General features: G+C 68.1%; 53 protein-coding genes (2 of these 53 cut by a window edge). 23 read left to right on the top strand and 30 right to left on the bottom strand.

Annotated features, from left to right (window positions below; all coding sequences use genetic code 11):
* Positions 1-457, bottom strand: partial view of an NUDIX hydrolase gene (locus ABZ382_RS14885; protein ID WP_357088536.1) — the 5' portion only. It extends 98 nt beyond the left edge of the window; the window shows 457 of its 555 coding nt (coding positions 1-457); the start codon lies at positions 455-457; its stop codon lies beyond the left edge, outside the window.
* Positions 458-630: 173 nt separating this feature from the next.
* Here ABZ382_RS14885 and ABZ382_RS14890 point away from each other — a divergent pair, with 173 nt between their 5' ends.
* Entirely contained in the window at positions 631-2,097 is a 1,467-nt protein-coding gene (locus ABZ382_RS14890) for a CCA tRNA nucleotidyltransferase (protein ID WP_357088539.1), read from the top strand.
* A gap of 24 nt (positions 2,098-2,121) precedes the next feature.
* Here the strand turns inward: ABZ382_RS14890 and ABZ382_RS14895 are convergent, their stop codons facing one another.
* On the bottom strand, positions 2,122-2,949 hold the full coding sequence (locus ABZ382_RS14895; protein WP_357088542.1) for a hypothetical protein: 828 nt from the start codon (positions 2,947-2,949) through the stop codon (positions 2,122-2,124).
* A 51-nt stretch (positions 2,950-3,000) separates the two neighbouring features.
* Between ABZ382_RS14895 and ABZ382_RS14900 the strand changes: the two genes are divergently transcribed.
* The 4 genes from ABZ382_RS14900 (at position 3,001) to ABZ382_RS14915 (ending at position 7,124) form a co-directional block, all read left to right on the top strand.
* Positions 3,001-4,620: a DUF885 domain-containing protein gene (locus ABZ382_RS14900; protein WP_357088544.1), complete on the top strand. Its 1,620-nt coding sequence runs from the start codon at positions 3,001-3,003 to the stop codon at positions 4,618-4,620.
* Between the two features lie 130 nt (positions 4,621-4,750).
* Positions 4,751-5,503, top strand: a complete 753-nt coding sequence (locus ABZ382_RS14905; RefSeq protein WP_357088546.1) for a 5-oxoprolinase subunit PxpA — start codon at positions 4,751-4,753, stop codon at positions 5,501-5,503.
* A 16-nt stretch (positions 5,504-5,519) separates the two neighbouring features.
* Positions 5,520-6,257, top strand: a complete 738-nt coding sequence (locus ABZ382_RS14910) for an allophanate hydrolase subunit 1 (protein ID WP_357088548.1) — start codon at positions 5,520-5,522, stop codon at positions 6,255-6,257.
* Between the two features lie 3 nt (positions 6,258-6,260).
* Positions 6,261-7,124: a biotin-dependent carboxyltransferase family protein gene (locus ABZ382_RS14915; protein WP_357088550.1), complete on the top strand. Its 864-nt coding sequence runs from the start codon at positions 6,261-6,263 to the stop codon at positions 7,122-7,124.
* 22 nt (positions 7,125-7,146) lie between these two features.
* Here ABZ382_RS14915 and ABZ382_RS14920 read toward each other — a convergent pair whose 3' ends face one another.
* From ABZ382_RS14920 to ABZ382_RS14930, 3 genes are all read right to left on the bottom strand, one after another.
* Positions 7,147-8,790, bottom strand: a complete 1,644-nt coding sequence (locus tag ABZ382_RS14920) for a DUF4185 domain-containing protein (RefSeq protein WP_357088552.1) — start codon at positions 8,788-8,790, stop codon at positions 7,147-7,149.
* 79 nt (positions 8,791-8,869) lie between these two features.
* A complete protein-coding gene (locus ABZ382_RS14925) occupies positions 8,870-10,225 on the bottom strand; it encodes a hypothetical protein (RefSeq protein ID WP_357088555.1) in 1,356 nt (451 codons plus the stop codon).
* Positions 10,222-10,692 (bottom strand): NUDIX domain-containing protein, encoded by a 471-nt coding sequence (locus ABZ382_RS14930; protein WP_357088557.1) that lies wholly within the window; start codon positions 10,690-10,692, stop codon positions 10,222-10,224. The genes ABZ382_RS14925 and ABZ382_RS14930 overlap by 4 nt, the downstream gene beginning before the upstream one ends.
* Positions 10,693-10,973: 281 nt before the next feature.
* Here ABZ382_RS14930 and ABZ382_RS14935 point away from each other — a divergent pair, with 281 nt between their 5' ends.
* Positions 10,974-11,747 (top strand): pirin family protein, encoded by a 774-nt coding sequence (locus ABZ382_RS14935; RefSeq protein WP_357088559.1) that lies wholly within the window; start codon positions 10,974-10,976, stop codon positions 11,745-11,747.
* A gap of 9 nt (positions 11,748-11,756) precedes the next feature.
* On the top strand, positions 11,757-12,290 hold the full coding sequence (locus ABZ382_RS14940; RefSeq protein ID WP_357088562.1) for a DUF4190 domain-containing protein: 534 nt from the start codon (positions 11,757-11,759) through the stop codon (positions 12,288-12,290).
* Here the strand turns inward: ABZ382_RS14940 and ABZ382_RS14945 are convergent.
* A complete protein-coding gene (locus ABZ382_RS14945) occupies positions 12,268-12,780 on the bottom strand; it encodes a hypothetical protein (protein ID WP_357088565.1) in 513 nt (170 codons plus the stop codon). The two genes, ABZ382_RS14940 and ABZ382_RS14945, sit on opposite strands and share 23 nt — an antisense overlap.
* A 90-nt stretch (positions 12,781-12,870) precedes the next feature.
* Here ABZ382_RS14945 and ABZ382_RS14950 point away from each other — a divergent pair, with 90 nt between their 5' ends.
* The 3 genes from ABZ382_RS14950 to ABZ382_RS14960 all read left to right on the top strand — a co-directional run bounded on the left by ABZ382_RS14950 (position 12,871) and on the right by ABZ382_RS14960 (position 16,225).
* The gene (locus ABZ382_RS14950) at positions 12,871-13,722 is read left to right on the top strand and encodes a helix-turn-helix transcriptional regulator (RefSeq protein ID WP_357088566.1); all 852 of its coding nucleotides are present in this window, start codon (positions 12,871-12,873) and stop codon (positions 13,720-13,722) included.
* Positions 13,723-13,753: 31 nt separating this feature from the next.
* Positions 13,754-14,155 carry a DUF397 domain-containing protein gene (locus ABZ382_RS14955; protein WP_357088569.1) on the top strand — a complete coding sequence of 134 codons (402 nt, stop codon included), beginning with the start codon at positions 13,754-13,756 and terminating at the stop codon, positions 14,153-14,155.
* Between the two features lie 87 nt (positions 14,156-14,242).
* A complete protein-coding gene (locus tag ABZ382_RS14960) occupies positions 14,243-16,225 on the top strand; it encodes a M13-type metalloendopeptidase (protein ID WP_357088571.1) in 1,983 nt (660 codons plus the stop codon).
* Positions 16,226-16,291: 66 nt separating this feature from the next.
* On the opposite strand, the gene ugpC is transcribed toward ABZ382_RS14960, so the two are convergent.
* The 6 genes from ugpC to ABZ382_RS14990 all read right to left on the bottom strand — a co-directional run bounded on the left by ugpC (position 16,292) and on the right by ABZ382_RS14990 (position 23,287).
* Positions 16,292-17,371 carry a sn-glycerol-3-phosphate ABC transporter ATP-binding protein UgpC gene (gene ugpC, locus ABZ382_RS14965; RefSeq protein ID WP_357088573.1) on the bottom strand — a complete coding sequence of 360 codons (1,080 nt, stop codon included), beginning with the start codon at positions 17,369-17,371 and terminating at the stop codon, positions 16,292-16,294.
* 26 nt (positions 17,372-17,397) lie between these two features.
* The gene (locus ABZ382_RS14970; protein WP_357088576.1) at positions 17,398-18,726 is read right to left on the bottom strand and encodes an ABC transporter substrate-binding protein; all 1,329 of its coding nucleotides are present in this window, start codon (positions 18,724-18,726) and stop codon (positions 17,398-17,400) included.
* A 19-nt stretch (positions 18,727-18,745) separates the two neighbouring features.
* The gene (locus ABZ382_RS14975; RefSeq protein WP_357088804.1) at positions 18,746-19,537 is read right to left on the bottom strand and encodes a carbohydrate ABC transporter permease; all 792 of its coding nucleotides are present in this window, start codon (positions 19,535-19,537) and stop codon (positions 18,746-18,748) included.
* Positions 19,538-19,605: 68 nt separating this feature from the next.
* Positions 19,606-20,535, bottom strand: a complete 930-nt coding sequence (locus tag ABZ382_RS14980) for a sugar ABC transporter permease (RefSeq protein WP_357088578.1) — start codon at positions 20,533-20,535, stop codon at positions 19,606-19,608.
* 252 nt (positions 20,536-20,787) lie between these two features.
* Positions 20,788-21,693, bottom strand: coding sequence for a L,D-transpeptidase (locus ABZ382_RS14985; protein WP_357088580.1), 906 nt, complete (start codon positions 21,691-21,693; stop codon positions 20,788-20,790).
* A gap of 295 nt (positions 21,694-21,988) precedes the next feature.
* Positions 21,989-23,287 (bottom strand): cytochrome P450, encoded by a 1,299-nt coding sequence (locus ABZ382_RS14990; RefSeq protein WP_357088583.1) that lies wholly within the window; start codon positions 23,285-23,287, stop codon positions 21,989-21,991.
* A gap of 122 nt (positions 23,288-23,409) precedes the next feature.
* Between ABZ382_RS14990 and ABZ382_RS14995 the strand changes: the two genes are divergently transcribed.
* Complete coding sequence (locus tag ABZ382_RS14995; protein WP_357088584.1) at positions 23,410-24,039, top strand: hypothetical protein; 630 nt, start codon at positions 23,410-23,412, stop codon at positions 24,037-24,039.
* 103 nt (positions 24,040-24,142) lie between these two features.
* Here the strand turns inward: ABZ382_RS14995 and ABZ382_RS15000 are convergent, their stop codons facing one another.
* Positions 24,143-24,805, bottom strand: coding sequence for a serine protease (locus ABZ382_RS15000; protein WP_357088586.1), 663 nt, complete (start codon positions 24,803-24,805; stop codon positions 24,143-24,145).
* A 499-nt stretch (positions 24,806-25,304) separates the two neighbouring features.
* Here ABZ382_RS15000 and ABZ382_RS15005 point away from each other — a divergent pair, with 499 nt between their 5' ends.
* Genes ABZ382_RS15005 through ABZ382_RS15045 form a run of 9 tightly spaced genes read left to right on the top strand, consistent with a single transcriptional unit; the run spans position 25,305 to position 34,804 of the window.
* Positions 25,305-26,123, top strand: a complete 819-nt coding sequence (locus tag ABZ382_RS15005; RefSeq protein ID WP_357088587.1) for an ABC transporter permease — start codon at positions 25,305-25,307, stop codon at positions 26,121-26,123.
* Positions 26,124-26,126: 3 nt separating this feature from the next.
* Positions 26,127-26,990: an ABC transporter permease gene (locus ABZ382_RS15010; protein ID WP_357088590.1), complete on the top strand. Its 864-nt coding sequence runs from the start codon at positions 26,127-26,129 to the stop codon at positions 26,988-26,990.
* 12 nt (positions 26,991-27,002) lie between these two features.
* The gene (locus ABZ382_RS15015) at positions 27,003-28,460 is read left to right on the top strand and encodes an MCE family protein (protein WP_357088593.1); all 1,458 of its coding nucleotides are present in this window, start codon (positions 27,003-27,005) and stop codon (positions 28,458-28,460) included.
* Positions 28,457-29,500 carry an MCE family protein gene (locus ABZ382_RS15020; protein WP_357088595.1) on the top strand — a complete coding sequence of 348 codons (1,044 nt, stop codon included), beginning with the start codon at positions 28,457-28,459 and terminating at the stop codon, positions 29,498-29,500. The genes ABZ382_RS15015 and ABZ382_RS15020 overlap by 4 nt, the downstream gene beginning before the upstream one ends.
* The gene (locus tag ABZ382_RS15025) at positions 29,500-30,495 is read left to right on the top strand and encodes an MCE family protein (RefSeq protein WP_357088807.1); all 996 of its coding nucleotides are present in this window, start codon (positions 29,500-29,502) and stop codon (positions 30,493-30,495) included. The genes ABZ382_RS15020 and ABZ382_RS15025 overlap by 1 nt, the downstream gene beginning before the upstream one ends.
* The gene (locus ABZ382_RS15030) at positions 30,492-31,583 is read left to right on the top strand and encodes an MCE family protein (RefSeq protein WP_357088597.1); all 1,092 of its coding nucleotides are present in this window, start codon (positions 30,492-30,494) and stop codon (positions 31,581-31,583) included. Before ABZ382_RS15025 ends, ABZ382_RS15030 begins: the two co-directional genes overlap by 4 nt.
* Positions 31,580-32,701, top strand: a complete 1,122-nt coding sequence (locus ABZ382_RS15035) for an MCE family protein (RefSeq protein ID WP_357088599.1) — start codon at positions 31,580-31,582, stop codon at positions 32,699-32,701. The genes ABZ382_RS15030 and ABZ382_RS15035 overlap by 4 nt, the downstream gene beginning before the upstream one ends.
* On the top strand, positions 32,698-33,870 hold the full coding sequence (locus tag ABZ382_RS15040; protein ID WP_357088601.1) for an MlaD family protein: 1,173 nt from the start codon (positions 32,698-32,700) through the stop codon (positions 33,868-33,870). Before ABZ382_RS15035 ends, ABZ382_RS15040 begins: the two co-directional genes overlap by 4 nt.
* Before the next feature lie 52 nt (positions 33,871-33,922).
* Entirely contained in the window at positions 33,923-34,804 is an 882-nt protein-coding gene (locus ABZ382_RS15045; protein WP_357088602.1) for a hypothetical protein, read from the top strand.
* A gap of 122 nt (positions 34,805-34,926) precedes the next feature.
* Here the strand turns inward: ABZ382_RS15045 and ABZ382_RS15050 are convergent, their stop codons facing one another.
* The 6 genes from ABZ382_RS15050 to ABZ382_RS15075 form a co-directional block, all read right to left on the bottom strand.
* A complete protein-coding gene (locus ABZ382_RS15050) occupies positions 34,927-35,577 on the bottom strand; it encodes a ribonuclease H (protein WP_357088604.1) in 651 nt (216 codons plus the stop codon).
* Positions 35,578-35,587: 10 nt separating this feature from the next.
* A complete protein-coding gene (locus ABZ382_RS15055; protein ID WP_357088606.1) occupies positions 35,588-36,088 on the bottom strand; it encodes an SRPBCC family protein in 501 nt (166 codons plus the stop codon).
* A gap of 51 nt (positions 36,089-36,139) precedes the next feature.
* Positions 36,140-37,375, bottom strand: coding sequence for an L-2-hydroxyglutarate oxidase (lhgO, locus tag ABZ382_RS15060; RefSeq protein WP_357088609.1), 1,236 nt, complete (start codon positions 37,373-37,375; stop codon positions 36,140-36,142).
* The gene (locus ABZ382_RS15065) at positions 37,344-38,045 is read right to left on the bottom strand and encodes a hypothetical protein (RefSeq protein ID WP_357088611.1); all 702 of its coding nucleotides are present in this window, start codon (positions 38,043-38,045) and stop codon (positions 37,344-37,346) included. The genes lhgO and ABZ382_RS15065 overlap by 32 nt, the downstream gene beginning before the upstream one ends.
* 381 nt (positions 38,046-38,426) lie before the next feature.
* On the bottom strand, positions 38,427-39,218 hold the full coding sequence (locus tag ABZ382_RS15070; protein WP_357088612.1) for a TIGR03084 family metal-binding protein: 792 nt from the start codon (positions 39,216-39,218) through the stop codon (positions 38,427-38,429).
* Between the two features lie 88 nt (positions 39,219-39,306).
* Positions 39,307-40,662 carry a hypothetical protein gene (locus ABZ382_RS15075; RefSeq protein WP_357088615.1) on the bottom strand — a complete coding sequence of 452 codons (1,356 nt, stop codon included), beginning with the start codon at positions 40,660-40,662 and terminating at the stop codon, positions 39,307-39,309.
* Positions 40,663-40,889: 227 nt separating this feature from the next.
* Here ABZ382_RS15075 and ABZ382_RS15080 point away from each other — a divergent pair, with 227 nt between their 5' ends.
* A complete protein-coding gene (locus ABZ382_RS15080) occupies positions 40,890-41,966 on the top strand; it encodes a metallophosphoesterase (RefSeq protein ID WP_357088617.1) in 1,077 nt (358 codons plus the stop codon).
* Between the two features lie 25 nt (positions 41,967-41,991).
* On the opposite strand, the gene ABZ382_RS15085 is transcribed toward ABZ382_RS15080, so the two are convergent.
* The 9 genes from ABZ382_RS15085 to ABZ382_RS15125 form a co-directional block, all read right to left on the bottom strand.
* Positions 41,992-42,999, bottom strand: a complete 1,008-nt coding sequence (locus ABZ382_RS15085) for a zinc-binding dehydrogenase (protein WP_357088619.1) — start codon at positions 42,997-42,999, stop codon at positions 41,992-41,994.
* A 4-nt stretch (positions 43,000-43,003) separates the two neighbouring features.
* Positions 43,004-43,576, bottom strand: coding sequence for a WHG domain-containing protein (locus ABZ382_RS15090; protein WP_357088621.1), 573 nt, complete (start codon positions 43,574-43,576; stop codon positions 43,004-43,006).
* Positions 43,569-44,420 carry an alpha/beta hydrolase gene (locus ABZ382_RS15095; protein ID WP_357088623.1) on the bottom strand — a complete coding sequence of 284 codons (852 nt, stop codon included), beginning with the start codon at positions 44,418-44,420 and terminating at the stop codon, positions 43,569-43,571. The genes ABZ382_RS15090 and ABZ382_RS15095 overlap by 8 nt, the downstream gene beginning before the upstream one ends.
* Positions 44,421-44,487: 67 nt before the next feature.
* Entirely contained in the window at positions 44,488-46,206 is a 1,719-nt protein-coding gene (fadD11, locus tag ABZ382_RS15100; RefSeq protein WP_357088625.1) for a fatty acid--CoA ligase FadD11, read from the bottom strand.
* The gene (locus ABZ382_RS15105; RefSeq protein ID WP_357088628.1) at positions 46,203-47,036 is read right to left on the bottom strand and encodes a short-chain dehydrogenase/reductase; all 834 of its coding nucleotides are present in this window, start codon (positions 47,034-47,036) and stop codon (positions 46,203-46,205) included. Before ABZ382_RS15105 ends, fadD11 begins: the two co-directional genes overlap by 4 nt.
* Entirely contained in the window at positions 47,036-48,499 is a 1,464-nt protein-coding gene (locus ABZ382_RS15110; protein ID WP_357088630.1) for an NAD(P)/FAD-dependent oxidoreductase, read from the bottom strand. The genes ABZ382_RS15105 and ABZ382_RS15110 overlap by 1 nt, the downstream gene beginning before the upstream one ends.
* The gene (locus tag ABZ382_RS15115; protein ID WP_357088632.1) at positions 48,496-49,005 is read right to left on the bottom strand and encodes an SRPBCC family protein; all 510 of its coding nucleotides are present in this window, start codon (positions 49,003-49,005) and stop codon (positions 48,496-48,498) included. Before ABZ382_RS15115 ends, ABZ382_RS15110 begins: the two co-directional genes overlap by 4 nt.
* A 23-nt stretch (positions 49,006-49,028) precedes the next feature.
* The gene (locus ABZ382_RS15120) at positions 49,029-50,051 is read right to left on the bottom strand and encodes a PDR/VanB family oxidoreductase (protein ID WP_357088634.1); all 1,023 of its coding nucleotides are present in this window, start codon (positions 50,049-50,051) and stop codon (positions 49,029-49,031) included.
* Positions 50,048-50,929, bottom strand: a complete 882-nt coding sequence (locus ABZ382_RS15125; RefSeq protein WP_357088635.1) for a metal-dependent hydrolase — start codon at positions 50,927-50,929, stop codon at positions 50,048-50,050. Before ABZ382_RS15125 ends, ABZ382_RS15120 begins: the two co-directional genes overlap by 4 nt.
* A 98-nt stretch (positions 50,930-51,027) precedes the next feature.
* On the opposite strand from ABZ382_RS15125, the gene ABZ382_RS15130 reads away from it, so the two are divergent.
* Positions 51,028-51,639 carry a helix-turn-helix domain-containing protein gene (locus ABZ382_RS15130; RefSeq protein WP_357088638.1) on the top strand — a complete coding sequence of 204 codons (612 nt, stop codon included), beginning with the start codon at positions 51,028-51,030 and terminating at the stop codon, positions 51,637-51,639.
* On the opposite strand, the gene ABZ382_RS15135 is transcribed toward ABZ382_RS15130, so the two are convergent.
* Together ABZ382_RS15135 and ABZ382_RS15140 are read right to left on the bottom strand one after the other, a co-directional pair.
* Positions 51,629-52,405 (bottom strand): hypothetical protein, encoded by a 777-nt coding sequence (locus ABZ382_RS15135; protein ID WP_357088641.1) that lies wholly within the window; start codon positions 52,403-52,405, stop codon positions 51,629-51,631. The two genes, ABZ382_RS15130 and ABZ382_RS15135, sit on opposite strands and share 11 nt — an antisense overlap.
* 178 nt (positions 52,406-52,583) lie before the next feature.
* A complete protein-coding gene (locus ABZ382_RS15140; RefSeq protein WP_357088643.1) occupies positions 52,584-53,699 on the bottom strand; it encodes a hypothetical protein in 1,116 nt (371 codons plus the stop codon).
* 211 nt (positions 53,700-53,910) lie between these two features.
* Here ABZ382_RS15140 and lon point away from each other — a divergent pair, with 211 nt between their 5' ends.
* Positions 53,911-56,168, top strand: the 5' portion of a protein-coding gene (gene lon / locus ABZ382_RS15145; protein WP_357088645.1) for an endopeptidase La. It continues 184 nt past the right edge of the window; only the first 2,258 of its 2,442 coding nucleotides appear in the window; its start codon is at positions 53,911-53,913; its stop codon lies off the right edge, out of view.

Raw genomic sequence — 56,168 nt, forward strand, 5'->3', positions numbered from 1 at the left:
AGGGAACCCAGGCCACCTTGGTGACCTCGACGTCGGCGTCGGAGAGCTCACCGCCCAGTGAGCGCATCAGGTAATGGTGCACGGTCTTGTGTACCCGCCGGCCCTCGGTGACGAACCAGTAGTCGATGCTGCCGAGTTCGGCGACCACGGTGCCGTGGATGCCGGTCTCCTCCTGGACTTCCCGGATGGCGGTCTGCTCGGAGGTCTCGCCCTCTTCGATGTGTCCCTTGGGCAGGGACCAGAGCAGGCGTCCGCGCCGGTCGGTGCGCCCGATGAGGGCGGCGCAGCGCTTCTCGCTGGGGCCGTCGAGGCCGTCCACCACGAGTCCGCCCGCGGAGGTCTCGCGGACGGTGCGCATGCGCGGTTTCGCCGCGCCGGTAGCTTTCGCCGCATTACCGGCCGAACCACGCCGCCGGGGCTGGCGGCGTCGACTGTTCGCACGATCGGCCGGGGACACTGCGTCAGTCTATAGGGGAGGGCGGCTCTGCCCGCCCCAGCGCGGTGGCTCCTATATATACAGAGCTCTCATAGCAGGTAGACACCGGTCGTGACGCGGCACGCCGGATGCCCGTACCGGGTCGCGGGACACTATTCGGGGATTGCGCCCACGTGCGACTAAGCTGCGTCTTCGTGGTTTCGCCGAAGTCCGAGGAAGTAGCTGCTGTCGAGGATCGCCGTACTCGTTTGCTGGCGGCGGCAGCGATAACCCTCGGCACGCTCTCGGATGTTCTGACTCCCCTCGGCGAACTGTTCGCCGCGCACGGCCATCACCTGTATCTGGTCGGTGGCAGCGTCCGCGACGCGGTGCTGGGCCGGCTCGGCACCGATCTGGATTTCACCACCGACGCCCGCCCCGAAGTCGTGCAGGAGTTGATGCGCGGCTGGGCCGACAACCTGTGGGATACCGGCGGCCTGGCCTTCGGCACGGTGAGCGCGGCCAAGGACGGCCAGCAGCTGGAGATCACCACGTTCCGCAGCGACGCCTACGATCGGGTCTCCCGCAATCCGGAGGTCACTTTCGGCGACACGCTCGAGGGTGATCTGGTGCGCCGGGACTTCACGGTGAACGCCATGGCGGTGCGGATCGGCTCGCTGGGCGAGCTGGAGTTCGTGGACCCGCTGGGCGGTGTCGAGGCGTTGCTGGCCGGTGTCCTGGATACGCCTGCGCTGCCACAGGATTCGTTCGCCGACGATCCGCTGCGCATGCTGCGCGGCGCGCGTTTCGTCGCACAGCTGGGTTTCGAGCTGGCCCCGCGGGTGCGGGCGGCGATCGTGGAGATGGCTCCCGAGATCGACCGCATCACCGCCGAGCGGGTGCGCACCGAGCTGGACAAGCTGATCGGCGGCGAGTACCCGACAGACGGTATCGACATCATGGTCGAGACCGGTCTGGCCGAGCGGGTGCTGCCCGAGGTTCCGGCCATGCAGCTGGAGATCGACGAGCATCACCAGCACAAGGACGTCTACCAGCATTCGCTGACCGTGCTGCGCCAGGCGATCGACCAGGAGGACGGCGATCCGGACCTGGTGTTGCGCTGGGCGGCCCTGCTGCACGACATCGGCAAGCCGCCGACCAAGCGCAATGAGCCCGGTGGCGGCGTCAGCTTCCACCATCACGAGGTGGTGGGCGCGAAGATGGTGCGAAAGCGCCTGCGCGCCTTGAAGTATCCCAAGCAGTTCACCGAGGACGTGGCGCGGCTGGTGTACCTGCACCTGCGTTTCCACGGTTACGGCAAGGGCCAGTGGACCGATTCGGCGGTGCGCCGCTACGTGACCGACGGCGGCGACCTGCTCCCCCGCCTGCACAAGCTGGTCCGCGCCGACTGCACCACCCGCAACAAGCGCCGGGCCGCCGCGCTGCGTTCGACCTACGACGGCCTGGAGACGCGCATCGCGGCGCTGGCCGAGCAGGAGGATCTGGCGCGGGTGCGGCCGGACCTGGACGGCAACGCGATCATGGAGCTGCTGGATCTGAAGCCGGGCCCGGATGTCGGCAGGGCGTGGCGCTTCCTGAAGGAACTGCGCCTGGACCGCGGTCCGATGACCCGCGATGAAGCCGAGGCGGCGCTGCTCGAATGGTGGCCGACGCAGAAGTAGCGGTCCCAGCGGTAAGGCGTTGCGTCAGAAGATGATCAGCGTCGTCCCAGCGACGATGGCCGATCGGATCTGCGCGAGATCGAACGAGCCGGTGATGCCCGGTAGGTCGATGCGGAAGAACACGTGCGAGCCGACCAGTTCGGCCCGGCTGATCCGGGCCTGACTGGGCAGCCCGGTCAGCGGAATCGGGTTGAGCGTGGTGAATCGCTTGGGCGCGCGGACTTTTCGCCAGTGCGCCCGGTGCACGGTGATCGACAGGACGTTGTCGATGACCTCGGCGGAGGCCAGCGCCCGGATCCGGCGCCGCCGGTGCCGGGCCAGGATCAGCCCGTCGTCGGCGGGTTCCAGTTCCCAGTCGGGCTGCCAGCTGTTGATCCATTCCAGCAGTGCCGCAAGGGTTATCACGCCGGTGAGGTCGAGCTGTGAGGTGCGGACCTTGGTGGGGACGCCGGGGATGAGCCGCAGCCCGTGGGCGATGACGGTCAGTTCCTCGATCGGGTGGGTGTTCCAGAGCAGTCCGGTGAGCACGGTCTTGGCCTGGAAGTGCGCCCCGCGCCGCCGCACCTTGAGCGTGTGCAGGGTGGCCCGCATATCGCTGCCGAGCAGGGTGGCGCTGACCTCCTGGCCGCCGAACTGGCTGAGGATGCCTTCGGACAGCAGGGTCATGAGGACGTCGGGCATCAGCGCGGTGACGGTGCCGGACCCGAAGTCGGCGGCCGGTTCGAGCCAGGCGCTGGTGAAGCTCGTCCACTGCTCCACCCAGACCTGGTCGAACAAGCGTCTTCCGAGGTCCATGCCCAGGTCCACCGCGCGCAGGGGTGACCAGGCCTTCGGATCGAAATACGTGGCCATGATTGCTTCGAGCGTACTGGCCGCGTACCGGCGAACGCTAACGTGACGACCATGTCGCCGATCTTCGCCTCCCGTGCCGAGCGCATCGTCGATGCGCTGCTGACCGCCGATCCGCACCTGGCCGCCGAGGTCGGTGATCATCGCGCCGATGACCGGCTGCCGGATCTGTCGCCGGACGCGGTGGCCGAGCGGGTCGCGCTGCTGCGCGACGCCTCGCACACGCTGGCCGAGGTGGATCCCGACGACCTCGCGCCGGAGGACGGCGTCGATCTGGCGTTATTGCAGCAGCGGGTCGACGGCCTGCTCTTCGAGCTCACCGAGATCCGCGAGCACGAATGGAATCCGCTGGTGCACAATCCCGGTCCGCTGCTGCATCACCTGATCGCCCGGCCGTTCGCGCCCGCCGAGGTGCGGCTGGAGGCGCTGCGCGCCCGGCTCACCGCGCTGCCGGACGCGCTGGCCACGGCGCGCGCGGTGCTCGGTGACATGCCCGGCGTTCATGTCGGGACCGCGATCGGCCAGTTCGACGGGGTGGCCGCGCTGGTGCGCGACCAGGTGCCGGTGCTGGCCGCCGAGGCGCCCGGCTTCGCCATCGAGCCCGCCGCCGCCGGTGCGGTGTCGGCGCTGCAGGAGTTCACCTCCTGGCTGGCGGGTCGCATGGACGGCGCGGACCGTGATCCGCGGCTGGGCCGTCGGCTGTGGGAGGCCAAACTCTGGCACACGCTCGACACCGAACTGGGCTCGCGGGAGATCCTGGACCGCGCCCACCGTCATCTCGAGCAGCTGACCGGCGAAATCCGTTCGGCGGCGGGCGAACTGCTCGGCGTCGCGAACCCCGACGACGACACCGTGCGCCGCGCGCTGGAGCGGGTGTCGGCCGAACGCCCGTCGAACGACACGGTGGTGGCCGTGGCCACCGAAGCACTCGCCGAGGCCACCGCCTTCGTCCGTGAGCACGACCTGGCGTCGCTGGTCGAGGATCCGCTGGTGATCCAGGAGATGCCGGAATTCGCGCGCGGGGTGGCGGTGGCCTACTGCGATTCGGTGGGTCCGCTCGAAATCGCCGAGCTCCCCACCGTCTTCGCCATCGCCCCGACCCCGGCGGAGTGGTCGCCGGAGCGGGCGGCGTCGTTCTATCGCGAATACAACAACCACATGATGCGCAATCTGACCGTGCACGAGGCCATGCCCGGCCACTATCTCCAGTTGGCGCGGGCCCGCCGCTTCCGCGGTTCGACCGCGGCCCGCGCATTGTGCTCGAGCGGGACCTTCATCGAGGGCTGGGCCGTCTACACCGAGAAACTCATGGCCGACACCGGTTTCGGTGGGCTCCCGGTCCGGTTGCAGCAGTTGAAGTCCCACCTGCGCATGACCATCAACGCCATCCTGGACCAGTCGGTGCACTGCGACGCCATGACCGAGTCGGAGGCCATGCGCCTGATGCTCGACCGCGGCTTCCAGGAGGAGGGCGAGGCCGCCGGCAAATGGCGTCGCACCCTGCTCACCTCCACCCAGCTCTCCACCTATTTCGTCGGCTACACCGAGGTGGCCGCGCTGGCCGCCGCGCGCCCCGCCGCCACTCCCCTGCGGGACTGGCACGACGCGATGCTCGCGCACGGCTCCCCCGCGCCCCGTCACCTGGGTGCCCTGCTGGGAGAGCTGACGCCGTGACCGGGCTCCCCGCCCGGCCGGAACCGGCCGCACATCGCTGTGATCCATGACACAGTTTCTGTCGTGACATTCTTGTCGCCGGATGCGGGCGGGCCCACAATCGGATCACGACGACAGCGGGAGGACGCGGATGACGCTGGATCTGAACAGCGACCTCGGCGAGGGTTTCGGCGACTGGGCCATGGGCGATGACGCCGCCATGCTCGACGTGGTCACCAGCGCGAACATCGCCTGCGGTTTCCACGCGGGCGATCCGGCCATCATGCGCCGTACCTGCGCTCTGGCCGTGGAGAAGGGCGTCCGGATCGGCGCGCACGTGGGCCATCGCGATCTGGCCGGGTTCGGCCGCCGCGCCATCGCCGTCACCCCGGCCGACCTGCGGGACGAGACGCTGTATCAGATCGGCGCGCTGGCGGGCTTCGCCGTCGCGGCCGGGGACCGGGTCCGCTACGTGAAACCCCATGGCGCGCTGTATCACCAGGCGGCCGCGGACCGGGCGCTGGCCGATGCGATCGTCGCGGCGCTGCGCGACTTCGACACCGCTCTGGCCCTGCTGGGCCCGGCGGGCACGGAGCTCGAGCACGCCGCCCAGGCGGCCGGAACGCCGTTCGTGGGTGAGGGTTTCGCCGATCGTGCCTACACGCCGGAGGGTCTGCTCGCCCCGCGCGGGCTGCCGGGCGCCGTGCTCGGCGCGGACGCGGCGGTGGCGCAAGCGCTGTCGATCGCGCGGGACGGCAAGGCGGCGGCCGTGGACGGCGGCACGGTGGCGGTGACGGCGGCGAGCATCTGCGTGCACGGCGACACTCCGGCGGCGGTCGAGATGGCGGGCCGGATCCGCGCGGCACTCGACGAATCCGGCACGCCCGTGCGGGCTTTCACCTGATCGGGGCTGGTGCGCCATGACCGGTCCCGGGCAGATCGACGCCGCCGGCGAGGTGCGGGCGGCGGGTGACCGTGCGCTGCTGGTGATTCCACCGTCGCACGCCATGGTCGCCGAGCTGGTGTCCGCGCTGGAGCCGCGGCCGCGTGGCGTGCTGGATGTGCTGCCCGCCGCCGAAACCGTGCTGGTGACCCTGGATTCGCCGCGGTCGCTGGAGCCGGTGCGGAAGCGGTTGCTGGCCTTGCTGAACCGGCTGGACACGGCGGCCCGGGTCGGCGCCGGTGATCGGCGGTCACCGGCGCGAGGTTCCGCCCTCGACGGCTGGAGTCGTGACGATGTCGTGGGCGATCGGGGTGAGCGGGCCGCGCCACGCGAACCGGTCGTGATCCCGGTCCGCTACGACGGCGAGGATCTGCCCGAGGTCGCGCGCCTGCTCGGCTTGTCCGAGGCCGAGGTCGTCGCCCAGCACACGGGGACCGTATGGCGTTGCGCCTTCGTGGGTTTCGCGCCCGGTTTCGGCTATCTGGAATCACCCGACGCCCGGTTGACCGTGCCGCGGCGCACCCAGTCGCGGACCGCGATCCCGGCGGGCGCGGTGGCCCTGGCGGGCGGCTATTCGGCCGTCTACCCGCGCCGCAGCCCGGGCGGGTGGCAGTTGATCGGCACCACCGATTCATCGATGTGGGATGTGGACCGGGATCCGCCCGCCCTCGTGCGCGCGGGGACGCCGGTCCGGTTCGTCGACGCGGGGAGGTAAGTCATGAGCGCACTGCGGGTCGATCGGGTGGGGCCGCTGGCCACCATTCAGGATCTGGGCCGGCCGGGCTGGTTCGACTCGGGGGTGGGTGCGGCCGGGGCCGCGGACCGGGCCTCACTACGGCTGGCGAACCGACTGGTCGGCAACTCCGAAGGCGCGGCGGGCATCGAGGTGCTGCTGGGCGGACTGGAACTACTGGCCCAGCGGCATGTCACGGTGGCGGTGACCGGCGCGTCGGCTCCCGTCACCGTCGACGACCGTCCGATGGGCACGGCCAGCGTGCTGGAAATCGAGGAGGGCCAACGGCTTCGGCTGGGCTTCGCCGCCACCGGCCTGCGCAGTTATGTGGCGGTGCGCGGCGGGATCGAGGTCTCCCCGGTGCTGGGTTCCCGCAGCCGCGACACCCTCTCCGGCATCGGCCCCGAACCCCTGCGCCCGGGTGACCTGCTGCCGGTGGGCCCGCCGCCGCGCGCGCTGCCGATCGTGGACGTCGCGCCGGTTCCGGCGCTGGGCAACGACCTGCTCACGGTGCGCGCGGTGCCCGGCCCGCGCGCCGACTGGTTCGCCGATGCCGCAGCGCTTTTCGCGGGCGAGTGGTCGGTGTCCCAGGACACCGACCGGATCGGCGCGCGGCTGGACCGGCGGCGCGGGCCCGCCTTGCGGCGCAGCGTCGCCGGTGAATTGCCCACGGAGGGTATGGCCTTGGGTTCGGTGCAGGTGCCGCCCAGCGGTCAGCCCGTGGTCTTCCTCGCCGATCACCCGATCACCGGCGGCTATCCGGTGATCGCGGTGGTGGTGGACGCCGACGTGGACACGGTGGCGCAGGCCCGGCCGGGGCAGCCGCTGCGCTTCCGCCGCATCGAGTGACAGCGGCACGGATTCCGTTGCGCTACTTCAGCCTGGCGTGCATGAGGTACACGTTGTAGCTGTTCCACGCCGACATGGTGAAGTACAGATCGTTCCCACTCGACCAGGGATGGATGAATCCGCCGTAGGCGGTGGGATATTCGCGGGTGTCGACCAGCGTCACCGGATCGGTCCACGTCCCCTGCGGTTCGGCGGCGGTGCGTAGCACCAGCGCCCCTCGGTCGAGGTCCAGGTACAGCATCTGCCACCGCCGTGTCGACGCGTCGTACCGCACCGACACCTCCCCCGCCGTCCCGGAAACCACCGGCGTGGCGAGTAATTCGTCGGGTCCGAACGCGGGCACCCAGGTGTTGCCGATCCAGTATTGGTACGCCGACTTGTTGAGCACCTGATCGCTGGGCACCCGGGCCAGCGCGATGGTGCCGAACCGGCCGTTGGGCGTGCCGAACATGTAGGCGTACCCGTCGTGCGGGGCCATCGCCATGACCTGGAACCGCCCGAGTCCGAAAACGTTGTCCCAGCGCGCCCATTCGGATTTGGTCCAGGTGTCGCCGCCGTCGTCGGACCAGGCCAGCCCGCCCAGCGTGGTCCACCACATGCCAGGCTTGAGGCGGCTCCACCGCGCCACCGACATGTAGGTCAGGTACTGCCGGCCGTGCAGCGCGAATCCCGAGGTGGGGATGGTGGTGATCTCGAAGTTGTCGACCTTGCGGCTGGCCAGGATCTCGGCCGCGTGGCAGCGGCTGTCCTGGGCGAAGGCGTCCAGTACCAGGCCTTTGGACAGGTCGCGCTCGGTGCTGAAGGCGATGGCGTTGCTGCGCCAGTCCTGGTCGCCGTTGCCCGCCCCGACCGGCTCCCAGCCCTTGCCGAAGGTGTCGCCGAACACGACGGCGACCCGCCCGGGCTCGGTCTCCCACATCAAGCCGAGGTCGGTGCCGTCCACCGACCAGCGCATGTCGGTGCGGTTGCTGGAGCCGTGCCCGGTCACCTGGTTCACCAGCTCGAGTTCGTCGAGTGCGACGGGGGCGACGGGCGCGGCGACCGGCGCGGGCGCCAGCGACGGCACGGCCGGTGCGGGCTGCGGCTGCGGTTCGGGAGGCTCCCGGCCGGGGATCGGGATCGGGATGGTCTCGGGGACCTGATCGATCTGGAGCCGCGGCAACGGGATTCCGCCCGATCCGCTGTCGGCCGACGGCGGGGCCGCGGGTTCGGGCGCCGGCTCGGTGGCGGGCGGCTCGCCGGTGGCGTCCTCGTCGTCGCCCGGCTCGGCGGGCTCGGTCTCGGGTGGGAGGTTCTCGGGCCGGGGGCTCTGGTCGGTGCGAATGTCCGGGCACGGGTTGGTGCACGGGTCCGCGGGCAGTGGCGCCGGGTCGATGCGGGTGTTGTTCTGCCGGGGTCCGGGGATCGGGACCGGCGTGAACTTCGGGACCGGGAGCTGGATGTGGATGGTGGTGTCCACCGGCGGGGGTGGCGGCGGCGGGAGGTCCGGATTCGGTTCCCGGGCCAGCGGATCGAATCCCGTTTCGCCGCAGGCGTTCAGCGGCGGCGGGGCCCAGGGCGCCAGGGCGTTCGCGGTGGCGGGCACGCCGGGCAGCATCATGACCCCGGCCATCGCCAGGCTGGAGAGTGCCAGTGCCGCAGGTGCTTCGGAGCGCCGCGCAGTCATTGAATCCACGGTATCGGGCCCGGCCGTATCCGAAAGAGCGCTGCCGCGTGTCGCCGGGCCGGTGTGATCGAGCCGATACCTATGCCGCGGACGGACCGGTCCGTCGGCGGGAATTCGCCCCGATTGCGACGATTCCGCAGGCGTAGACGGCGGCCGCGGCCACCACCACCGCGGGGGAGCGCCCGTCGGCCGGGATCAGCAGCGCGGTGCCGGCCAGCGCCAGCACGAAGGTGATGTTGAAGACCGTGTCCTGCAGCGCGAACACCTGGCCGCGGTGGGTGTCGTCGATCTCGATCTGCATGGCCGCGTCGCCGGTCAGCTTGATCACCTGCCCGGCCAGCCCGAGCAGGAAGGCCGCCGCGAGCAGCAGCAGTTCGGCCCGCCGCTCGGTCTCGCCGGTGGCGACGGTGATCGGCGTGACCAGGGTCAGCTGCACGATGATCGCGGCCACCAGGCAGCTCACCACCGTGCGCGGGCGGCCCAGCCGCGGGATCAGGAAGGGGGCCACCACGGCCGCGGTCACCAGTCCCGCCCCGGTCGCGGTGATGGCCGCGCTGAACTTGGCGAGGTGGGTGCCGACCGCGGACTCGTCGCCGCGGCGCAGCGCCAGCACCATGAGCAGGGTGTCCGCGCCGAACACGATGCGATGCGCGCCGATCCCGAGGAAGGCGGTGGTCACGTCCCGCGACCCCCAGGCCGCGGTGGTGCCCCGGCGCAGTCCGGCCATGATGGCCCGGACGGTGGCGAGCCCGCCCGCGGTGTCGCCGGTGGGCCCGTCCCGGTCGGGACCCAGTGCCCGGGGCCGGAATCCGGCCACCACCAGCCCGCTCACGATCGAGCCCGAGGCGCTGGCGGCGGTCGCCACCGCGGACGCGAAGTCACCGGCCCCGATCAGCCCGATGAGCGAGAACCCCAGGCCCGCGCCGAGAATCGCGCACCCGGACGCCACCGTCGCCAGCACCGAGTTCATCGGGACCAGCCAGCGCTGGGACAGCACCTTGGGCAGCGACGCGGACACGCCCGCGCCGACGAAGCGGCTCACGCCGACCACGGCCAGTGCGCCCAGCAGGAGCGGCGTGGCCCGGATCCCGGCCAGCAGCCCGGCCGCGGTCGCCAGGATGAGCACCGCGCGCAGCAGGTTGGCGTACAGCAGCACCCGGCGGCGGTCCCAGCGGTCGAGCAGCGCGCCCGCGAACGGCCCGATGATCGAATACGGCAGCAGCAGCGCGGCGAAGCCCCCGGCGATGGCCAGCGGATCGGTCTGCCGCTCGGGGTTGAACAGGATCGCGCCTGACAGCGCGGCCTGGAACATGCCGTCGCCGAACTGCCCGGTGAGCCGGACCAGGGTCAGGCGCAGCGTGCCCGGGTTCTCGCGCAGCGCGGCCGTCACCGCGGCGAGCCGGGTGCGCGGCTCGGCGGGCGGGGGCGCGGTCACCGGGACGGGTGGGTGGTCACCAGGGCGAACACGGCGGCGCGCATGTCATCGGCCATGGGCAGGTTGTCGACGGTGTCGGAATCGATCCACTGGTAGCGGTCGTGCTCGAGCGGGTCGAGCCGGATCTCGCCGGGTTCGGCCTCGACCACGAAGCTGTATTTGCGGACCCGCGACTTGGTGCGGGTGGCGTAGTCGAAGCCGCCCAGCACGTCGGTGATGTTCACGACCCGCAGCCCGGTCTCCTCGAACAGCTCGCGGGCCACGCAGTCGGCGAAGGTCTCCCCCGATTCCACGCCGCCGCCCGGCAGTTCCCACATCCCCGCGTGCGAGCCTTCCTCGACACGCCGTACGACCAGGAGTTTGCCGTCCCGGAAGACGGCCACGCCCATGACGAAATGAGCGATCCCCTCGCTCTCGGCCTGCTGCCGGAGTTCGCGCTCGATGCCCGCGAGTACCTCGGGTCGCATCCCCCTGCTCTCCCTCCCGTTTCGCTTGCGGCACATCATGATACGGTCGCCGACCGAAACCCGCTGACGGTCGGGGCGGGATCCGGGAACGCGGCGACCGGGCGCCCGGACAATCGCCGGGCATTTGCCCGGGCCGATTGCCGGAAGCGTAGTACCTGGTCGGCGGCAGGTGGGGCAGCGCTGCCCGCACGCTAGAATTTAACCCGGAATTCAAGTTGGGCCGCTGTATCGGCCCCTACCCTGGAATCCGATCGGTGCTCGCCGGTGAGAGGAGTACGGCGGTGTCCACCCTCACGACACCACACATCGATATCCATCGTGGCGGCGACCGCATGAAAACCCGTGTGGCGTGGCTGGATTCGAAGCATTCTTTCTCCTTCGGAGAACACTACGATCCCGACAACACCCATCACGGCCTGCTGCTGGTCAACAACGAGGACATCGTCCTGCCGGGTGAGGGGTTCGAGACCCATCCGCACCGGGACATGGAGATCGTCACCTGGGTGCTCAGCGGCAGCCTGGTGCATCAGGATTCCCTGGGCCACAACGGCGTCATCTACCCGGGCCTGGCCCAGCGGATGAGCGCCGGCACCGGCATCCTGCACTCCGAGAAGAACGACTCCTGGCGGCTCAGCAATGCGCCCGAACACCAGGAGCCGGTGCATTTCGTGCAGATGTGGGTGGTGCCCGACGACTCCGGTCTGACCCCCGGCTACCAGCAGCTGGAGATCGACGCCGAACTCGCGAGCGGCGACCTGGTCACGGTGGCCTCGGGCCTGCCCCGCTACCGCGACCGCACGGCCATCGCCATCGCCAGCAGTCATTCCGCCATGCACGTGGCCCGGATGCCTGGTGAGGGCGCCGAGGTCCGCCTACCCGAGGCCCCCTACCTGCACGTTTTCGTCGCACGCGGCGAGGTGGAGATGGAGGGCGCGGGAACCCTGTACGAGGGTGACGCGGTCCGGCTGGCCCGCAGCGGCGGCCAGCGGGTCACGGCCAACCTGCCGTCGGAGATCCTGGTGTGGGAAATGCATGCCCGGCTCGGCGGGCAATAGCATCGGCCTATGAACCAGTACCCGCCGCCGGACCAGTACGGTCAGTACCCGCCGCCGCAGGGGCAGCCGGGGAACTACCCGCCGGGCGCGTACCCGCCGCCGGGCAACTATCCGCCGCCGGGCGGTGGGCAGTACTGGCAGGAGTCGCCGCAGCGCAAGGGCATGGCGATCACCGCCCTGGTGTTCGGCATCATCGGTCTGCTGACGTTCTGGACCGTCCTGTTCACCATCGTCGGCCTGATCTGCGGCGTGGTGGCCATCGTGCTGGGCCTGATCGCGGTGATGAAGGCGCGGCGCGGGGCGGCCGGCGGCTTCGGGATGGCGTTGACGGGCGCGATCATGGGTGTGATCAGCCTGATCGGCGGCGCGGTGATCGGCGTGCTGGTGTGGACGGTGTTCAAGGACACCGGCGCCACCGACTTCCTGGATTGTGTCCGCGACGCCAATGGCGATCAGGCCAAGGTCGATCAGTGCCAGCGCGAATTCAATCAGCGGCTGGAGGACAAGTTCAGCGTGACGCTCACACCGGTTCCGACGCGCTGACGCCGCCGGTGCTGGATCCGGCTGCCCCCGGGTGGCATTCGCGTACGGCGGCCAGTACTTCCGACAGTTCCGGGCGAAAGTCCCCTTCCGGCGGGTGAATCCAGGTGCGGTAGGCGGTGTGCTCGTCGGTGGGTGAGGGCAGCACGATGGTGCTGCCGGGCTGCGCAACGGATGCGCAATCGCGGAACAGATCCGAGAACAGCGCGATGTCGAGATACGAGTCGTCGCTGGGGCCGGTGAGGAAGGTCCAGCGGCCGGAGCGCGGATGGGCGATGACCGGACCGCGCCGCTCGCGCGCGGTGAGCTGGTCGCGGACCCTGCGGCCCAGCTCGGCGGGCATGGTCACGGCGCCGACGGCCCCGACCTCCAACATAATTCGGCCCAGCGTCGAATCCACCACGCCGTACAGCCCGTGGTCCTTGCGGTAGCGTCTGCACCGGGCCAGAGCTTCCTGGGTGGCGGTGTACGACGACGGGTCCAGCGCGCTCATGGCGAACCTCCTGCTACCGACAGTAAGCCCGCGCAATCACTATGACAATAGTCACACGCCAGCGAGTTTCGCGGCGTAGCATCGGTCGCCATGGCACCCGTCTCGCCTACCGTCGCCCGGTGGGAGCTGGTCCTGCGGCTGCGTGAATTACGCGAGCAGCGCGGCTTCGATTCGGCGACGTTCGCCAAGCGCGTCGGCTTCACCGCGGCCAACTGGTCGCATGTGGAGAAGGGTCGCCGCGTCCTCACCACGACCACCATCGGCCCGGTGCTGGCGCTGCTGGAGGTGGAGGGCGAGGAGCGCGACGAACTGCTGGAGCTGCTGCTGCTCAGCAAGGAGCGCGGCTGGTGGGCCAAGTCCTCGGCGCTGATCGGGCCTGAGCTGCAACGGTATTACGGCATGGAGCTGGGCGCGGAGAGCATCCTCAGCTACGACAGCCTGGTGGTGCCGGGCCTGCTCCAGACCGAGGAATACGCGAGGGCGCTGATCAGCGCCGACGTCATGATCCGCCCGGTGCAGGTGGAACAGCTGGTGGCGGTGCGGCTGAAACGACAGGAACGACTGCGCGGCGACGACCGGGTGGAGCTCACCGCGGTGATCGGCGAAGCCACCCTGTTGCAGCAGATCGGCGGCCCGAAAGTATTGCGCGGCCAACTCGAACATCTGGCAACACTGCTGGACGAACTGGATTCCATTTCGGTGCGGGTGATTCCGTTCACCGCGACAGGCGGCGCGATGCTGGGTGGCTCGAGTTTCCATCTGCTGGATTTCGCTTCCGAAAGTCTGCCCACGTTCACCTGGGTGGAGAGCGCGGTTTTCGGTGGGGCCGTGGAGGATCCGGATCAGATTCGCGATCTGCGGTTCGCATTTGTGCGTGCACTCGACCAATCCCTCGGTCGCGCAGAATCTTTGGAGCTCATCAAACGCTATTCGCAAGGGTAGGAGACGCATGCGTAACGGTAAAATGCTGCCCATGCTTACCACCGCAAAGTATCAGCCGGAATCCAGCGGCTGGTTCACGTCGACTCGTACCAATAACGGAAATCAGTGCGTGGAGGTTCGATTCGACGGTGATGCGGTGCTCATCCGCGACAGCAAGTACCGGCGCAATCCGGAACATCGCCCTGACGACGAGCCCATCATCACCGTCACCGCGGCCGAATGGATGACATTCCTGGCCGCCGTGCTGGGCCGCCATATCCACCGCACCGCGCTCGGCGTCCACCGCACAGAGCTCATCGCGGAGACCGGTGCGGACGGCCACACCTCACTCACGCACGGACCGATCACCCTGGTGTACACCCCCGGCGAATGGCGCGCTTTCGTCGACGGGGCCCGGGACGGGGAATTCGACCGGGTGCCGGTCGGCGCCTGAATCGGTGCGTTCACCCATCGTGAACGCAATGGGTGCGAAGTTCACACACCCCGCCCGGATGCCCGCCAAGTGGGCATACTGGGGATCGTGACTTCGCAGCTGACGCCTCCCTCCGGTATCGACCTGTCCTTCCGTGACGCGGACGTGCGGGTGCAGGACGACCTGTTCGCGCACGTCAACGGCAAATGGCTCGACACCTATGAAATACCGGCCGACCGGGCGGTCGACGGTGCCTTCCGCACGCTCTACGACCAGGCCGAACTGGATGTGCAGCAGATCATCCAGGACGCCTCGGCCGCCGACGCCGCGCCCGGCTCCGAAGAACGCAAGATCGGCGATCTGTACAACAGCTTCATGGCCGCCGAGGTCATCGAGGCCGCGGGCCTGACCCCGATCGCCGAGGAGCTGGCCGCCGTCGCCGCGGTCGCCGACCGTGCGGAGTTCGCCGCCCTCATCGGCCGCCTGCAGCGCACCGGAGTCGGCGGCGCGCTGGCCTTCTACGTCGACACCGACGACAAGAACTCCACCCGCTACCTGGTGCACGCCACCCAGTCCGGCATCGGCCTGCCCGACGAGTCGTACTACCACAAGGACGAATACGCGGAGATCCGCGCGAAGTACGTCGCCCACATGCGCCGCATGTTCGAGCTGGCGGGCCTGGACTACGACGCGCAGCGGGTCTTCGACCTGGAAGCCAAGCTGGCCGCGGGCCATTGGGACGTGGTGCGCCGTCGCGACGCCGAATTGAGCTACAACCTGGTGACTTTCGCGGACCTGGCCGCGGAGAACCCGGAATTCGACTGGACCGCCTGGACTTCCGCGCTCGCCGCCGGCCTGGACCGCCCGGGCGGGGAGCTGTTCGCGGAACTGGTGGTGCGCCAGCCCGATTACGTGCGCACCTTCGCCCAGACCTGGGCGTCGGAGTCGCTGGAGGACTGGAAGGGCTGGGCCGCCTGGCGAGTCGTGAAGGCCCGCGCCCCGTACCTGACCGAGGCCCTGGTCGAGGAGAGCTTCGACTTCTACGGCCGCACCCTGACCGGCGCGCAGGAGAACCGGGAACGCTGGAAGCGCGGCGTCTCCCTGGTGCAGGACCTGCTCGGCGAGGCGGTCGGCAAACTCTATGTGGCCCGGCACTTCCCGCCCGCGGCCAAGGCCCGCATGGTCGAGCTGGTGGAGAACCTGCAGGAGGCCTACCGCCGCAATATCTCCCAGCTGGAGTGGATGGGCCCCGACACCCGGCAGGCCGCGCTGGCCAAGCTGGAGAAGTTCACCCCCAAGATCGGCTACCCGGAGGAGTGGCGCGACTACGCCGCCGTCACCGTGGATCCCGCCGACGTGGTGGGCAACTACCGCAGCGGGTACGCCGCCGAGCACGACCGGGATCTGAACAAGCTGGGCGGCCCGGTGGATCGCGGTGAGTGGTTCATGACCCCGCAGACGGTGAACGCCTACTACAACCCGGGTATGAACGAGATCGTCTTCCCGGCCGCGATCCTGCAGCCCCCGTTCTTCGACATGAACGCCGACGACGCCGCCAACTACGGCGGGATCGGCGCGGTCATCGGCCACGAGATCGGCCACGGCTTCGACGATCAGGGTTCGAAGTACGACGGCGACGGCAACATGATCGACTGGTGGACCGAGTCGGACCGCACCGAGTTCGGCAAGCGCACCAAGGCGCTGATCGCCCAGTACAACACCTTCTCGCCCAAGGACCTGTCCGACGACCACACGGTCAACGGCGAGTTCACCATCGGTGAGAACATCGGCGATCTGGGCGGTCTCTCGATCGCGCTGGAGGCGTACAAGATCGCCATCGAGGGTCAGGACTCCCCCGTCCTCGACCAGCTGACCGGCCTGCAGCGCGTGTTCTTCGGCTGGGCGCAGGTGTGGCGCACCAAGGCTCGCTCGGAGGAGGCGATTCGCCGTCTCGCGGTCGATCCGCACTCTCCGCCGGAGTTCCGTTGCAATGGCGTCGTCCGCAACCTCGACAGCTTCCACGAAGCCTTCGAGGTCACTCCCGGCGATGCGCTCTACCTGGATCCCGCGGAGCGCGTGAAGATCTGGTGATCACTCACCTCCGAACACCTCGAGCCCCGTCCTGACGGGTGGGGCTCGAGGCGAGGGAGTGGTGGATCAGCGCAGGCGCTCTTCGGTTGCGGCGTCGAAGAAGAACAGTTCGTCCTGCTTGGGCGTGAGGTAGAGCCGGTCGCCGAGCGCGACCTGGAAGCGCCGGTCGACGCGCGCCACTACCCGGCCCGAACGGCTGGACCATTCGTCGGCCACGCCGTGCGAGTAGACGAACGACTCCGAGCCCAGCTCCTCGAGCAGCTCCACCTCGACCGCGAGCGCATCGCCGGCGTCGGTGATGACCTCCCACGATTCCGGCCGGATGCCGATGATGACGCTCGCGCCGTCGACGCTGTGCGGCAGCGGGATTCGCAGATCGTTCAGCACGGCCGCGCCCTCGCGCACGGGCGCGGTGAGCAGGTTCATGCCGGGCGATCCGATGAATCCGGCGACGAAGGTGTTGACTGGGTCGTCGTAGAGTTCCCGCGGCGCGGCGACCTGCTGCAGCTTCCCGTCCTTCATCACCGCCACCCGGTGTCCCATGGTCATGGCCTCGACCTGGTCGTGGGTGACGTAGACGGTGGTGGTGCCGAGCCGTTTCTGCAGCGCGGCGATCTGCGAGCGGGTCGAGACCCGCAGTTTCGCATCGAGATTCGACAGCGGTTCGTCCATGCAGAACACCTGCGGTCGCCGCACGATGGCCCGGCCCATGGCGACGCGCTGCCGCTGGCCGCCGGACAGCCGCGCGGGTTTGCGGTCCAGGAGCTCCTCGAGCTCCAGCATGGCCGCGGCCTCCTTGACCCGAACCAGGGTGTCGGCCTTGCTCATTCCGGCATTGCGCAGCGCGAATCCCATATTGTCGGCCACGGTCATGTTCGGATAGAGCGCGTAGCTCTGGAACACCATGGCCACGTCGCGCGAGCGCGGCGGCAGGCCGGTGACGTCCAGGCCGCCGATGCGCAGCCGCCCGGCGGTCACCGCTTCGAGACCCGCCAGCATGCGCAGACTGGTGGACTTGCCGCAGCCCGAAGGCCCGACCAGCACCAGGAATTCGCCGTCGGCGATCTCCAGGTTCAGGTCGTCGACCGCGGGGCCGGGCGCACCCGGATAGGTGAGGGAAACACCCTCGAACTGCACAGTCGCCATGGCGGGCGGGTCTCCTCGCTCGGTTCTTACTTGGGCAGCTTGGGCGTGATCTGCCGGTCGATGATGGTCTGCAGCTGGTTGCCGATATCGCCGAAAGCGGCTGCGACATCCCGGTTCTGCAGGCCGATCTGCTCGAGCCCGGTGCCGATGATCTGGTCGCCGCCCGGCACGAACACGCGGGCGTAGTTCTGCGGCTTGGTCAGCGGCAGCTGGTCGATGGCGGTCTTGAAGTTCGGGTTCTTGGACAGGAAGTCCGCCATGCTCGGATCCTGCTGCGCCGACTTGCGCACCGGAATGTAGCCGGTGGCCTGCGAGAAGTAGGAGGTGTTGGCCGCGTTGGTGATGAAGTCGATGAACTTCAGCGCGTTCTCCTTGCGGGCGTCGCTGATGCGCGACGGAATCGCCAGGCCCGCACCACCGGTGGTGGCGCCCGCCCCGTTCGGGTGCGGCAGGAAGCCGGTGCCGAATTCGGTCTTGCCCGCGGAGTTGGTCTTGATGCTCTTGAGGTCGCCGGTGGAACCGATGGCGGAGGCGATGATGCCGTTGCCGAAGTCGACCGCGTAGGTGGGCCGGATGCTGGCGTACTTCTTGGTGTTGATGGAGTCGCGCAGGTACTGGCCGGCCTTGATGGTGGCCGGGTCGGTGAACTTCAGCTTCCACTCGTCGGAGTACGCGCCGCCGAAGGTCCAGCACGGGCCCTGGAAGGTCCAGGCCAGGTAGTTCTTCGCGTCACCCCAGCCGTGCGCCCACTTGTCGCCGCCGAGCACGCCCTGGATCTTGGGGCCCCACTCGTCGAATTCGTCCCAGCTGTTCGGGGTGCGGTCGGGCAGTCCGGCCTTGGCCCAGACGTCCTTGTTGTAGTAGAAGATCTGCGTCGAGCGCGAGTAGGGCAGCGCCCAGGTCTTGCCGTTGAACTTGTAGTCGCCGATGAAGGTGTCCACATAGTCGGACACGTTCACCCCGGCGCTGGCGAAGTGGCTGTCCAGCGGCTCGATGGTGCCGTTGAGCGCGTAGTTGAACCACCACACGTCGGACAGGATGACCACGTCGGGCAGTTCGCCGCCGGAGAGCGCGGCATTGAACTTGGTCGCGACCTCCTCGTAGTTCTTGCCCGCGTCGACCAGGTTGACCTTCAGGTCCGGGTACTTGGCCTGGAACCGGTTGATCAGCTCGGTTTCCTGGTCCTTGGAGGTGCCCGGGTGGTTGGACCAGAAGGTGATGGTCTTCGAGTCGCCGCCCTGGGTGCCGCCGCCACCGGACCCGGCGCACGCGGTCAGGGCCGCGGCGCCGGCGGCCGCACCGGCCAGGCCGAGGAAGCCGCGACGCGAGAGCGCGGGAAATCGTGATTCGGACACGGGGATCTCCTTCTGGGACTTAACCCTTGACCGCACCGGAGGTGAGGCCCTTGATCATCTGGCGCTGGAGCACCAGGAAGACGATGAGGATGGGGAGCATGGTCAGGATGACCCCGGCCATGACGGGTCCCCAGTTGGTGACGCTGGGGTTCTCGGTGTTCTGCAGCAGGGTCAGGCCGACCGGCAGGGTGGCGACCCGCGCGTCGTCGGCCATCAGGAACGGCCACAGGTATTCGTTCCACTCGTTGACCAGGGTGACCACCGCGAACGCCACCATGGTGGGCCCGGACATGGGCAGCACCACCCGGGTGAGCAGCCGCCACCAGCCCGCGCCGTCCATCCGCGCCGCCTCGATCACCTCGGAGGGCAGCGACAGGAAGTGGTTGCGCATGAGGAAGGTGCCGAAGGCGACGCCGCAGAGCGGAACGATGATGCCCTGGAAGGTGTTCCGCCAGCCCAGCTGCGCGATGAGCGCGTAGTTGGAGATGATGGTGATCTGGTTGGGCACCATGAGCGCCGCGATGATCACCAGGAACACGATGTTCTTGCCGGGGAAGCGCAGGAACACCAGTCCGTAGGCGCTGAGCACGCCGAGCACGAACTTCACCGCGGACACGATGCTGGTCACGATGATGGAGTTGCGCAGGAACTGCCAGAACGGCAGCGTGGTGGTGGCGTCGTGGTAGTTGGAGGCCAGCCACTGTTTCGGCCAGTAGCTGACCGGCTGGGAGTAGACCTCCGCGTGCGCCATGAACGAGCGGGTGAGGATGTAGTACAGCGGGACGCCGATGATGATCAGCACGCACACCATGGCGGCGTAGCCGAACACCTTGGCCCACAGCTCCCGATCGTTGAATGCGCGCAGTAGGTTCAGCCGCTTCACTTCTCGTCCCCTCGGTCCATGACGCGCACCTGGATCAATGTCACGATCAGCAGCACCAGGAACATGATGGTGGCGACGGCCGCGCCGTAGCCCGCCCGCTGGTTCACCCAGGATTCGCGATAGACCTGGTAGATCATGGTGGTGGTGCCGGTGCCGATGGGCCCGCCGCGCGTCATCACATTGATGAGGTCGAAGACCTGCAACGAGTTGAGCAGCACCGTGATCGACAGGAAGTAGGTGGTGGGCCGCAGCTGCGGCAGCAACACCCGGGTGAAAGTGGTCCAGCGGCTCGCGCCGTCGATCTCGGCGGCCTCCATCAGGTCGGCCCGAACCCCTTGCAGCGCCGCCAGATAGATGACGAAGCTGTAGCCCAGGTTCTTCCAGATGTAGGTGACCGTGATCATGAACAGCGCCCAGTGCGGGTCCTGCGCGAAGTCGGGTGAGTGGATTCCCATCCGCTGCAGCAGGTCCGGGATCAGGCCGAAGCCGGGGTCGAAGATGAACTGGAAGCCCACGCCGATGGCCGCGCCGGAGATCACGTACGGCGCGAAGATGGCGGATCGAACCACATTGCGTCCGACCAGTTTGCGGTCCAGCAGCAGCGCGAGGGCCAGGCCCAGGATCATGCTGCCGAGCACCGCGGCGACGGTGAACACGACGGTATTGCCGACGATCTGCCAGGTGTCGTCGCGCCCGAACCATTCGGTGTAGTTGTCGAATCCGACCCAGTTCAGGGTGGTCGCGGAGATGTTCCAGTCGGTGAAGGACAGTCGCACGTTGTCGATCAGCGGCCGATAGACGAACAGCCCCAACAGGATCAGGTTGGGCGCGACCAGAACGGTGAAGAGGGCGTAGTCCCGCCAGGGTCTGTTTCGCCACCCGCGCCCGGGGGGCGTCGGGAGTACTCGTTCGGGCCAAGATCGCACCCGCGCAGCTTTACGGCCGATGGCAACTGTCTGGTTAATTCCGGATGGTAGCTCGCTGAACTGTCGGTCGGTCTCCGCCACCGACTGTTCACCGCTCACACCATCTAGGGGCGCGGACATGGGGCGAATCGTACGACCGCCCAAGATGTTTCGAGACCAAAACCGAATGAACGGTTAGCCAACAGAAAACAAGCGAGGGTCCCGCTCCGATCGAGCGGGACCCTCGCTGTGAGTGAGCGGCTCAGTGCCGCATCAGTTCCAGTCGCCCCAGCCGTCGCCGGTGTTCAGGGTGCCGCCGGCGGTGTTCTGCACGATGACCGGGTCGCCCTTCTGCACGTTCTCCTGGAACCACTTTGCGTCCTCGGTGGAGACGTTCAGGCAGCCGTGCGAGGCGTTGGAGACGCCCTGCTGCGCCACGCTCCACGGGGCGGCGTGCACGAAGATGCCGCTGTTGGACATGCGGGTCGCGTATTCGACCTCGAGCTTGTAGCCCTCGGGCGCGGTGGTCGGCACGCCGTAGGTGGACGAGTCCATGATCATCTTGCGGTTCTTCTCGCTGACGATGTAGGTCCCGTTCGGGGTCTCGTGACCCTTCTTGCCCATGGAGGTCGGCATGGTCTTCACGACCTCGCCGTTGCGGGTCACGGTGATCATGTGGGTGGTGTCGTCGGCGGTGGTGATGAACTCGTCGCCGATCGTGTAGGCCACGTCGGTGCCGCCGGCCTGCACGGTCACCTTGGAGCCGGCGGGCCAGAAGTTCTCGGGCCGCCAGCGGACCTGCTTGTCGCCCATCCAGTAGAAGTGGCCGTTCACCTTGTTGGTGGAGGTGATGCGGATCGACTTCTCGGCGGCGGCGTGGTCGCCGACCGGGTCCTTGAAGTTGATGATGACCGGCATGGCCACGCCGACCACGTCACCGTCGCCGGGGCTGATGTTCGGGGCCGTGAAGTTGGCGGGCGGAATCGGCGCCTTGGCGTTCGGATCGGTCGGCAGCGAGCCCGGCTCGGGCTGCGGCATGACCGCGGAGGGGGTGCCCGGGACGTCCGGGCCGCCCGGCCATAGCGGAGTCGCTGAGGCGGGTGCTGCCACCACTGCTCCGGTTGCCGCGATGGCGGCAAGGGCGATCAGTCCCGTCTTTCGATACCGGGTATGGCGCACAGCTTGGTCCTCTCAGATCTTTGTTCTTCACGCAGAACGCGGGCGCACTTCACCCGCAGTAGTCCCAACCCCGCGTCCATTACTACAGCGATCTGTCGAGTGCGCCAACCGCCTTCTGCGGGTTATTCGTACCGACTGCTAGGTGTGTGCCCGTTCACAACACCGTGGGTCGGTTCCTCGAGGGGCGTGTATGCGCCGATGGCGGCGGCGATTCACCGAAAGTGACACCGGTGCGGCCGCTTTCGGAGCGATTGCTTCCCAAAACCTACTTGTGATCGAGATCACCGACGTCGCTTCACGACTCGACGATGTCGAACGTGATGGCGCGCCGCGGTCCGACCGTGATGGTGTGCGGCACCGACATCGGCGCACCCCCGCGCGCGAACCGCGGCGAGAGCCGCATCCGCACCCCGCTCAGCACGGTTGCCAGCACGATGCGCAGCTCGTAATCGGCCAGGGTGGCGCCGATACAGCGCCGGTGACCGCCCCCGAACGGCGCGTACTCGAACGGGCCGAATTTGCGCTCCAGGAACCGTTCGGGACGGAAGCGCCGTGGTTCCGGCCACACCGCGGGATCTGTGTGCAGCAGGTGCACCGACACCCCCATGGTGTCCCCCGCCGCCAGTGGCTCGCCGAGCAGCGTGAAATCACCGGTGAGCCTGCGCAATACGATCGGCACCGGTGGATGCAGCCGCAGCGTCTCCTGGCAGACCGCGTCCAGGTAGGGCAGCTTCATCAGCTCGGCCGGATCGGGATCTGTTCCGGCGCGGGACAATTCGTCGCGCAGCCGGGCCAGCGTGTCCGGTTCCCGGTGCAGCCGGTACAGCGCCCACACCAGTGCGGTGGCGGTGGTTTCGTGCCCGGCGACCAGCAGCGTGCGCAACTGCTCGCGCAGGTCGGTGTCGGTGATGGCGTCGCCGTCCTCGTAGCGCGTATCCAGCAGCAGCGCCAGCAGATCCGTGCCGCCGCCCCCGTGTGCGCGCCGCCGCGTCACCTCGGCGTCGATGAGTTCGTCGAGCCGGTCCCGCGCGGCGGCGAACCGCTCCCACCCGGTCAGCCCGAACATATTGCGCCGCAGGCCCGGGGCCAGGAACAGCGTGCTGCCGAAGGATTCCAGGAAGGTGGTGGTGGCGGCGGTGTACTCGGCACGGCGCGCGGGCTCGTCGATGCCGAACACGGCCGCCAGGATCACCCGCAGCGTGAGCGCCCGGGCCGCGGCGCGGGCGTCGACGCGGGCGCCCGGCCGCCACGGCGTCCCGGTGCGTTCGCCGTCCAGCTCGGCGCGGGCGGCGTCGCGAATGGCGTTGCCGTAGGCGCTGATTCGATTGCGGTGGAAGGCGGGCGCGAGCAGGGCGCGCTCGCGCCGGTGCCGCTCGCCCCGGGCCAGGATGAGCGAGGCCGCGCCGACCATCGGCTCGATCGGATTGGGCAGCGGCGGTTCCAGCAGATCCATGGGCGCGCGGAACAGTTGCCGGGCGCCCGCGGCGGTGCCGGTGAAGAGCACCGAACCGAGGGTGGGCATGCGCACCCGGAAGGGATCGCCGTCGCGGGCCCGCCGCCAGGTGACGTACCGCTCCAGGATGTCGGTGCTCATGGCTTCCTATACGGGTGCCCGGATGAAATGGTTCGCGGCCTTGATTCGATCTTCTGGGTGCCCGTGGTGTACTCATGGGCGCACAACTCAAACCTGTTTGTTTCGAAATATAGGACTCGCCCGTGTTGCGTCAGCAGCTTTCCGTCCGGATCGTCGTGCCCGCGATCTCCGCCGTCGCCGCCCTGCTGCTCGCCGGCTGTGGGAGCACCGTCACCGGCCATCCGACGGCCGCCCCCGGCGATATCGTGCTCCCGACCACGACCAAGACCCCGGGGAACACGCCCACCAAGCCCGGTAAGCCCGGTGCGCCGACCACCACTCCGCGCGCGGATCGCGGTGGCAAGACCGACTTCCACGCCTCGATCGGCGACTGCGTGAAGCTGGGCGGCACCACCGAGAACGCCACCATCGACAAGGCGGTCTGCGGCAGCCAGGACTCCAACTACAAGGTGACCGGCAAGGCTCCGAAGAATGCCCAGTGCGGCAAGGACTCCGACCAGGTCTACTACGAGACCCTCAACGGTTCCGAGACCGGCGCGCTGTGCCTGACCATCGACTGGGTGGTGGGCGATTGCATGGAGGTCGGCGGCGACACCGCGCACCGCATCCCGTGCACCAGCAAGACGGCCACCGAGGGCGTGAAGGTGGTGTCGATCGTGCAGCACAGCACCAGCGTCGACGACTGCCCGGACGGTGATCAGGGCTACGTCTACGACGATCGCAACTTCGTCGTCTGCGTCAACACGCTCTAGGACCGGGCCGGAACGCTCCGGAAACGGTACGACGGAAAGCGGCGGTGATTCTCGAATCACCGCCGCTTTCAGCATTTCTCGCCTCGGATGACCGAGGGCCGGGTCAGACGGGCCGGTAGCCCGCGCCGACACCGCCCCGTCCGTTGACGTCATCCATGATCGCGCTCATGTTGGTGCCGACCTCCGGGCCGAAGCAGGCCACCGCCAGGTAGGCGTTGACCATGCCGACCAGGGTGGTGCCGACGACGACCGGCGCGCCGGAATCGCCCTCGACGACGCACATCTGGCTCCAGGTCTCGACATTGGTGTCGAAGACGTCGCCCCACGCGATGCCGCAGGTGTTGCCGGTGGTCCGGCCCTCCTTGCAGACGATGGCGGGGAAGGTCGCTGGGCCGCCCATGCCGGTGATGGTGACGCCGCCGACCCGGTTGACCGGGATGACCCGGTTCGGATCGAACTGGATGACGGCGTAGTCCAGATCGTGGTTGGAGTACACGAACTGCCCGATCTGCCCTGCGGCCCGGTCCTTCTCGGCCCAGACCTTGGAGCCCGCATCGCCACAGTGACCGGCGGTGAGGCCGACCAGACGACCTGCTCCGTCGTAACCGATGGTGGTGACGGTGCATTCGTATTGATCGTCGATGATGATCCCGGAGCCGCCGCCGATGACGGCGCCCCCATCGGCATGAGCGGCTCCGGCGCCGGTGAGCACGGTGCCGATAGCGACGGCGAACACGCCGGTCGCCCCGGCCAGTTTGTTGATCATGTCCCTCCAGGTGTCGGAAGCCGCACGAATCGCAACCTGCGGTTACACATCCTGTCAGTATTCGGGCCCGGTTGGCGGTTGTACTGCCTTGTGTTGCCGAGCCGTGTCCTGCTGGGCTTCGCGACACTTACCTAGTTGGATGGGGATATCGGGACAATGCACAATGGCTATCGAATTCCGATAAATTTGGTCCTACAAATTGATACCGGGTAGGTGTTCACATCTTCCGGAGTTAGTCGAAAACTAGAACAAGTTCTAGATATCTGCCAGGTTCTTTTGCACGAAAACCAACTCTGATGTGGCTGTTCACAGCCATAGCGTGAATGTGATCCGGCTCTATGATCGGAACCACAATCGGTGGTGTGTTTTTCCTAACTCCGTAGTAGGGTGCGTCAAGCAAACAGTCGCCGGAGGCGGGTAACTCCGGCGTCGAGAGGGGTAGTCAGTGCAGTCGACCACGATCCCGGGGGGACCGGGGAGTCCACCGCCGGCGTCACGGATGAATACGGCAGTGGATTGGGCCAAGGGGTACTGGCGGGACCATCCGAAACGATCGCTGGAAACCGGCGGCCGCATGATGGTGATGGGTGTCGCGGCGGTCACCGAGCTCTTCGTGGCCATCTTCCGCCGACGCTTCCCCTACGGTGAGTTCGTCCGGCAGTGCGCCTTCATGGCCAATGTCGCCGCCGCTCCCACCTTGCTGGTCGCCATTCCGATCGGCGTCATCGTCTCGATCCAGGTGGGTTCGGTTGCCGGGCAGGTCGGTGCGACCTCGTTCATCGGTGCGGCCAACGGCCTGGGCATCATTCAGCAGGGCGCGCCGCTGGTCACCTCGCTCATGATCGCCGGCGCGGTCGGTTCGGCCATCTGCGCCGACCTCGGCTCGCGGACCATCCGCGAGGAGATCGACGCCATGAAGGTGATGGGCGTCGACCCCATGCGGCGGCTGGTGGCCCCCCGGCTCGGCGCGGCCATGCTGGTCTCCGTACTGCTGTGCGGCTTCGTGGTTTTCGTCGGCTTCCTGACCGGCTACGTCTTCAATATCTTCGCGCAGAACGGCACGCCGGGCTCCTACATCGGCACCTTCTCGTCCTTCGCCGTCACGGCCGATCTGATTGCCGCCCTGCTGAAGTCGCTCATCTTCGGCCTGCTCGCCGCCATCATCGCCTGCGACTCCGGGCTCAATGCCAAGGGCGGCCCGGGCGGTGTCGCCAACGCGGTGAACACCGCCGTCGTCATGTCGGCGGTCATGCTCTTCGGCGTCAATCTGATCATCACGCAGCTGTACAACTCCTTCTTCCCCCCAGCGATGGTCTGAGCCGTGTCAGCTACTTACGTACCGCCGCTGCTGCGGCCGTTCAAACGCATCAAGGGCGCGGCCGGATGGCCGCGCGACTGGCTGGCGCGCATCGGCCACCAGGTCTTCTTCTTCCTACGCTCGATCGGCTCCATGCCGATGGCGTTCAAGCAGTACCCCAAAGAGGTGTGGCGGCTGCTGTCCGACGTCACCTGGGGCAACGGCAATCTCGTGGTCGGTGGCGGCACCATCGGCGTGGTGCTGATCCTGTCGGCGTTCGGCGGCATGACCGTCGCCATCCAGGGCTACACCTCGCTGAACCTGCTCGGGTTGAGCCCGCTGACCGGCGCCATCTCCGCCTTCGCCACCACGCGTGAGCTCGGGCCCATGCTCGCCACGGTCGCTTTCGCGGCGCAGGCGGGCTGCCGCTTCACCGCGCAGCTGGGCGCCATGCGCATCTCCGAGGAGATCGACGCGCTGGAATCGGTTGCCATCCGGCCGCTTCCGTACCTGGTCAGCACCCGCATGATCGCGGCCATGATCGCCATCGTGCCGCTGTACTGCCTGGCGCTGCCGCTGGCCTACATCTCCTGCTCGCTGACCGTATCCCTGGTGGGCGGCACCGCGACAGGCACTTTCCAGCACTACTTCTATCAGTTCCTGATCCCCCACGATGTGCTGTACTCACTGCTGAAGGCGATCATCTTCGTCGCGATCACCACCTTCATCCAGTGCTACTACGGGTATTTCGCCTCCGGCGGCCCGGAGGGCGTGGGTGTGGCCGCTGGTCGCGCGATCAAGTACTGCATCATCGCGGTCGTCTTCGCCGACCTGTTCATGACCTTGGCGATCTGGGGGGTCAACCCCGGTATCCGGATCTCGGGATAGGGGGCGCACACGATGATCATCGATCCGAGCGGGCGCGGACCGACGATGCGGCAGCTGCTCATCGCCGGTATCTGCGGCCTCACCGTCATGGCCGTCATCCTGGGATTCCTGATGGCGCGGTACAAGGGCTACTTCGTCGAGAAGGTCAATGTCACCGCGAATCTCACCACCACCGGTGACGGCCTGCCGGCCAACGCGGACGTGAAGTTCCGCGGCGTGCTGGTGGGCGCGGTCAAGGATGTGTCGGTGGCCGCCAAGGGCGAGCTGCAGCAGGTGCACATCGAGATGAAGCCCGAATACACCTCGGGCATCCCGGCCAATGTCACCGCGCGCGTGGTGCCGTCCAACCTGTTCGCCGTCACCTCGGTCGAACTGGTCTACAACGGAACCGATTCCGCGCACCTGAAAGAGGGCTCGCAGATCTCGGAGGACACCTCCAAGGGCACCATCGCCCTGCAGGACACCCTCACCACGGTCCGCAACATCCTCGGCAAGCTGGATCCGGTGCAGCTGGGCCGGGTGCTCGGCACCCTGTCCTACGCCCTCGACGGCAGCGGCCGGATGCCCGGCTCCACCATCGAGCGCGTCGACACCTGGCTCGCCGGGGTGCGCGGGGCGGTCCCGGATGTGGGCGGCTTCCTCGACGACTTCTCCACCTCCTTCCGCGCGCTCAACCAGTCCGCGCCGGAACTGATGGGGGTGCTGCAGGATTCGGTCAAGACCGCGCAGACCATCTCCGACCGCCGGGCCGAGCTGACCGCGCTGCTGGCCGGGACGTCCAACACCGTCGACAAGGTGAACGGCCTCTTCGCCCGCAACCCCAATGTCGGCAAGGACGTCACCACCGGCACCAGCGCCCTGTTCGGCGCGCTGTCCGACAACCCGGACGCGATCCCGCAGGCCATCGCGAACCTCAACGACTCGGTCCGCAAGCTGAAGTCGACGTTCCACTGGGGCACGCAGAACCAGATGATCTGGAACCTGGGCCTCACGTTCACGCCGTACAAGCCGTACACCCGCGAGGACTGCCCGCGCTACGGCGAGCTGGCCGCACCCAGCTGCGGCACCGCGCCGCTCACCTCGGATCCGGGCACGCTGCCGGACTCGTTGCGGCCCAGGTCCATCGATGCCGCGGCGGGTCTGCCGATCACCGCGCCGCCGCCGGGCTTCCCGCTGATCCCGGGCGTCACCGTCACCGGCACGCCCTCGACCCAGCCGGGCGATGCGCCGAAGCCGGGCAACGACCCGCTCGCGGGCACCCCGCTGCAGGGCATGTTCCCGAACCTGGTTCCCGCTGCCCCGGCGAGCCAGCCGGACGCGCCGGCGACCGGCAAGGACATCGCTCTCACCGGTGACGACGCCATCACCGCGATGCTCGGCCGGCGTCCCACCGCGGCGGAATACCTGCTGCTGAGCCCGATTCTGAAGGATGCGACCGTGCACCTGACGCAGAGCGAGGCCGGCCGATGAGCATTCGCAAACCGCTGATCGGCTTCGGCATCTTCGCCATCGTGTCCATCCTGGTGACCGCGGTCATCTGGAACACGCTGGCCCGCACGGTGCAGGGGTCCACCAACACCTACTCCGCGACCTTCACCGATGTGCTGGGTCTGCGTCCGGGCGATGACGTCCGGATGGCGGGCGTGCGCGTCGGCAAGGTGAACAAGATCGAACTGGACAGCAAGAACCAGGCCAAGGTGACCTTCATCGTGCAGCGCGATCAGACGCTGTTCGGCGACACCAAGGCGCTGGTCCGCTACCAGAACCTGATCGGTCAGCGGTATGTCGCGCTGACCCCGCCGGTCGCGGGCAAGCCGAAGACCGGTGATCACGTGGCGCTGAAGAACAATGGCGTGATCCCGATCGAGCGCACCGAGCCGTCCTTCGACGTCTCGGGTCTGCTCAACGGTTTCCAGCCGCTGTTCCAGGTGCTGCAGCCGGAGCAGGTGAACAACCTGTCCAACACCTTCATCCTGGCGTTGCAGGGCGACAATGTCTCGTTGAGCGCGTTCATCACCCAGGCCGCCGCGGTGGCCTCGGACTTCGAACGCCGCGACGGGATCCTCTCCGACGTGATCACCAACCTGTCCAGCGTCATGTCCGGCCTGGCCAAGCGCGGCGACGAACTGGAGACGCTGGTCACCCAGACCCGCGCCCTGATCGGTGGCCTGTACGCCCAGGGCCAGTCGCTGCAGGCGTCCACGGTCCAGATCGCCGACGCCACACTGGGTCTGGTCGACATGTTCGGCAAGATCCAGCCCAAGCTGGTGGCGGCCCAGGCCTCCAGCAACGACGCGCTCGCGCTGCTGCTGGCCAACGGCTCCAAGCTGGACCAGGCCGCGGTGGATCTGCCCGGCATCCTCTCCGATGTCGGCAAGTTCACCCAGAACGGCGCCTACGCCAATGCCTACCTGTGCGGCCTGGATGTCTCGCTGTACGGTGTCCTCTTCCCGCGCGGTCTGTTCTCGCAGATCGGCGGCAACTCCCACTCGGCGGTGTGCCGGCCATGATGTCGAAACTCAAGTCCCGCTTCAATTCCAACCGCAATTTCTGGCTCGGCGTACTCGGCGCCGCGGTGATCGTCGGGTTGCTGATGGGCTCCTCCATCTACAAGTCGGTCGGCATCGGCACCAAGAGCGTCAAGGCGGAGTTCGTGCAGACCGCCGGCATCAAGGTCGGTGACAAGGTGGACGTCTCCGGCGTCCCGGTCGGCACCGTCTCGGGCGCCGAGCTCGAGGGCGACCACGTGCTGATCACCCTGAGCGTCAACGACGATGTGAAGCTCGGCCAGGACGCCAAGGCGTCGATCAAGATGGCGACCCTGCTGGGCGCGCGCTACGTCGACCTCGTCCCGGGTGACGGCAAGGGCCTGAAGGGCAACCGGATCCCCAAGTCCAACACCGTGGTTCCCTACAACCTGGCCGACGTGGTCCAGGAGGGCACGCCGAAGTTCGAGGAGCTCGACACCAAGAAGCTGGCGGACTCGCTCAATCTGATCAATCAGCAGATGGGCGACACCCCCCAGATGACGGTGCAGGCCCTCGACGCCATCGGCGCGCTGGCCAAGACCATGAACAACCGCAAGGACCAGGTCGACCAGCTGCTCAAGGATCTGGACAAGGTCACCAAGATCCTCGGCGACAACCGCAACAGCGTGCTGCTGGTGATCACCCAGGGCGAGGCCATCGCCAACCGGGTGATGGAGCGGCAGAGCCTGCTCAAGAGCCTGCTGGACAATATCTCCACGCTCAGCAAGCAGTTGCAGCAGATCGGCGCGCAGAACGACAACCGGTTCGGCCCGACGCTGACGCAGCTCAACACCATGGCCGAGGGTCTGCAGAAGAACAAGGACAACCTGGACCGGCTGCTGTCGATCATGCCGCCGGCCGTGCGGCAGTTCAACAATGTCTTCGGCAACGGCAACTACGGTGAGGTCGCGCTGCCCTGGCTGTTCCCGGACAACTGGTTGTGCTTCGCGCAGGTGAACGAGGGGTGCCACCCATGATGCTGAAACGAATTGCCCAGGCGGCCATGATCGGTGTGGCGGCCGCCGCCGTCGGCTCGTGCTCGCTCGTTCCGCTCGGCGTGAAGGACGCCACGGGCCAGACCCAGCACTTCACCGCCGACTTCCTCAATATCGCGGGCATGTTCGAGGGCAACCCGATCACCGTGCTCGGCCTCGAGGTGGGCCGGGTCGACAAGATCGTGCCCAAGGGTCAGTACGTCGAGGTCCACATGACCGTGGACAAGGGCGTCGACATCCCGAAGAACGTTCAGGCCGCGCTGGTTTCGCCGTCCATCGTGACCGACCGGCACATCGAGCTCACCCCCCGCTACACCGGCGGTGACAAGCTGCGCGACGGCGCGCACCTGACCACCCAGCAGACCAAGACCCCGGTCGAGCTGGACACCATGATCAAGACCATCGACTCGTTCGCCGCCGCGCTCAAACCCCAAGAGGGACAGGACGGCATCGGCCCGCTCTCGGGCCGGGTGCTGTACCCGATGATGAACGGCAACGGCGAGAAGATGCGCGATGTGCTCAACTCGCTGTCCGGGGCGCTGAAGACCGGCCTGGACAACAAGGACGCCATCTCCACCATCATCATCAAGCTCAACGAGCTGACCACCATGCTCGCCGAGAACGACGATTCGGTGCGCGGATTCAGCAACAAGATCACCCAGATGACCGGGCTGCTGTCCGAGCAGGCCCCCGGCCTGCAGGCCACCCTCGATCAGCTGAACGCCTTCCTGGCCAACACCAGTGGCGCGTTCTCGCAGTACTCCGATCAGCTCAACGGCACCCTCACCGGGCTCACCGCGGTCACCAAGCAGCTGCGCGACAACGCGGCCGGGGTGACCGAGGTGGTCGACGTGACGCCGCTGCTCATGCAGAACCTGGACCGCTCGGTCAACCGGCAGGGCAACTTCATTCGCCTGCACGGCCTGATCGGCACCGCGCTCTCGGGTGAGATCGTCAGCGTGTTCTGCGAGCGTGTGCAGATGAAGGCGGACGGTTGCCGGACGGGCAAGATGGAGGACTTCGGACCCGACTTCGGTCTGATGGCGGCGGCGCTGGGGATGACCAAATGAGCAATCGAATGTCGGCCCTCTGGGGTGAGCGCACCGGCCGCCGGGCGCGGCGCGCGATCGTGGCGGTCGCGGTCACCGCGACGGCCGTGGTGGCGTCGGGCTGCGGTGTCACGGTGGAGAGCCTGCCGCTGCCCAAACCCGGTCCGGGCAGCGATACCTACACGATTCACGCGGCCTTCGACAATGCCCTGAACCTCCCGGACCAGGCCAAGGTCAAGATCGGTGGTTCCGACGTCGGGGTGGTCACCAAGATCACCACCAAGGACTTCAAGGCCAATGTCGACCTGGCCATCCGCAAGGACATCGAGTTGCCCCAGGGCAGCACGGCGGAACTGCGGCAGGCCACCCCGCTCGGTGACGTCTTCGTGGCGGTGTCCAAGCCCAAGACCCAGCCCGGCGCGGAAATGCTGAAGGACGGCGCCCGGATCGAGAACACCTCGGCCGGCGCCACCGTCGAAGAGCTGCTGATCTCGGTCTCGTTGCTGTTCAACGGCGGCGGCATCGCCAGCCTGTCCAAGCTGACCTCCGAGATGGACTCCATCGTCGGCGGCCGCGGGGAACAGCTCGGCCACGTGCTGACCCAGATGACCAGTGTGATGGCCAGTCTCAACAAGAACAGCGCGCGCGTCGACAATGTGCTGTCCGGCTTCAGCGCGCTGGCCAACACCATCGAGGCCAATCACCAGCAGCTCGGCCAGGTGGCCGACAGCCTGCCGGGCATGATCGGCGCCATCGCCGAGAACAACCAGGCCATCGGCGATCTGCTCAACAAGATCTCGACGACCAGTGCGGCCCTGGGCGATTACGCGAACACCACCTCGGACTCGCTGGGCAGCCTGCTCGACAATCTGAACCAGCTGATGTCGGCGCTGGCCCGGACCGATCAGACGCTCGGCCCGGCGCTCGACGCCCTGCACGAAATCCGGCCCGGGGTGGACGCCTCGTTCAAGGGCGACACGCTGGCCGTCGGCGCCGTCCTCACCATGCTCGACATCGGCCTGCTCACCGACCCGGCCAACAGCAAGTTCCCGGACGTGAAGGACCTCAACGATTTCGGCGGCAGCCTGATCCAGGTCCTGCAGATCATCTACGGCCGGATCAACGGGGGACACCGATGAACTGGGTATCGCGACACAAGAACCTGGTGTCCAATGCCGCGCTGGTGCTGATCCTGCTGGTGGGCGCGTCCTACCTGGCGATCAGCGTGATGCGGGTGAACCCGCTGCGCGAAACCTATACGGTGACGGTCAATCTGGACCGTTCCGGCGGGTTGCAGGCGGGCAATGACGTGACCCTGCGCGGCTTCCGCGTCGGCAAGGTCGACGACATCAAGCTGATCGACAACGGCGCGGCCATCGCGGCCACCGCCGAGATCGACAAGAAGTACTCCATCCCCGCGGACACCGTGGTCGCGGTGGGCGCGCTCTCCGGCGCGGGCGAGCAGTACATCGACTTCCGTCCGAACACCGAGAGCGGCCCCTTCCTGCACAACGGTTCGCTGGTGCAGTTCGATCCGGCCAAGGTCAAGACGCCCACCCCGGTGTGGTCGGTGCTCGACAATGCCAGCGCCCTGATCGCACAGGTGGATCCGGACAAGTTCAGCGTCATCCTGACCGAGCTGGACACCGCGCTGTCCGGCGGCCCGGACCAGCTGCGCTCGCTGATCAACGCGGTCAGCATCGCCACCAAGGGCCTGGACGATCTGCTCCCGCAGACCACCAACCTGCTCAAGAATTTGCAGGTCATTTCCGGCACCACCGCGCTCGCGCAACCGGACCTGGGTACGCTGACCCGTAATTCGAGTGTGTTGTTCAACCAGTTCAACGACGCGAATGCCGAACTCCAGAAGATCCTGGAGCAGGCCCCCGGCCAGATGCGGGACCTCGGCGCGGTGCTCGACCGGACCGCGGACCCGATGACCAGTCTGGCCACCAACTTCGCGGCCATCACCAGGGCCGCGCAGCTGCGCGCGCCGGCGCTGCGGGCACTGTTCCCGTCGCTGGTGATCGGCACCTCCGCCATGGGTGTGCCCGCGCACGACGGCGAGTTCTACACGATTCTCGACATCTGGCCGCGGTCCTTCTGCGACTACGTCACCAAGAAGGTGCGGCCGGATGCGGCCACCGAGAACACCTTCCCGCGGTGGGCGGGGTACTGCCAGAACCCGCCGCAGGACCAGCAGATCCGCGGATCGGCCAACGCACCGCGACCGGACGTGCCGAACAACGGCGCGCTCCCGCCCGCGGGCTCGGATCCGAACGAGCGGACCCTGCCGCCGGTCAAGTAGGGCCACAAACCAACACGGTGCGTCCGCAGCGCACCGGGAAAGTGATCGATAGATGTCGGACGACGCTGCCCAGGACAAGAAAACCGAAGACGATTCCATCGCCGAGGCCGATAGCCAGGGCAACGCCGAGCCGGTCACCGAGCCGAAGGCGGGCGAGGCCGCTGAATCGAAGGCGGCCGAGACCGCTGAGCCGAAGGCGGCCGACACTGCCGAGACGGTGGTGATGAGCAAGGACGCCGAGCCGAAGGCGAGTGTGGACGCCACGGCCGGTTCCGAGGCGGCCGCCGACCCGAAGGCCGGCGGCAAGTCGGGTCTGCTGTCCGCGGTGTCGCTGCCGCTGGCCGCGCTGGTCGCGCTCGGTGTGCTGCTGGTCGCGGCCGTCGCGGGCGCCGCCGGATTCTGGTGGCAGTCGCATTCGCGCGCACAGCAACTCGCCGACCGTGACGATGCCACCTCGGCGGCCTGCGGTTTCGTGCGCACCCTCACCGCGTACGACGAGAAGTCGCTGCCCGACTTCGCCGCCCGGATGAAGGCGCAGATCGCCGATGGCGGCGAGTTCGCGCAGAGCTTCGATCCGGTCGCCGCCGACCTGCAGGACCTGCTGATCAAGCAGCACGCCAAGGCGACGCTGGGCATGCTGCGCTGCGCCTACGAGTCCGGCGACGCGAACAAGGCGACCATCCTGGTGGACGTGCTCCAGACCGCCAATAACGATCTGCACGCCCAGCCGGTCGTGCTGCCGCTGCCCTCCTACGTCGAGTTGGAGAAGAAGGGCGACAAGTGGCTGGTCACCAAGTACCGCACGGTCTACGGCAACGATGACAGCGCCATCCCGGGCGCGGGTGGCGACAAGCAGGGCGTCCAGCCCTCGGGTCAGGCGACTCCCCCGGCGCAGCCCGCTCCGACGCCCGCGGCTCCCAAGCCCGGCAACTGAGTGGTCCGCCACAGCGCGAAAAGGGCCCGCCCCCGGATCTTTCCGGAGGCGGGCCCTTCTGGTTCTATCGCAGCGTCATCGTCGCAGGTAGGCGCGCTGCGCAGGATCCTCGGAGGCGGTTCTCAGAACAGTGTGAGTGCTTCGGTGACAGGCGCTTTGGCGGCGGCGGCCCGGCGGCGCGGGGTGGCGGGTGCGGAATGCGCGGTCGCGCCGATCTTCTCGGCCGGTTCCGCGGGCGCGGTCACCGGCAGCGGTTCGGTCTTGGGTTCCGCGATCGGGATCGGCGCGGTGGGCGGATCGAAGGGCTCCGGCTGCGCGGCATCGGAGTCGGTGGTCTGTCCGGTGGCGGCGGCCTGGCGGGCGGCTTGTCCGGCCAAGGTGTCGGCCTGCTCGTTGAAGTAGTTGCCGACGTGGCCGCGTACCCAGCGGAACCGGACCGGGCCGGGGCGGGTGGCGATGGCGCGGTCGATCTGCTGGATCAGTTCGACATTCTTGACCGCCGCGCCGGTCGAGGTCTTCCAGCCGTTGTTGCGCCAGCCGTTGATCCACTCGGAGGCGCATTTGATGGCGTAGAGCGAATCGCTCTCGATGAGTAGGGGTTCGGCGCTCGGATGGGCCCGGACGGCCTCGAGCAGCGCGCGTAGTTCCGCGATCTGATTGGTGCCCGAGGGCCCGCCGCCGCTGGCCGAGCCGCCCGCGTGATTGACCCAGGCCCAGCCGATCGCCCCGCCCGGATTGCGCAGGCATGATCCGTCGGTGCTCACGATGATCATGCGGCCTACCCTACGCGATCCGGCCGACAAGATCCGTGCCGTGGAATTCCTCTATCTCCCTGCGCAATTGCGATTCGGTCCGCCGGACCGTGGCCTGCACCAATGCGGCCAGCACCGCGGAGAGCAACTTGCCGGTGACGCCGCGTGGCGCCCAGTACTCGGTCTCCGAGGTCAGCACGGCGCGTCCGTACCCGAGCGGGTCGAAGCGCAGGGTGATGACACAGAGGTTGGAGCACGCCGACGCCGGCTTCCCCTTCCGGCGTCGGCGCAGTGTGTACTCGATGACCGCGTTGCGGCGGTAGTCGGTGATCTCACACTCGATCGTGGGATGCCACAGGCCGACGCGCAGCGTCGCGGCGAAGATCGCTCCGAGACCATGGTCGGAATCCCCGACCGGCTCGAAGGCGGCTACGCCGAACGCCCAGTCCGGCACGAACTGATGGTTGTCCGTATATGTGAACGCGACTTCCACCGGTGCGCCGACATCACTCGCGTACTTGAAATGGCCCATAGGCTGCTCCCTGTCCCACGGCTGCCATTAAAAGTACTACAGCAATCCTATTTATTGAACGGAGTCGTCCAATCGATCCACGATGTACTCGGCGATCGGCAGCGCGGAGGTGGCCGCCGGGGACGGTGCGTTGAGCACGTGCACCGAGCGCGGCGTGCGCTCGAGCAGGAAGTCGTGAGCCAGGCTACCGTCGCGCAGCACCGCCTGAGCGCGGATGCCGGCTTCCCGTGGCAACAGGTCGGCGACCGTCAACTCCGGGCAGTACCGGCGGCATTCGGCCAGGTAACCGCGCTTGAACAGGGAGTTGCGCAGCTCTCGCAGCCCGGTGCCGACATTGGCGGCGGCCACCTTGTGAAAACCGCGATAGCCCAGGATCTCCCGGGCGTCGCGCAGATTCACGCTCCCCTTCCGGTACCCCTCGCGGGCCAGGCCGAGCACGGCATTGGGTCCGACGGTCAGCGCGCCGTCGATGGTGGGGCTCAGATGCACCCCCAGGAACGGCAATTCGGGATCCGGGATCGGGTAGATGAGGGTGTTCACCAGATCTTTGCGGTGCGGCGGCAGCTGGTAGTACTCGCCGCGGAACGGCACGATGCGCAGATCGATGTCGAGTCGCGCCAGTCGCGCCATCCGGTCGGCCTGCAGGCCCGCGCACACCACCAGCCGCCGGGCCTGCCAGCTGCCGGTCGGACCGGAAATTGTTACCGCTGAGTCTGTTTCGGTGATGGCGGCGATCTCCGCGTTCAGCGCGATCTCGCCCCCGGCCGCGCGCACGTCCTCGGCCAGCGCCCGGGTCACCTTGCCGTAGTCGATGATGCCGGTGCTCGCCACGAACAGGGCCCCGACCCCGGTGATCCGCGGCTCCCGCCGCACCAGTTCGGCGGCGTCGAGCAATTCCACCTCGACGCCGTTGGCGACCGACCGCTCGTAGAGCGCGAGCATCCGCGCGTGCTCTGCCGCATCGGTGGCCACCAGCAGTTTTCCGCATTCCTCGAACGGAATGTGGTGTGCCGCCGCGAATTCCTTGGTCAGCTCCGCGCCGCGCACGCACAGCCGCGCCTTCAGGCTGCCGGGCTCGTAGTAGATGCCGGAATGGATGACCCCGCTGTTGTGCCCGGTCTGGTGCAGGCCCAGCTGTCCGGCCTTCTCCACCAGCAGCAGGCTCGCCCCCGGGTGACGCTCGAGAATGCGGTGCGCGGTCGCCACCCCGACGATGCCCCCGCCGATCACGCAGTAGTCGTACACACCGGAAGTCTCACACAGTGACGGTCGCGGAGTCTTCTCCATGGACGACGTTCGCATCGGCCGCGGCCGGGACCGGATGCCGGGCGATCTGCAGGCCGTAGGTGCCCAGCGCCGGATCCGACAGGGTCAGCGTCACGTCGCCGCGGCTGTCCACGTCGGTGCGCAGCCGGGTGTTGGCGGTCGGGTCGGCGGTGATCCCCAGCTGCTGCCCGAGCGGCGAGTTCAGCAGCACGTCGGCCACGGTGGCGAAGACGTTGGTGTCGAGGGTGAGGGTCACCGTCTCGTGCTGCGCCCCGGCCAGCTGCGCGCCCACATAGGTGGTGCCGAGCCGGAGCTGGCCGGCCAGCGGCCGCGGCGCCTCGGCGGCGGGAACACTGCCCGGGGTGTGGTCCGGAATCACCTGCGCCACCGTCGGATCCAGCGGATATCCGCTGAAAAGCGAGGTCAGCGTGATCTTCTCGGCGATCGGCGCGCCGAGCTGGACGCCCGGCCGATCGGTGGCGGGGCCGGGCGCGGCGAGCGCCGGGCGTCCGGCCGGTGTGGTGGTCGTGAGCTTGCCGGGCCGCTGGGCCATCTCGTTGGCGATGTACGAGCCCGCCGCGACGGTCAGCCCGATGCTGGCCATGCTGGCGGTGACGATGGCGCTGTAGCGGATCACCTGGGCCGTTCGCCGGGTCGACCGGGCGGCCTGGGTCGCCAATTGATGCGACATGACTGGTGCGTCCTCTCCCTCTCCCCTGGGGCCCCCTGCGCAGCGCAGACCCGCACCATTGAAAGTCGTACGCGCGTCCAGATTACGGTGGCCGCGGGTACCACATGCGGTAGGTGAGACCAGGATCACTATCGAGAAAGGTTGGGCATCATCAGGTTTTCGGCAGCGAAAGCCTGGGTAAAAACTTGTAAGCGGCGAGCGCCAACTCGACTGCCATCGAAGAGACCTCCGGCCAACGGCGTCCGGTCGGCACCAGGCACGGCGCACCCAGGCTGGCGCTCGCTCGCTCCCTCTCGGCCGGTCCGGCATTGCCCGGACCGCTGGGAGAAAAGCCCCTGTGGGAATTGGGGATTCTGGTCGGAGGCCGGGATCGACGGCGGGTCAGGCGAACTGGCCCGCCGTTCTGCCGCTTCCGGGCGGACCGGCGAAGGCCTGGGCCAGGCCCAGCCATTCCGACGCCTCCTCGCCTCGCACCTCGAGCGCGAGATCGTCGAGGTGGCGACGCTGGGTGACCGCCAGGCAGAAATCCAGGGCGGGTCCGGTGACCCGCTGCGCGGCGTCCTCCGGTCCCCAGGTCCACGCCGTCCCGTCGGGCGCGGCCAGTTCGATCCGGAACTCCTCGCCGGGCGCGGTCTTGCCGTGCGTCAGGTACGCGAAGTTCCGGGTCCGGACGCCGATGTGCGCGATGTGCCGCAGCCGCGCGGTGGGCTCCCGGGTGAGGCCGAGCGTATCGGCCACGTCCTGGCCGTGCGCCCAGGTCTCCATCAGGCGGGCGGTGACCATGGAGGCCGGGCTCATGGGCGGGCCGAACCAGGGCAGCTTGGTGCCGGCCGGGACCAGGCGCAGCGCCTCCACCAGGGCGGCGCGGTCGCGACGCCAGCCGGCGAGCAATTGCGGCGCAGGGGTTTTCGCGCCCTCCTCGGCGGCCTCGTCCACGAAGGTGAGGGCCTTCGGCAGCGCGGCCTGGACCAGCTTGTCGAATTCGGCCGCATCGGTGGCCGCGACGGCGGCGACCTGATCGGTCCAGTTCAGGTGGGCGATCTGGTGCGCGATGGTCCACCCGGCGGCGGGGGTGTCGCGCTCCCAGCCGGTCGGGTCCAGGTCTGCGATCAGCCGATCGAGATCGGCGCATTCGGCGGTGAAGTCGGCGAGCAATGCCTCGAGATCGGCCACGGGGTCAGCATCGCAGCCGTCCCGGAAAAATGCAAGCATGCGTGCTTGATTTATTGGGGCTGCCGGAGAGTTGCTCCGAAAGGGCCGTCTACCAGCCGAAAAGGATCAGATGCACGGCCCCGACCACCAGGCCCAGGGCGGCGCCGTGGAGATACAGCAGCCAGGCGTCCTGTTCGACGGAGGCGTAGAACATCTCCATGAACTCGCCGGGCGTGAGCTGCTGCAGTTTGCGGGCCGCGAACTCGTCGATCTTCTTGGCCTGCGCGGCCGCGAACTCCGGGTCGTCGGCCAGGCTCGGGGCCAGCCCCACCGCGGCGGTGGTCGCGCCGATCTTCAGATTGTCGAACTGCCGCTTGCCGAACACGGTCCGCACCACCGAGTGGGTCGGCCCGAGCTGACGGTGGATCTCCGTGGCGATGAGCCGTTCCAGCAGCTGCCGGGTCTTGTCACCGTTGGGCCCGCTGAGCAGTTCGCCCGCCAGGTTCGGCAGGGTCAGCACCTGGTAGGCCAGGATGTGGGCCAGATCGGCGGCGGCCTCGGGCTGCCGCTTGGCCAGCAGCGCCTGCTTCCACAGGTACTTGTACCAAGGCTGGGGATCGCCCGGCTCGAACACCATCTTGACGGCGATGACATTGACCAGCACGCCGATGGTCGCGGTCGCGGACAGGATGACCAGCCACGGCGGGATCCAGCCCAGCACCGGAATGTTCTGGTGCACATGCATGTACAGCGCCAGCAGCAGGCCGAACGGCGCGCCCAGCAGGCCGATGCGGACCATGAACTTGAGTTCCGGCGCGGCGATGGTGGTGGTCAGGTCCTTGAGGATCTCCGGGTTCTCCCGCAGATACCGGATGACGAAGTCCTTGATGTCGATCAGCTGGTCGACATTGTCGCCGAGCTGGTCGAAGGCGGTCCGGGCCAGCGACGGCAGTTCGCGTTCGATGCGCTGGTAGAGCGCGTTGCGCACGGACTTGGGCACCGCGCCCCACAGGTCGGGGTTCTCCTTGCTCATGATCTCGTCGACCATGCCCGGCACCTGTTTGCGGCCCACCTCGGCGATGTAGTCGGCGATGCCCTCGAGGTCGAGTTCGCGAATGAAGTCCTTGGGACTGCCGATTCGCATGATGGCCACGTCCACGCAGATGCTGGCCATCTTCTCGGCGCGCGCGGGGATGAACCCTTGGAAGCCGAGCTGCCTGCCGTCGCCGGAGAAGGTGGGCAGCACCTGGACGCGGCGCGGCAGGTAGGGGTAGAGGATCTCGAGGCCGGGGACTCGGAAACCCTTGAAGTAGACCGGCCAGAACAACATCAGCACGCCGGTCCAGTTGGTGAGCCAGCCGGCGATGGCGCTGAAGATGGGGAAGCTGATCAGATCGACCACGAGTTTCGACTGGCCCGTCAGTTGTTCCCAATCCAGGAACAGGCCCGAGGCCAGTGTCGTCATTGCGGGGTCCCCCTACGGCCGAGCTCGTGGTGAGAAATCAGATCCCCAACACTCTCATCGGGTCGAGTCGCTGTCAAAAGGTCCTGGCCTGGAAGAACGTGTCGTGTCGCGGCGGTGTGGGCGGGGTCATGGCGACGTACTCTGCGGCGGGACCGGGAGTTCGGAATACTGGTCAACCGACCAGGGTGGCAGCCGGGGAGTCCAGGGTGACAGGCAGGGAGCAGAGCATGACCGTCGATCGTCGGGCCTTCATCGGGGGCACCGCAGCCGCGGCCGTGGGCGGCGCCGCGGCGCTGACCGTGGGCGCTGCGCCCGCGCACGCCGAGAACGCCCCGCCCATCGGCAAATTCGCTTTCCCCGACGCGCAGCGGCTACGTGTGCTCGTCACCGGTGACGCCGGCACCGGCGCGCGCCCGCAGTGGCAGGTCGCCGACGCCATGCGCGAACAGCATGCGCGCGACCCGTTCTCGCTCGCTCTCGCCCTCGGCGACAATGTCTACGAGCAGGGCCCGTGGGCCGACGACGACGCCCAGTTCGCGGCCAAGTTCGAGAACCCCAATCACGACCTGGACTTCCCCTGGCTCATGGTGCAGGGCAATCACGACAACTCCTCGATCCTGCCCGGCGACGGCGGCTGGCTGCTGCGCGGCGATCACGAGGTGGCCTATCACGCCCGCTCGGCCCGCTGGTTCATGCCGTCGCGCTATTACTCGGTGCGGGTTCCGCAGGAGAACCCGGTCGTCGAGTTCTTCGTGCTCGACCTGAATCCCGTCGCCGCGTACCTGCCTCCGCTGTTCCAGCCCTACTGGGCGGCCGACGGCCAGTTCATGACCGAGCAGGCGGCCTGGCTGGATCGCGCTCTCGACGAGTCCCCCGCCCCCTGGAAGATCGCCTGCACCCATCACCCGTACCGCAACAACGGTCCGCACGGGAACGCCGGTGAATACGACGGGTTGACCATCGACCCGATCGACGGCCGCCACGCACGGGACTTCTTCGAGGCGCATGTGGTCGGCCGCTGTCAGTTCCTGCTGTCGGGCCACGATCATTCGCTGCAGGTGCTCGAACCCACCACCGCGTCGAAGGGCACCCGGCAGATCATCTCCGGCGCGGCCGCGAAATCCGTGCACGGCGAACCGTCCTCGGGCGCCAAGGGCAGCCCCAACGGCGCGCTGTACGAGAACTACACCGACCTCGGCTTCATGGTCCTGGACCTGACCCCCACGTCCGCGGACCTGGGGGTCTACACCGTCGACCTCTCGAACGGCCAGTCCGCCAACGTCTTCCAGCGTCGGCTCGGGTAGCCCGCCGACCGGCCCTGCGAGTCGATTACGGCTTCAGGACGATCCGGATCGGGTTGCCTTCCTTGGCCTCCAGGGCGTGCACGGCCTTGGGGGCGTCGGCGAGCGGCACCACGGCGCTCACCGAGCGCGCGAAGTCGATGCGTTGCAGCCCTTGGAGTTTCACCAGCTGGGTGACGTGCTCCGGTGCGGACCCGTAGTGCCCGCGCAGCTGCTGCTGGAAGAAGCTGAACGCGGTGCCGCCGGTGATGGTGATCGGCTTGTCGGTGAGCCCGACCAGTACCAGGCGGCCCTGCGGCGCGAGGCAGGTGACCGCCTGTTCGCGCACCGGCGCCACACCCGCGAAGTCGAAGGCCGCGGCCAGACCGGTGCCGCTGGCCTGGAAGATCTTGGCGCGCAGGTCCGGATCGGCGGGATCGAAGGCGAGATCCGCGCCGAAGGACAGCGCGCGTTCGCGGGCGGCCGGCAGCGGATCGATCGCGATGATGGGCGCGGCCCCGACCAGGCGCAGCAGCTGGATCCCGTGCGCGCCGAGCCCGCCGACGCCCCAGACGCCGACGGCCTCACCGGCTTTCACCTCGGCGGTGGCGGTGATGGCCGCCCACGGCGTGGACACCGCGTCGGGGATGAAGCAGGCCTGCTCGAAGGGCAGTTCGTCGGGAATCGGGACCAGGGTGTCGACGCGGGCCAGGGTGTATTCGGCCCAGCCGCCGTCGTAGTCGACGCCGCGGGTGAAGGTGGCCCCGCCGCGCAGTTCGCCCGCCTGCAGCAGGACTCGATCGCCGATCTTGGCGGTGGTGACGCCCGGTCCGAGGGTGTGGACGGTGCCCGCGACCTCGTGGCCCAGGGTCACCACATCGCCGCGCAGGAACAGCGGGGTCAGGGTGCCGTCGATGAGATGCACGTCGGACAGGCACACACCGGCGGCCTCGACCTTGATCAGGACGTGGTCCGGGCCGGGTTCCGGGATCGGCACCCGGTCCAGTTCGAGTCGGCGTTCGGGTCCCAGATGGAGTCGTGCGGCCAGCATCGTCATCGGCTCATCGTAGGCCGATGTCGGTGAGTCCACGGTCGAGAAAACGGATCATCCAGACGAAACTCTGCTCGGCGTCGTCGCTCCACTGGAAGCCGTCGGAGGCCTGCAGGCTGGCGAAACCGTGGAAGGTGGAGCGCAGCGTGCGCAGCGCGTGCACCATCTCGTCGGCGTCGATGCCGTAGCCGCGCAGCACCGCCTCCATGGATTCCAGCAGTCGCGAACCCGATTGCAGCAGTGGGTCGTCCGGCCCGGTGAAGCGCGCGCCCACGGTGGCGGCGTATCGGCCCGGATGTTCGACCACGTAGCCGCGGAAGGCGTTGGCGAAGGCGGTGAGCGCGTCGCGGCCCGCGAGTCCGTGCATGGCGTCGCGGACCCGGGTGTCGAGTTCGGCCATGGCGAGCGCGGCGATGCCGTGCTGCAGGTCGGCCAGGCTCTCGATGTGCTTGTACAGCGAGGGCGTGCGCACCCCGAGCCGCTGCGCGAGCGCGCCCAGCGCCAGGTCGCCGAAGCCGACCTCATCGGCGAGGGCGGCGCCGGCGGCGATGACGTCGGTCCGGTTCAGCCCGACCCTAGGCATGATGTTCCTTCAGGAACGGCAGCATCAGTTCGGCGGTGCGCTCGGCGGCCTCGAACTGCGGGTAGTGGCCGGTGCCCTCGATCAGGCCCAGGCTGCCCAGTCCGGCGGGCAGGGCGGCGACGATGCGCTGGCCCTCGGCCTCGGGGCTCGGGAAGTCCGGGTCGGCCGTTCCCATCAGGATGAGTGCGGGGCGGGTCACGTTGGGCACCTGGGCTTCCGCGTCGGCCGGGGTGGACTTGCCGCACTTCATGAACTCGGCCATGCGGCCGGGCTCGTTCAGCTTGGCCTCCACCTCGCCCAGGTAGGCGTCGAGGTCGGCGGGCTGGGACGGCATGGCCACCCGCAGGTACTTCAGCCACTGCCCGATGCTCTTGAACATCATGGTCCCCATCAGCGGCAGCATGCCGCGGCGGTGGCGCGCGTTGGTGAAAAGCGCTCCCACATCGGCCTTCTGGGTGAGGGTGAAGGGGTTGATCTCCACGATGGCCCGCACCAGATCGGGCCGCAGCGCGGCGGCGATGGTGGCCGATCCGCCCGAGAGCGAGTGGCCCACCACGATGGCGGGGCCGCCGCCCAGCTTCTCGATGACGGCCAGCAGGTCGTGGGCGACGTCGGTGCGGCTGATGGCGGCCTTGCCGGTCTCCGACGCCCAGTCCAGGCTGGATTCGCCGTGGCCGCGCAGATCGGTGTTGACCACCCGGTATCCGGCCGCCGCCAGCAGCGGGGCGAGGTGCCGGTTCACGGTGCGGTCGATGCCCATCCCGTGGGACAGCACCACCAGCGGGCCGGTGCCCTGCTCGTCGTATGCGATCCGGCCGCCGTCGATGTCCACGTACTGCGTCATGGTCTTGTCGCTCTCTGGGAGTAGCTAACTGCGATAGCCATAAAGCTAATCGAGTTAGCCAATCGCGTCAACCCCTGACTTCGTAGAGTTCGTCGATCTCCTTCGCGTACTTCGCGGCGATGGCCTTGCGCTTGAGCTTCATGGTCAGCGTGATCTCGTCGCCGCCCGCTTCCCAGAAGGTCGGCAGCACCACGAACCGCTTGATCTGCTCCACCCGGGACAGGCGTTCGTTCCCGGCGGTCACCCCGGCCGCGATCGCCTCGAGCACCGCCGGGTCGGCGAATCGCGCCCCGGTCTCCTCGTCGAGCACGATCAGCGCCGTGTTGTACGGCCGCCCGTCACCGATCACCGCCATGGCCCCGATCAGCGGGGTGGCGGCCTTCACCGTGTTCTCGATGTGGGTAGGCGACATGTTCTTGCCCGCCGCGTTGATGATCAGTTCCTTCTTGCGGTCCACCACCGTGAGGTAGCCGTCCGCGTCGACGGTGATGATGTCGCCGGTGGACAGCCAGCCCTCCGAGTCGATGGCCTCCGCGGTCTGCTCGGGCAGCCCGCGATAGCCCTTCATCACCAGCGGTCCACGCACCTGGAGCTCACCATCGGCGGTGTGCCGGGCCGCCATGCCGGGCAACAGTTTTCCGACCGTACCGAGTCTCGCGTCGTCCGGATGGGAGACGCTGCAGATGCACGACAGCTCCGACATGCCCCAGATCTCCGCGATCGGAATACCCAGTCCGGCAAAGAATCCCAGGGTCTGCGGCGGAATCGGCGCCGCTCCCGACAACGCCCAGCGCAGCCGATCGAAACCCAGAGCGGCCCGCAGATGCCGCAGCACCATGTCGTCGGCGCGCTTCCAATCCGCGGCGACATCCTCGGGCACGGCTGCACCGGCCAGCTGGTAGCCGCTGCGGGTGGCTGCCACCGACAGCGCCCACTCCATCGCCGACCGCCGGTCCACATCCGGTTCGCCCGCGACCTCGAGTTCGATTGCGGCCTTCAGCTTCTCCCACACTCGGGGCACCGCGCCCCACACGGTCGGCTTCAGATCGACGAGCGCGGACGCGATCGCCTTGGCGTCGCCTACGCAGGTGACCTGGGTGCCGAGCACTTCCTGCACGTACAGCGCGGTGAGCCGGTCGGCGATGTGCGCGGTCGGCATGAACGAGGTGATGGTGTCGCCGAATACGAACCCCAGCACCTCGGCGATCCCGCGTACCTGGAACAACAGATTGGCGTGCGTGGTCTCCACGCCCTTGGGATTGCCGGTGGTCCCCGACGTGTAGATCAGGGTGGCGATGTCCTCCGGACGGACGGCCCGCCACGCGGCCTCGAAGTCGAAATCCACTGCCCCGGCGGCGATCAGCTCGGCGACCGCCATGGTTCCGTCGGGCGCGTCGTCCACGCAGACGATCCGATCGAGTTCGACCCCGCAGCTCCGCAACCGCTCGACATATTGCGACTCGCACATCACCACCCGAGCCCCCGCGTTGCCGAGCACGTGCGCCAGCTGCTCGGCGGGCAGCGTGTTGTACACCGAGAACGAGGTCGCTCCCAGATGCTGCGCACCGACTTCGAGGGGATAGAACTCGACCCGGTTGCTCATCATCAACGCCACGGTGTCCCCGCGCCTGACGCCGATGGCGGCGAGTCCGGCGGCGACCTCCCGCACCTGACGGGCGTAGTCGCGCCAGCTCAGAGTCCGGGTGTCGCCGGGAGTGCGGAGGGCGATCGCGTCGGGGTCGATGGCGGCGGTGTGCTGGAAGGCCGCGGGCAGGGTGTCGGTCATCGGCGGTCCTCGATCGCGTGAATGAGCTGGTGGACAGTGGGATTCGCGGCCAGGCGGCCGTCGAGTACGACATTGATCGCGCCGCGCAGCAGGGCGTAGGGCGTCCATCCGCGCGGCGCGATGGTGCGGGCGGCGCGGTGCGCGATGCCGTCGGCGATGGTGCGCGCGGCCTGGTCGGCGGTGATGCGCACGCTCAGCGGCCAGGGCAGCAGTGCGTCCAGGCGGCGGCCGAGGTCGTCGGCGTCGAGCATGTCGTGGGTCATGGCGGTCTCGACGATGCCGAAGTAGGCGACCCCGGCGGTGGCCCCGCTCGCGGCGAGCTCCACCCGCAGGGCACGGCCCAGCTGCTCGACCGCGGCCTTGCTCATCATGTACGGCGAACCGCCCATGCCGGGGGCGAAGGCGGCGCAGGAGGACACCACGACGACGTGGCCGCGGGCGCGGACGACGTGGTCGAGGGCGGGGTGCACGGTATTGAAGACGCCGGTCAGGTTGATGCCGAGGACGCGGTCGAAGTCGCGGGGGTCCATGGTGCGCACGGTGGCGGGCACCGGTGTCACGCCCGCATTGGCGACGACCACGTCCAGGCCGCCGAACCGCTCGACCGCTTCGGCGACCACGGCCGCCATCCGCGCCCGATCGGTGACGTCGGCGGTGACGGCGTGGGCGTTCGCACCGAGGTCGAGTGCGGTTCGCCGTGCTGCGGTTTCGTCGATATCGGCGACGATCACCCGCGCCCCGCGCCGGTACAGGATGGCGGCGAGGGCCCGTCCGATGCCCTGGCCCGCGCCCGTGATCAGGACGACCTTGCCGTCGATGTCGTACTCCATCAGGCGCTCACCTCGTACGCGTCGGAATCGAACTGCTGTGTGCGCCTGCGGTACTCGAAACTCCAGCCCGGATACAACCCGGCATTGCCGCCGTCCGGCGTCGTGTAATACGTCTCGCAGCCGCCGGTGAGCCACACCGTCGCCGCACTGCGCCGGTGCATCTCGGCCACGAACGCGTCCTGCTGCGTGGCCCGCACCTCCACCCGGCGTGCGCCGCGGTCGCGCACGGTGGTGAGGGCGTCGACGATGTAGGCGATCTGCGACTCGATCATGTAGACGGCCGACTGGTTGCCCGCCGCGCCGAACGGGCCGAGGGTGCAGAAGAAGTTGGGGAAACCCGCCACCGCCGTCCCGAGGTAGGTGCGCGGCTGCTTGCGATACAGCTCGGCGATGCTGAGACCGTCGCGGCCGGTGATGTGTTCGAAGGCGGCGGCGAGAGGTTCGAAGCCGGTGCCGAAAACGATGGTGTCGACCGGGATTTCGACGCCGGCGCGCGTCACCACCGAGTGCGGGCGGACTTCCGCGATACCGTCGGTGACGACCTCGACATTGTCCCGCTCCAGCGCGGGCAGATAGGCGTCGGAGAAGATCGCCCGCTTGCAGCCGATCATGTAGTCCGGGGTCACCTTCGCGCGCAGCTCCGGATCGCGGATCTGCCGTCGCAACTGGATCCGCCCGAGCGTCTCGAACGGGTGCCGGAACCGGTTGTCCACGAATCCGACCAGGCCGAAGCTCTCGATCAGCGCGTACCAGGTGCCGCGAACCAGCCGTTGCGTCAGGGGAATCCGGCGCAGCAGCGCTCGTTCCATCCCGAGTGTCCGACGGTCCATGCGCGGCACGATCCAGGGCGCGGAACGCTGGAACACGGTCAACCACGCGACCTTCGGCTGGATCTCGGGAATGAACTGCACCGCCGACGCGCCGGTCCCGATCACCGCGACCCGCTCCCCGGTCAGATCGTGGGAGTGGTCCCAGTGCAGGGAGTGGAATGCCTTGCCCTCGAAGGTGTCCAGTCCCGGCAGGTCCGGATACTTCGCCTCCGCGAAGATTCCCGCCGCCGCGATGAAGTAGTCCGCCGTGATCGGCCCGCGCGAGGTCTCGATCAACCAGTGCGAACGCTCCTCGTCCCACCGGGCGTCCAGCACGTCGGTTTCGAGCCGGATGTGCCGCACCACATCGTGTTCGGTGGCCACAGCCCGGATGTACTCGAGAATCTCCGGCTGCCGCCCATAGGTGCGCGACCAGTCGGGATTCGGTGCGAACGAGTAGCTGTACAACTGCGACGGCACATCGCACGCGCACCCGGGATAGGTATTGGCCTGCCAGGTCCCACCCAGATCCGACGCGCGTTCCAGCAGCACCACATCCTCGAATCCGGCCTCCCGCAACTTGATCGCGAGCCCGATCCCGCCGAAGCCCGCGCCGAGGATGACGATATTCCGGTGTTCGATGGAGTCGGTCATCGTCGGGCCTCCGCGGACGCCGGCTGCGCCCGGCGGGCGATGCCCCGGGCGATCGTCCGGGTGACGTACCGCTGGAGGGGGTTCGCCGCGGTGAGCAGGGGCCGCAGCGCCGGGGTTCCTTCGAGCGCGAACGTCCAGGTCAGCCGGGTTCCCGTCGAGATGGGCTCGAGCTGAATGTCTTCGGCGAAGTGCTTCAGGCCGGGGATCGACGCGGCGTCGACCGTGAAGGTCATCCGCGAACCGGGCTCCCAGCGGTAGAACCGCTCCAGCAGGCTGACGACGCCGCCGAGCGTGACCACCCGGGTGGTGCCCGCCCGGAAGGGCCGGGGCGACATCCATTCGACCGCGGTGACCGCCGCCGACCAGGAGGCCAGGGCGTCGTCGGCGATCAGCAGCTGCCAGACCGCCTGCGGGGTGCCGGGGAGATCGACCACGTGGACGTAGCGGTGCGCGGCGGTGGTCAGGAAGGTGTCGTCGGTGGGCGTGAGCGGGAAGCGAGTGAGCATGAGACCGTTCGGCCTTTCACTGGTCAGAGGTCGAGCACGAGCGGGCCGTCGACCGCGCGGGACACACACGTGAGCATGTGACCGGGTCGTTCGGCCTCGGTGAGCAGACGGTCGCGATGGTCGACCGCGCCGGACAGCACGCGCGTCCTGCACGTGCCGCAGAAGCCTTGGCGGCAGGAGTACGCGACGTCGGATCGCACCCGGCGGATGGCGTCCAGGGCGGTTTCGGCGCTGCCGACCCGCACCTGGATTCCGCTGCGCGCCAGGGTCAGATCGAACTCGCGGCCGTCGAGCACCGGGAGCGCGGAGAAGCGTTCGGTGTGCAGGGACGCCGTCGGATTCAGTGCGAACAGCGTGCGCTGCGCGGCCTCCAGGACCGGCGGCGGGCCGCAGACGTAGACGGCCGCGCCGGGCAGCGCGGTCCGCAGGATCGCCGCGATATCGGGCGCGCCGCACTCGTCATCGGGGCGGATATCGGTGTCGCCGGGCAGTTCGTCGAGGAACGGCATGGTTTCCCGGGACCTCCCCAGATACACGAGGTGGCCGCGGTTTCCGGCCGCGTGCACCATCGGCAGGATCGGCGTGATGCCGATTCCGGCGGCGAGGAAGAGATAGGAAGGCGCGCGCTCGACGAACGTGAACGCGTTGCGGGGGCCGCGAATTCGCACGAGATCGCCGGGGCGTAGCGCGTGCGTCTCCAGTGATCCGCCGTCGCCGTCGGGCAGGCGGCGCACCGCGATCCGATAGCAGTGCTGGTCGACGGGATCGCCGCACAGCGAGTACTGCCGCTGCCGGCCCGACGGCAGGAACACGTCCAGATGCGACCCGGGCCGCCACGCGGGCAACCGTTCCCGGCCGGGCCGCACCAGGGTCAGGCTCACCACATCCTCGGCTTCCGCCTCGACCGTCTCGACGACGACGTCCATGTCGAAGCCGTTGTGGCGCACCGGGTGCGGGCGCGACAACGCGGGAGTGGTGAACACCTTCTTGTACGCGTCCACCGCCGCGCCCAGCGCCCGCAGGCCGAAGGTCGGCGCGGCCGTCATGCGCGTGCCGCCGGCGAGTGCGCCAGGTAGCGCAGCGCGTTGTCCATCGAACCCAGTTGGGAGGGATGGAATCTCCGGTCCAGGTAGCGCGGCATCTCGGTGACGAAGGTGGTGAAGTTCGGAATCACCTGCCGCCGGGTGGCGCTCACGAACTGCTTCAGCCAGAAGCGGCCCTTGTCCGGGCTCGGATCGCGGCGGTACAGGTACGCGGTCGACATCACGAACAGCGGCAGCAGCAGTCCACTGGCCAGCAGCCCGGTCCGGGCCCGCCGCCCGTATCCGCCGTCGACGTGCATGTACGCGTCGAACACCACGCTGCGGTGCTCGACCTCCTCGGCGCCGTGCCACCGGACCAGATCGAGCATGGTCGGATCCATTCCGGCGCGTTGCATCGCGTCGGTTTCCAGCAGCCACTCGCCGATGACCGCGGTGAAATGCTCCATCCCCGCGAACAATCCGAGCCGCTCCTTCAGCCACTCCTGCTTCGCGCGCCCGGTGAGGCCGTGATCGCCGAGCACCCGATCGGTGAGCCACGCGATCTTCGAGACATACGACTCGACGTCGAGTCCGATCTCCTGCAGGTGTTTCCGCGCCCCTTCGTGGCTGCTCGCGTGCATCGACTCCTGTCCGACGAACCCCGCGACCTCTTCCCGCAACCGCTCGTCGTCGATCAATGGCAGCGCCTCGGCCAGGCAGGCCGCCATGGCCCGCTCCCCCTCCGGCAGCACCAGGTGCATGACGTTCACGACGTGCGTCGCCAGCACCTCCCCGGGGATGTAGTGCATCGGCACCGACGAGAAGTCGAAATGCACGTCCCGAGCCTGAATCGCGTGGGCTTCGTCCTGATAGGAGCGCCTCGTCGCACTGTCCTCAGCCATGGGCCGACCGTAACAAAGCAACAAACACCATGGCAATGTTGCAGCCACAAATCACCGCAAATTGTTGCATCGCCGCACCCGGCTGTTAGCCTCGAACCGTGCCCCCGACAGCCGCCACCTCGAAAAACGCCCCCGGAACGGACTCCATCGAGGACCGCATCCTCGACGCCGCCCTGGTGCAATTCGGCCGCGTCGGGGTCAAGAAGACGACGATCGAGGACGTGGCCCGCCAAGCCGAGGTCGACCGCGTCACCGTCTACCGCCGCATCGGCTCCCGGGACGAACTGGTCCGGGCCGTCACCGCCCGCGAGGTCCGCCGCCTCCTCGAAGACCTCGAGGACATCCCGTCCCGCCACGACACCTTCGCCGACACGGTCGCCGCCGTCTTCTCCACCGTCGTCACCCGCTGGCGCACCCACCCCCTGGTCGAGCGCCTCATGACTCTCGAACCCGAGCGTCTCCTCCCCCAATTCACCACCGACGGCGCCGCCCCCTTCGTCCTCGCCGTCGTCTCCGCCACCGACCTCCTCCGAAAAGTTCTGAGCGGCAACGACCTACCGGAACCCCCCGACCTCGCCGCCCGCACCGAGATCGTCTGCCGAATCGTCCACTCGGTCATCCTGCAACCGACCGGCGGCATCGACCTCGATTCCGAGGCCGCGCTCACCACCTTCGCCAAGACCTACCTGGTCCCGATCCTCATCCCTTAGCCGGGTCGAGTCCGACGCGAGCGAGGAACTGCCGGACCGCGGATGCGGTCGCGAAGACACCGGACGAAACGTCCACGGTGAGACCGTTTTCGGTGTTGTCGTACACGAAGGCATAGTGTCCGGGCGACTGGGCGGAGATGGTGACGCCGATCGTCTCGGCGGGGTTGAGGACGACGTCATCGCCCGGCTTCGTGTGGTTCTTCATCTGGTCGAGACCGTGTGCGGCGGTCTGCCCGTTGATAGTGGTGAAGACCGAGAACCAGTCGTGCACGTTGTCGACGAGGGCTATCCCGGCGAGGGTCGGGTCGGTGAGTTCGAGGGTGCAGTGGACGTCCGCCGAACCGTTGGACATGTCCTTCGCCTCGCACTTCGCGTCGGGTAGGGCCGTGTGCAGCGGCGCGGGGAATTTCGCTGTCACCTCGGCGAGGGTGCGGCCCGGCGCGATGTCGGCGCTGCCGGAGGGATCGGTGGCGGACTTCGTGGAGCCGCCCACGCACATCGCGGGGACGATCCGCGGGTAGGTATAGGTCTTCTCGGCAACGACTTCGCCGTCGATCGAGACGCGGCAGACAACCGTGCCTTCCCCGATGCCGTTGCCCGCGCTCACCTTGTGGTCGTTGTAGTTGTCCACGGGGTTTGCGCCGGAGTCGACGGTGAGGCTGTAGGAGGGCCGGTCGGAGGTGTCGTCGAGGGTCACGCTCCAATGCGACTGGTTGGTCGACAGGGTTCCGCTCGGGCCCCCTGTGGAGAAATAGTTGATTCTCATCGTCGCTCCATAGGTGGAGCTCGCTTGGAGTACGACCTTGTGATGGTGGACGGGTTTCTCGGATGCGCATCCCGCGGCGGTGATCGACGCGGCGGCGGCGAGCGCACTGACGGCGAGTATCGCTGAGGCGGAACGTGATCGGGTGTTGTGTGGCATGGCGAGGTCCTCTCCGCGTGGTCTATTTCGGTGGCGTGAAGTCCGGCAGTGCGGTGACCCTTGCCCTATTGGCGATGGCTTGTTGCAGCATCCGGTCGACTTCGTCCTGCCCGTATCCGGTTCCGTCCGCGGTCAGCTCGGCGTATACCCAACCGGAGGACGACGTGGCGGTGAACGTGAAGGTGCATGACAGCTCCACCGACGAATTCGGGCTCATGTCAACGATTCCCGAGCATCCCGCGCCCCGCTCGGCCTGAACGCCGTTCACGGTGCCGGTGATCGAGTAGGTGACGCGAACGTGTCGAATATGGCCCTGCGGGTCGTCGACGACCCAGTTCTTCAACGTGAATGTGAACGAGCACGCCCCGGGCGCACAGGGACCCTCATGGCTGTTCGAAGACAGCTTGATCTTCGGGTCGACAGCACCGATGACAGCGTTGGGAACGGTGTTGCGCAAGCCGCTGTACAGGTCGTCGATTTCCCGGCGCGTCATTCTGACCAGTGCGACCGACAGCCACAATGCCTGGTCAGCACCCGTGTCGCTGCTGAGGCCGGAGGTCGGCGAGGCATCGGCGAACGGCGAGAAGTCGATCTTGTCGATCGTGTCCTGACCGTCGGCGTCGTGACCGACATGGACGGTCATGTCACCGGTGTGGATGGATGTGGATGAATCGGCGTCGCGGTCGGGACGGCTCGTCTCCAGTGCCTTGGCCAGCGCGGCCGAGCCGAGGGTTTGGACCAGCCCGTTGGCGAACAGTCCGGTGGGCAGCCCCACCCAGCGGTCGCCGTAGAGCTTGGCTTGATCTTCCTTGCTACCCAATGCCTGCCACGCCGCGGTGTCGCCCCGCAGGAATTCGACGTTGTCCACCGCCACGTAGTTCATCGGTCGTCCGCCTACGGTCAGCGTTCCGGTTGCGTCACCGGTGTTGCTGATCTCGATGTCGAGGTCGGCCTTCCGACCCGAGGTCGTGACGGCGTAGCCGGTGACATGGAGTCCCTGGGTCGAGGCGATCTGTTTGGACAGTGACGACAGCTGCGCTCTGGCATCGGGTGCGGAAGCCTTGTGACCTTCGGAACATCCGCCCAGCAAGACCGCGGCCGCGGTGATGGCCGTGACGTGCCGCGTAGTGAACTTCATGCCGATGACGCTAGGAAGAAAACGATCTCGAAAAACCCCGATTGGCCCGGCGGACGACGCATATCCGCAGGTCCACGCGTCGCGATGGGAATTCCGGTCCGGAATTCCGGAAGTCCGGAGCCTGTTCACCCCAGGCGAACGGTGGGGCGGAACAATCGGTATACCTCCAGGGTTGACTGGGTAACGCTCAACCTTGGAAGGGGTCGAAGACGTGACTACACCTCAGAACCTGCCGGTCCTGTTCCTGACCGATCCGATCGTGCTGCCGGGCATGGTCGTGCCGATCGAGCTGGACGAGTCGTCGCAGGCCGCCATCGATGCCGCCCGCGCGGGCAAGGTCAACCAGGTGCTGGTCGCGCCTCGCCTCGATGAGGGATATGCCGCCTACGGCGTGGTGGCCACCATCGAACAGGTCGGCCGGATGCGCGGTGGCGCGCCCGCGGCGGTGCTGAAGGCGGAGAGCCGGGCCAAGATCGGGCACGGCGTGACCGGACCCGGCGCGGCGCTCTGGGTCGAGGCCGAGCCGGTCGAGATTCCGGCCGCCGACGGACGCACCAAAGAGCTTGCGGCCGAATACAAGAAGCTGGTCGTGTCGGTCCTGCAGCGCCGTGAGGCCTGGCAGGTCATCGACGCGGTCAATCAGATGAACGATCCGTCCACGCTGGCCGACGCGGCCGGATGGGCCTCGTACCTGAGCAACGAGCAGAAGCGCGAGATCCTGGACACCCCGGATACCCAAGCGCGACTGAACAAGCTGATCGACTGGACCACCCAGCACATCGCCGAGACCGAGATCAGCGAGAAGATCAGCGAGGACGTCCGCGAGGGGATGGAGAAGACCCAGCGCGAATTCCTGCTGCGCCAGCAGCTCAACGCGATTCGCAAGGAGCTGGGCGAGGACGAGCCGGACGGCGCCGAGGACTACCGCACCCGCGTCGAGAACGCCGACCTGCCCGACGACATCCGTGAGGCCGCGCTGCGCGAGGTCGGACGGCTGGAACGCTCCAGTGATCAGAGCCCGGAGACGGGCTGGATCCGCACCTGGCTGGACACGGTGCTGGAACTGCCGTGGACGGTGAAAACCACCGACTCCGCGGATGTTTCGGCCGCCCGCGCGGTGCTGGACGCCGACCACCACGGCCTGGACGAGGTCAAGGACCGCATGGTCGAGTACCTGGCCGTGCGTTCCCGCCGGGCCGCCCGCGGCCTGGAGGTCGTCGGCGGCCGCGGCTCCGGCGCGGTGCTGGTGCTGGTCGGTCCGCCCGGCGTCGGCAAGACCTCGCTGGGCGAGTCCGTGGCACGGGCGTTGGGCCGCAAGTTCGTTCGCGTCGCCCTGGGTGGCGTGCGCGACGAGGCCGAGATCCGCGGTCACCGGCGCACCTACGTGGGCGCGCTGCCCGGCCGCATCGTCCGCGCCATGAAGGAGGCGGGATCGATGAATCCCGTTGTCCTGCTGGACGAGATCGACAAGGTCGGCAGCGACTTCCGCGGCGATCCCGCGGCGGCCCTGCTGGAGGTGCTGGACCCGGCGCAGAACCACACGTTCCGCGACCACTACCTGGACCTGGATCTGGACCTGTCCGACGTGCTGTTCATCGCGACCGCGAACGTCCTGGAGACGATCCCCGGCCCGCTGCTGGACCGCATGGAACTGATCAGCGTCGACGGCTACACCGAGGCCGACAAGGTGGCCATCGCCCGCGACTTCCTGATCCCGCGGCAGCTGGAGCGCAACGCCCTGACCGCCGAGGAGGTCTCGATCACGGACGAGGCGCTGCGTGAGGTCGCCGCCAACTACACCCGGGAAGCCGGTGTGCGCCAGATGGAGCGGCTGATCGCGAAGGCGCTGCGCAAGGCGGCCACCAAGCTGTCGGAGTCGGCGGACATCTCGGACACCGAAAGCCTGGTCAGCAAGGGCGAATTCGTGCCGGAGGGCCTGGGGTACGACAAGGACCTGGGCTACGACACCGACGCGGCCGCGTCCGGCAAGCTGGTGATCGGACTCGGTGACCTGAAGGACTACCTGGGCCGTCCGCGCTTCACCCCCGACGGGGTGGAACGCACCGCGGTCCCCGGTGTCGCAACGGGTTTGGCCGTGACCGGCGCGGGCGGCGACGTCCTCTACATCGAGGCCAATGCCGCCGAGGGCGACCGCTCGCTGACCCTGACCGGCCAGCTGGGCGATGTCATGAAGGAGTCCGCGCAGATCGCCCTGACCTACGTCCGCTCCCACCTGGAAGAGATCGGCATCGAGCCGAGCGTGCTGGATCGCAATATCCACATCCACTTCCCGGCGGGCGCGGTTCCGAAGGACGGACCGTCCGCGGGTGTCACCATGGTCACCGCCCTGGTGTCGCTGGCCCTGGGGCGTCAGGTCCGCGCGGATGTCGGCATGACCGGTGAGGTCACGCTGAACGGACGGGTGCTGCCGATCGGCGGCGTGAAGCAGAAGCTGCTCGCCGCCCAGCG

It is taken from the genome of Nocardia sp. NPDC005825, assembly GCF_040630175.1.
Taxonomy (GTDB): Bacteria; Actinomycetota; Actinomycetes; order Mycobacteriales; family Mycobacteriaceae; genus Nocardia.

Coding starts and splice junctions, on each gene's coding strand:
- ABZ382_RS14895 (WP_357088542.1), bottom strand. CDS start 2,949: ATGGCCACGTATTTCGATCCGAAGGCCTGGTCACCCCTGCGCGCGGTG.
- ABZ382_RS14900 (WP_357088544.1), top strand. CDS start 3,001: ATGTCGCCGATCTTCGCCTCCCGTGCCGAGCGCATCGTCGATGCGCTG.
- ABZ382_RS14905 (WP_357088546.1), top strand. CDS start 4,751: ATGACGCTGGATCTGAACAGCGACCTCGGCGAGGGTTTCGGCGACTGG.
- ABZ382_RS14910 (WP_357088548.1), top strand. CDS start 5,520: ATGACCGGTCCCGGGCAGATCGACGCCGCCGGCGAGGTGCGGGCGGCG.
- ABZ382_RS14915 (WP_357088550.1), top strand. CDS start 6,261: ATGAGCGCACTGCGGGTCGATCGGGTGGGGCCGCTGGCCACCATTCAG.
- ABZ382_RS14920 (WP_357088552.1), bottom strand. CDS start 8,790: ATGACTGCGCGGCGCTCCGAAGCACCTGCGGCACTGGCACTCTCCAGC.
- ABZ382_RS14930 (WP_357088557.1), bottom strand. CDS start 10,692: ATGCGACCCGAGGTACTCGCGGGCATCGAGCGCGAACTCCGGCAGCAG.
- ABZ382_RS14940 (WP_357088562.1), top strand. CDS start 11,757: ATGAACCAGTACCCGCCGCCGGACCAGTACGGTCAGTACCCGCCGCCG.
- ABZ382_RS14945 (WP_357088565.1), bottom strand. CDS start 12,780: ATGAGCGCGCTGGACCCGTCGTCGTACACCGCCACCCAGGAAGCTCTG.
- ABZ382_RS14950 (WP_357088566.1), top strand. CDS start 12,871: ATGGCACCCGTCTCGCCTACCGTCGCCCGGTGGGAGCTGGTCCTGCGG.
- ABZ382_RS14955 (WP_357088569.1), top strand. CDS start 13,754: ATGCTTACCACCGCAAAGTATCAGCCGGAATCCAGCGGCTGGTTCACG.
- ugpC (WP_357088573.1), bottom strand. CDS start 17,371: ATGGCGACTGTGCAGTTCGAGGGTGTTTCCCTCACCTATCCGGGTGCG.
- ABZ382_RS14975 (WP_357088804.1), bottom strand. CDS start 19,537: ATGGTGTGCGTGCTGATCATCATCGGCGTCCCGCTGTACTACATCCTC.
- ABZ382_RS14990 (WP_357088583.1), bottom strand. CDS start 23,287: ATGAGCACCGACATCCTGGAGCGGTACGTCACCTGGCGGCGGGCCCGC.
- ABZ382_RS15000 (WP_357088586.1), bottom strand. CDS start 24,805: ATGATCAACAAACTGGCCGGGGCGACCGGCGTGTTCGCCGTCGCTATC.
- ABZ382_RS15005 (WP_357088587.1), top strand. CDS start 25,305: ATGAATACGGCAGTGGATTGGGCCAAGGGGTACTGGCGGGACCATCCG.
- ABZ382_RS15015 (WP_357088593.1), top strand. CDS start 27,003: ATGATCATCGATCCGAGCGGGCGCGGACCGACGATGCGGCAGCTGCTC.
- ABZ382_RS15020 (WP_357088595.1), top strand. CDS start 28,457: ATGAGCATTCGCAAACCGCTGATCGGCTTCGGCATCTTCGCCATCGTG.
- ABZ382_RS15025 (WP_357088807.1), top strand. CDS start 29,500: ATGTCGAAACTCAAGTCCCGCTTCAATTCCAACCGCAATTTCTGGCTC.
- ABZ382_RS15030 (WP_357088597.1), top strand. CDS start 30,492: ATGATGCTGAAACGAATTGCCCAGGCGGCCATGATCGGTGTGGCGGCC.
- ABZ382_RS15035 (WP_357088599.1), top strand. CDS start 31,580: ATGAGCAATCGAATGTCGGCCCTCTGGGGTGAGCGCACCGGCCGCCGG.
- ABZ382_RS15040 (WP_357088601.1), top strand. CDS start 32,698: ATGAACTGGGTATCGCGACACAAGAACCTGGTGTCCAATGCCGCGCTG.
- ABZ382_RS15045 (WP_357088602.1), top strand. CDS start 33,923: ATGTCGGACGACGCTGCCCAGGACAAGAAAACCGAAGACGATTCCATC.
- ABZ382_RS15050 (WP_357088604.1), bottom strand. CDS start 35,577: ATGATCATCGTGAGCACCGACGGATCATGCCTGCGCAATCCGGGCGGG.
- ABZ382_RS15055 (WP_357088606.1), bottom strand. CDS start 36,088: ATGGGCCATTTCAAGTACGCGAGTGATGTCGGCGCACCGGTGGAAGTC.
- lhgO (WP_357088609.1), bottom strand. CDS start 37,375: ATGGAGAAGACTCCGCGACCGTCACTGTGTGAGACTTCCGGTGTGTAC.
- ABZ382_RS15065 (WP_357088611.1), bottom strand. CDS start 38,045: ATGTCGCATCAATTGGCGACCCAGGCCGCCCGGTCGACCCGGCGAACG.
- ABZ382_RS15075 (WP_357088615.1), bottom strand. CDS start 40,662: ATGACGACACTGGCCTCGGGCCTGTTCCTGGATTGGGAACAACTGACG.
- ABZ382_RS15080 (WP_357088617.1), top strand. CDS start 40,890: ATGACCGTCGATCGTCGGGCCTTCATCGGGGGCACCGCAGCCGCGGCC.
- ABZ382_RS15085 (WP_357088619.1), bottom strand. CDS start 42,999: ATGACGATGCTGGCCGCACGACTCCATCTGGGACCCGAACGCCGACTC.
- ABZ382_RS15090 (WP_357088621.1), bottom strand. CDS start 43,576: ATGCCTAGGGTCGGGCTGAACCGGACCGACGTCATCGCCGCCGGCGCC.
- ABZ382_RS15095 (WP_357088623.1), bottom strand. CDS start 44,420: ATGACGCAGTACGTGGACATCGACGGCGGCCGGATCGCATACGACGAG.
- fadD11 (WP_357088625.1), bottom strand. CDS start 46,206: ATGACCGACACCCTGCCCGCGGCCTTCCAGCACACCGCCGCCATCGAC.
- ABZ382_RS15105 (WP_357088628.1), bottom strand. CDS start 47,036: ATGGAGTACGACATCGACGGCAAGGTCGTCCTGATCACGGGCGCGGGC.
- ABZ382_RS15110 (WP_357088630.1), bottom strand. CDS start 48,499: ATGACCGACTCCATCGAACACCGGAATATCGTCATCCTCGGCGCGGGC.
- ABZ382_RS15115 (WP_357088632.1), bottom strand. CDS start 49,005: ATGCTCACTCGCTTCCCGCTCACGCCCACCGACGACACCTTCCTGACC.
- ABZ382_RS15120 (WP_357088634.1), bottom strand. CDS start 50,051: ATGACGGCCGCGCCGACCTTCGGCCTGCGGGCGCTGGGCGCGGCGGTG.
- ABZ382_RS15125 (WP_357088635.1), bottom strand. CDS start 50,929: ATGGCTGAGGACAGTGCGACGAGGCGCTCCTATCAGGACGAAGCCCAC.
- ABZ382_RS15135 (WP_357088641.1), bottom strand. CDS start 52,405: ATGAGAATCAACTATTTCTCCACAGGGGGCCCGAGCGGAACCCTGTCG.
- ABZ382_RS15140 (WP_357088643.1), bottom strand. CDS start 53,699: ATGAAGTTCACTACGCGGCACGTCACGGCCATCACCGCGGCCGCGGTC.